Annotated in this window: 66 protein-coding genes (2 of these 66 running past the window's edge); 63 read left to right on the plus strand and 3 right to left on the minus strand. The window is 42.5% G+C overall.

Going from position 1 to position 57,671, the window contains the following annotated elements:
* The 15 genes from rpoB to ACOAOT_RS24720 all read left to right on the plus strand — a co-directional run.
* On the plus strand, positions 1-2,224 hold the 3' portion of the coding sequence (gene rpoB / locus ACOAOT_RS24650) for a DNA-directed RNA polymerase subunit beta (protein ID WP_420219357.1). It extends 1,643 nt beyond the left edge of the window; the window shows 2,224 of its 3,867 coding nt (coding positions 1,644-3,867); its start codon lies off the left edge, out of view; the stop codon is at positions 2,222-2,224.
* Positions 2,225-2,242: 18 nt separating this feature from the next.
* Positions 2,243-5,902 (plus strand): DNA-directed RNA polymerase subunit beta', encoded by a 3,660-nt coding sequence (rpoC, locus tag ACOAOT_RS24655; protein WP_420219358.1) that lies wholly within the window; start codon positions 2,243-2,245, stop codon positions 5,900-5,902.
* 139 nt (positions 5,903-6,041) lie between these two features.
* Positions 6,042-6,917 carry a carbohydrate ABC transporter permease gene (locus ACOAOT_RS24660; RefSeq protein ID WP_420219359.1) on the plus strand — a complete coding sequence of 292 codons (876 nt, stop codon included), beginning with the start codon at positions 6,042-6,044 and terminating at the stop codon, positions 6,915-6,917.
* Positions 6,907-7,740 carry a carbohydrate ABC transporter permease gene (locus tag ACOAOT_RS24665; protein WP_420219360.1) on the plus strand — a complete coding sequence of 278 codons (834 nt, stop codon included), beginning with the start codon at positions 6,907-6,909 and terminating at the stop codon, positions 7,738-7,740. The genes ACOAOT_RS24660 and ACOAOT_RS24665 overlap by 11 nt, the downstream gene beginning before the upstream one ends.
* 17 nt (positions 7,741-7,757) lie before the next feature.
* Positions 7,758-10,256 carry a hypothetical protein gene (locus tag ACOAOT_RS24670; protein WP_420219361.1) on the plus strand — a complete coding sequence of 833 codons (2,499 nt, stop codon included), beginning with the start codon at positions 7,758-7,760 and terminating at the stop codon, positions 10,254-10,256.
* Complete coding sequence (locus tag ACOAOT_RS24675) at positions 10,235-11,332, plus strand: glycoside hydrolase family 88/105 protein (RefSeq protein WP_420219362.1); 1,098 nt, start codon at positions 10,235-10,237, stop codon at positions 11,330-11,332. Before ACOAOT_RS24670 ends, ACOAOT_RS24675 begins: the two co-directional genes overlap by 22 nt.
* Before the next feature lie 18 nt (positions 11,333-11,350).
* Positions 11,351-12,265, plus strand: a complete 915-nt coding sequence (locus tag ACOAOT_RS24680) for an AraC family transcriptional regulator (RefSeq protein ID WP_420219481.1) — start codon at positions 11,351-11,353, stop codon at positions 12,263-12,265.
* 80 nt (positions 12,266-12,345) lie between these two features.
* On the plus strand, positions 12,346-13,602 hold the full coding sequence (locus tag ACOAOT_RS24685; protein WP_420219363.1) for an ABC transporter substrate-binding protein: 1,257 nt from the start codon (positions 12,346-12,348) through the stop codon (positions 13,600-13,602).
* 203 nt (positions 13,603-13,805) lie between these two features.
* A complete protein-coding gene (gene rpsL / locus ACOAOT_RS24690; RefSeq protein WP_104439475.1) occupies positions 13,806-14,225 on the plus strand; it encodes a 30S ribosomal protein S12 in 420 nt (139 codons plus the stop codon).
* Between the two features lie 177 nt (positions 14,226-14,402).
* Entirely contained in the window at positions 14,403-14,873 is a 471-nt protein-coding gene (gene rpsG, locus ACOAOT_RS24695; protein WP_097002557.1) for a 30S ribosomal protein S7, read from the plus strand.
* 15 nt (positions 14,874-14,888) lie between these two features.
* Positions 14,889-17,009, plus strand: coding sequence for an elongation factor G (gene fusA, locus ACOAOT_RS24700; protein WP_104439474.1), 2,121 nt, complete (start codon positions 14,889-14,891; stop codon positions 17,007-17,009).
* Between the two features lie 153 nt (positions 17,010-17,162).
* Entirely contained in the window at positions 17,163-18,356 is a 1,194-nt protein-coding gene (gene tuf, locus ACOAOT_RS24705) for an elongation factor Tu (RefSeq protein ID WP_104439473.1), read from the plus strand.
* Between the two features lie 200 nt (positions 18,357-18,556).
* Positions 18,557-20,230: a DUF5722 domain-containing protein gene (locus ACOAOT_RS24710; RefSeq protein WP_420219364.1), complete on the plus strand. Its 1,674-nt coding sequence runs from the start codon at positions 18,557-18,559 to the stop codon at positions 20,228-20,230.
* Positions 20,231-20,395: 165 nt separating this feature from the next.
* Entirely contained in the window at positions 20,396-21,184 is a 789-nt protein-coding gene (motA, locus tag ACOAOT_RS24715) for a flagellar motor stator protein MotA (RefSeq protein ID WP_420219365.1), read from the plus strand.
* An 11-nt stretch (positions 21,185-21,195) separates the two neighbouring features.
* The gene (locus ACOAOT_RS24720) at positions 21,196-22,014 is read left to right on the plus strand and encodes a flagellar motor protein MotB (protein WP_420219366.1); all 819 of its coding nucleotides are present in this window, start codon (positions 21,196-21,198) and stop codon (positions 22,012-22,014) included.
* Between the two features lie 55 nt (positions 22,015-22,069).
* Here the strand turns inward: ACOAOT_RS24720 and ACOAOT_RS24725 are convergent, their stop codons facing one another.
* Positions 22,070-23,362, minus strand: coding sequence for a S8 family peptidase (locus tag ACOAOT_RS24725; protein ID WP_420219367.1), 1,293 nt, complete (start codon positions 23,360-23,362; stop codon positions 22,070-22,072).
* A 145-nt stretch (positions 23,363-23,507) separates the two neighbouring features.
* Positions 23,508-23,984 carry a hypothetical protein gene (locus tag ACOAOT_RS24730; protein WP_420219368.1) on the minus strand — a complete coding sequence of 159 codons (477 nt, stop codon included), beginning with the start codon at positions 23,982-23,984 and terminating at the stop codon, positions 23,508-23,510.
* A gap of 149 nt (positions 23,985-24,133) precedes the next feature.
* Here ACOAOT_RS24730 and ACOAOT_RS24735 point away from each other — a divergent pair, with 149 nt between their 5' ends.
* From ACOAOT_RS24735 to ACOAOT_RS24760, 6 genes are all read left to right on the plus strand, one after another.
* Positions 24,134-24,868, plus strand: coding sequence for an N-acetylmannosamine-6-phosphate 2-epimerase (locus ACOAOT_RS24735; protein ID WP_420219369.1), 735 nt, complete (start codon positions 24,134-24,136; stop codon positions 24,866-24,868).
* Positions 24,868-25,722 (plus strand): MurR/RpiR family transcriptional regulator, encoded by an 855-nt coding sequence (locus tag ACOAOT_RS24740; protein WP_170820892.1) that lies wholly within the window; start codon positions 24,868-24,870, stop codon positions 25,720-25,722. Before ACOAOT_RS24735 ends, ACOAOT_RS24740 begins: the two co-directional genes overlap by 1 nt.
* Positions 25,723-25,940: 218 nt before the next feature.
* Positions 25,941-26,618, plus strand: coding sequence for a response regulator transcription factor (locus ACOAOT_RS24745; RefSeq protein ID WP_104439465.1), 678 nt, complete (start codon positions 25,941-25,943; stop codon positions 26,616-26,618).
* A complete protein-coding gene (locus ACOAOT_RS24750; protein ID WP_420219370.1) occupies positions 26,615-27,823 on the plus strand; it encodes a sensor histidine kinase in 1,209 nt (402 codons plus the stop codon). The genes ACOAOT_RS24745 and ACOAOT_RS24750 overlap by 4 nt, the downstream gene beginning before the upstream one ends.
* Before the next feature lie 98 nt (positions 27,824-27,921).
* Positions 27,922-29,385, plus strand: a complete 1,464-nt coding sequence (locus tag ACOAOT_RS24755; RefSeq protein WP_420219371.1) for a cell wall-binding protein — start codon at positions 27,922-27,924, stop codon at positions 29,383-29,385.
* 148 nt (positions 29,386-29,533) lie between these two features.
* Positions 29,534-30,571: an acyltransferase family protein gene (locus ACOAOT_RS24760; RefSeq protein ID WP_420219372.1), complete on the plus strand. Its 1,038-nt coding sequence runs from the start codon at positions 29,534-29,536 to the stop codon at positions 30,569-30,571.
* An 11-nt stretch (positions 30,572-30,582) separates the two neighbouring features.
* Here ACOAOT_RS24760 and ACOAOT_RS24765 read toward each other — a convergent pair whose 3' ends face one another.
* Positions 30,583-31,452: a class I SAM-dependent methyltransferase gene (locus ACOAOT_RS24765; RefSeq protein ID WP_420219373.1), complete on the minus strand. Its 870-nt coding sequence runs from the start codon at positions 31,450-31,452 to the stop codon at positions 30,583-30,585.
* A 193-nt stretch (positions 31,453-31,645) separates the two neighbouring features.
* On the opposite strand from ACOAOT_RS24765, the gene ACOAOT_RS24770 reads away from it, so the two are divergent.
* The 42 genes from ACOAOT_RS24770 to rpsI form a co-directional block, all read left to right on the plus strand.
* Positions 31,646-31,825: a hypothetical protein gene (locus ACOAOT_RS24770; protein WP_420219374.1), complete on the plus strand. Its 180-nt coding sequence runs from the start codon at positions 31,646-31,648 to the stop codon at positions 31,823-31,825.
* A gap of 194 nt (positions 31,826-32,019) precedes the next feature.
* On the plus strand, positions 32,020-33,372 hold the full coding sequence (locus tag ACOAOT_RS24775) for a PspC-like choline-binding domain-containing protein (RefSeq protein WP_420219375.1): 1,353 nt from the start codon (positions 32,020-32,022) through the stop codon (positions 33,370-33,372).
* 323 nt (positions 33,373-33,695) lie between these two features.
* Entirely contained in the window at positions 33,696-34,013 is a 318-nt protein-coding gene (gene rpsJ, locus ACOAOT_RS24780) for a 30S ribosomal protein S10 (RefSeq protein ID WP_013274341.1), read from the plus strand.
* A gap of 219 nt (positions 34,014-34,232) precedes the next feature.
* Positions 34,233-34,868, plus strand: a complete 636-nt coding sequence (rplC, locus tag ACOAOT_RS24785; RefSeq protein WP_277405895.1) for a 50S ribosomal protein L3 — start codon at positions 34,233-34,235, stop codon at positions 34,866-34,868.
* 29 nt (positions 34,869-34,897) lie between these two features.
* Positions 34,898-35,518, plus strand: coding sequence for a 50S ribosomal protein L4 (gene rplD / locus ACOAOT_RS24790; protein WP_420219376.1), 621 nt, complete (start codon positions 34,898-34,900; stop codon positions 35,516-35,518).
* Positions 35,518-35,817, plus strand: coding sequence for a 50S ribosomal protein L23 (rplW, locus tag ACOAOT_RS24795; protein ID WP_104439456.1), 300 nt, complete (start codon positions 35,518-35,520; stop codon positions 35,815-35,817). The genes rplD and rplW overlap by 1 nt, the downstream gene beginning before the upstream one ends.
* A gap of 173 nt (positions 35,818-35,990) precedes the next feature.
* The gene (gene rplB / locus ACOAOT_RS24800; RefSeq protein ID WP_097002542.1) at positions 35,991-36,839 is read left to right on the plus strand and encodes a 50S ribosomal protein L2; all 849 of its coding nucleotides are present in this window, start codon (positions 35,991-35,993) and stop codon (positions 36,837-36,839) included.
* A 19-nt stretch (positions 36,840-36,858) separates the two neighbouring features.
* Entirely contained in the window at positions 36,859-37,140 is a 282-nt protein-coding gene (gene rpsS / locus ACOAOT_RS24805) for a 30S ribosomal protein S19 (protein WP_024834874.1), read from the plus strand.
* Positions 37,141-37,217: 77 nt separating this feature from the next.
* Positions 37,218-37,604, plus strand: a complete 387-nt coding sequence (gene rplV / locus ACOAOT_RS24810; RefSeq protein ID WP_097002540.1) for a 50S ribosomal protein L22 — start codon at positions 37,218-37,220, stop codon at positions 37,602-37,604.
* Between the two features lie 11 nt (positions 37,605-37,615).
* Positions 37,616-38,272, plus strand: a complete 657-nt coding sequence (gene rpsC, locus ACOAOT_RS24815) for a 30S ribosomal protein S3 (RefSeq protein WP_420219377.1) — start codon at positions 37,616-37,618, stop codon at positions 38,270-38,272.
* The gene (gene rplP, locus ACOAOT_RS24820) at positions 38,272-38,697 is read left to right on the plus strand and encodes a 50S ribosomal protein L16 (RefSeq protein ID WP_104439453.1); all 426 of its coding nucleotides are present in this window, start codon (positions 38,272-38,274) and stop codon (positions 38,695-38,697) included. The genes rpsC and rplP overlap by 1 nt, the downstream gene beginning before the upstream one ends.
* A gap of 2 nt (positions 38,698-38,699) precedes the next feature.
* Positions 38,700-38,906 (plus strand): 50S ribosomal protein L29, encoded by a 207-nt coding sequence (gene rpmC, locus ACOAOT_RS24825; RefSeq protein ID WP_097002715.1) that lies wholly within the window; start codon positions 38,700-38,702, stop codon positions 38,904-38,906.
* Between the two features lie 97 nt (positions 38,907-39,003).
* Positions 39,004-39,258 (plus strand): 30S ribosomal protein S17, encoded by a 255-nt coding sequence (gene rpsQ / locus ACOAOT_RS24830; protein WP_104439452.1) that lies wholly within the window; start codon positions 39,004-39,006, stop codon positions 39,256-39,258.
* A gap of 26 nt (positions 39,259-39,284) precedes the next feature.
* Positions 39,285-39,653, plus strand: a complete 369-nt coding sequence (gene rplN / locus ACOAOT_RS24835) for a 50S ribosomal protein L14 (RefSeq protein ID WP_104439451.1) — start codon at positions 39,285-39,287, stop codon at positions 39,651-39,653.
* Between the two features lie 14 nt (positions 39,654-39,667).
* Entirely contained in the window at positions 39,668-39,973 is a 306-nt protein-coding gene (gene rplX / locus ACOAOT_RS24840; RefSeq protein ID WP_104439450.1) for a 50S ribosomal protein L24, read from the plus strand.
* Between the two features lie 21 nt (positions 39,974-39,994).
* Positions 39,995-40,534 (plus strand): 50S ribosomal protein L5, encoded by a 540-nt coding sequence (gene rplE / locus ACOAOT_RS24845; RefSeq protein WP_104439449.1) that lies wholly within the window; start codon positions 39,995-39,997, stop codon positions 40,532-40,534.
* 16 nt (positions 40,535-40,550) lie between these two features.
* Positions 40,551-40,736: a type Z 30S ribosomal protein S14 gene (locus ACOAOT_RS24850; protein WP_002566501.1), complete on the plus strand. Its 186-nt coding sequence runs from the start codon at positions 40,551-40,553 to the stop codon at positions 40,734-40,736.
* Between the two features lie 24 nt (positions 40,737-40,760).
* Entirely contained in the window at positions 40,761-41,162 is a 402-nt protein-coding gene (gene rpsH, locus ACOAOT_RS24855; RefSeq protein WP_104439448.1) for a 30S ribosomal protein S8, read from the plus strand.
* A gap of 167 nt (positions 41,163-41,329) precedes the next feature.
* Positions 41,330-41,872: a 50S ribosomal protein L6 gene (gene rplF / locus ACOAOT_RS24860; protein ID WP_104439447.1), complete on the plus strand. Its 543-nt coding sequence runs from the start codon at positions 41,330-41,332 to the stop codon at positions 41,870-41,872.
* Between the two features lie 17 nt (positions 41,873-41,889).
* Positions 41,890-42,258: a 50S ribosomal protein L18 gene (rplR, locus tag ACOAOT_RS24865; RefSeq protein WP_104439446.1), complete on the plus strand. Its 369-nt coding sequence runs from the start codon at positions 41,890-41,892 to the stop codon at positions 42,256-42,258.
* A gap of 18 nt (positions 42,259-42,276) precedes the next feature.
* Positions 42,277-42,786 (plus strand): 30S ribosomal protein S5, encoded by a 510-nt coding sequence (gene rpsE, locus ACOAOT_RS24870; RefSeq protein ID WP_420219378.1) that lies wholly within the window; start codon positions 42,277-42,279, stop codon positions 42,784-42,786.
* A gap of 13 nt (positions 42,787-42,799) precedes the next feature.
* Complete coding sequence (rpmD, locus tag ACOAOT_RS24875) at positions 42,800-42,982, plus strand: 50S ribosomal protein L30 (RefSeq protein WP_277405900.1); 183 nt, start codon at positions 42,800-42,802, stop codon at positions 42,980-42,982.
* Positions 42,983-43,008: 26 nt separating this feature from the next.
* On the plus strand, positions 43,009-43,449 hold the full coding sequence (gene rplO / locus ACOAOT_RS24880; RefSeq protein ID WP_104439443.1) for a 50S ribosomal protein L15: 441 nt from the start codon (positions 43,009-43,011) through the stop codon (positions 43,447-43,449).
* A 1-nt stretch (position 43,450) separates the two neighbouring features.
* Positions 43,451-44,773 carry a preprotein translocase subunit SecY gene (secY, locus tag ACOAOT_RS24885; RefSeq protein WP_420219379.1) on the plus strand — a complete coding sequence of 441 codons (1,323 nt, stop codon included), beginning with the start codon at positions 43,451-43,453 and terminating at the stop codon, positions 44,771-44,773.
* Between the two features lie 85 nt (positions 44,774-44,858).
* A complete protein-coding gene (locus tag ACOAOT_RS24890; protein WP_420219380.1) occupies positions 44,859-45,503 on the plus strand; it encodes an adenylate kinase in 645 nt (214 codons plus the stop codon).
* Between the two features lie 3 nt (positions 45,504-45,506).
* Positions 45,507-46,277, plus strand: coding sequence for a type I methionyl aminopeptidase (map, locus tag ACOAOT_RS24895; protein ID WP_349668225.1), 771 nt, complete (start codon positions 45,507-45,509; stop codon positions 46,275-46,277).
* A 4-nt stretch (positions 46,278-46,281) separates the two neighbouring features.
* On the plus strand, positions 46,282-46,563 hold the full coding sequence (locus ACOAOT_RS24900; RefSeq protein ID WP_420219381.1) for a hypothetical protein: 282 nt from the start codon (positions 46,282-46,284) through the stop codon (positions 46,561-46,563).
* 5 nt (positions 46,564-46,568) lie between these two features.
* Entirely contained in the window at positions 46,569-46,787 is a 219-nt protein-coding gene (gene infA / locus ACOAOT_RS24905) for a translation initiation factor IF-1 (protein WP_013274317.1), read from the plus strand.
* A gap of 309 nt (positions 46,788-47,096) precedes the next feature.
* Positions 47,097-47,210, plus strand: a complete 114-nt coding sequence (rpmJ, locus tag ACOAOT_RS24910) for a 50S ribosomal protein L36 (RefSeq protein ID WP_003497809.1) — start codon at positions 47,097-47,099, stop codon at positions 47,208-47,210.
* Between the two features lie 27 nt (positions 47,211-47,237).
* Positions 47,238-47,606: a 30S ribosomal protein S13 gene (rpsM, locus tag ACOAOT_RS24915; protein WP_420219382.1), complete on the plus strand. Its 369-nt coding sequence runs from the start codon at positions 47,238-47,240 to the stop codon at positions 47,604-47,606.
* Between the two features lie 130 nt (positions 47,607-47,736).
* Complete coding sequence (gene rpsK, locus ACOAOT_RS24920) at positions 47,737-48,138, plus strand: 30S ribosomal protein S11 (RefSeq protein WP_006771855.1); 402 nt, start codon at positions 47,737-47,739, stop codon at positions 48,136-48,138.
* A gap of 16 nt (positions 48,139-48,154) precedes the next feature.
* A complete protein-coding gene (gene rpsD / locus ACOAOT_RS24925) occupies positions 48,155-48,748 on the plus strand; it encodes a 30S ribosomal protein S4 (protein WP_170820903.1) in 594 nt (197 codons plus the stop codon).
* A 108-nt stretch (positions 48,749-48,856) separates the two neighbouring features.
* Entirely contained in the window at positions 48,857-49,825 is a 969-nt protein-coding gene (locus ACOAOT_RS24930; RefSeq protein ID WP_097002521.1) for a DNA-directed RNA polymerase subunit alpha, read from the plus strand.
* 97 nt (positions 49,826-49,922) lie between these two features.
* Positions 49,923-50,459, plus strand: coding sequence for a bL17 family ribosomal protein (locus tag ACOAOT_RS24935; protein WP_104439436.1), 537 nt, complete (start codon positions 49,923-49,925; stop codon positions 50,457-50,459).
* Between the two features lie 191 nt (positions 50,460-50,650).
* Entirely contained in the window at positions 50,651-51,880 is a 1,230-nt protein-coding gene (locus ACOAOT_RS24940) for an N-acetylmuramoyl-L-alanine amidase family protein (protein ID WP_420219383.1), read from the plus strand.
* Positions 51,881-51,902: 22 nt separating this feature from the next.
* Positions 51,903-52,925, plus strand: coding sequence for an N-acetylmuramoyl-L-alanine amidase family protein (locus ACOAOT_RS24945; protein WP_420219384.1), 1,023 nt, complete (start codon positions 51,903-51,905; stop codon positions 52,923-52,925).
* Between the two features lie 191 nt (positions 52,926-53,116).
* The gene (locus ACOAOT_RS24950; protein ID WP_420219385.1) at positions 53,117-54,022 is read left to right on the plus strand and encodes an energy-coupling factor transporter ATPase; all 906 of its coding nucleotides are present in this window, start codon (positions 53,117-53,119) and stop codon (positions 54,020-54,022) included.
* Entirely contained in the window at positions 54,012-54,860 is an 849-nt protein-coding gene (locus ACOAOT_RS24955) for an energy-coupling factor transporter ATPase (RefSeq protein ID WP_420219386.1), read from the plus strand. The genes ACOAOT_RS24950 and ACOAOT_RS24955 overlap by 11 nt, the downstream gene beginning before the upstream one ends.
* A 13-nt stretch (positions 54,861-54,873) precedes the next feature.
* Complete coding sequence (locus ACOAOT_RS24960) at positions 54,874-55,686, plus strand: energy-coupling factor transporter transmembrane component T family protein (RefSeq protein ID WP_420219387.1); 813 nt, start codon at positions 54,874-54,876, stop codon at positions 55,684-55,686.
* Between the two features lie 15 nt (positions 55,687-55,701).
* Positions 55,702-56,742, plus strand: a complete 1,041-nt coding sequence (gene truA, locus ACOAOT_RS24965; protein ID WP_420219388.1) for a tRNA pseudouridine(38-40) synthase TruA — start codon at positions 55,702-55,704, stop codon at positions 56,740-56,742.
* A 226-nt stretch (positions 56,743-56,968) separates the two neighbouring features.
* A complete protein-coding gene (gene rplM / locus ACOAOT_RS24970) occupies positions 56,969-57,403 on the plus strand; it encodes a 50S ribosomal protein L13 (protein ID WP_117417290.1) in 435 nt (144 codons plus the stop codon).
* A gap of 28 nt (positions 57,404-57,431) precedes the next feature.
* Positions 57,432-57,671: the 5' portion of a 30S ribosomal protein S9 gene (gene rpsI, locus ACOAOT_RS24975; protein WP_104439428.1), read on the plus strand. The gene runs 153 nt beyond the window's last position; the window shows 240 of its 393 coding nt (coding positions 1-240); the start codon lies at positions 57,432-57,434; its stop codon lies beyond the right edge, outside the window.

Below are 57,671 nucleotides of genomic sequence, written 5' to 3' on the forward strand. Positions count from 1 at the left end.
TCCTAACATCGGTCTGATTAACTCCCTTGCTACCTATGCAAGAGTAAATCAGTACGGTTTCGTGGAGGCGCCTTACCGCGTGGTAGATAAAACCAATGTGAACAATCCGATTGTTACCGATGAGGTTGTTTACTTAACTGCAGATGAAGAAGATAACTTTGTTGTTGCTCAGGCGAATGAGCCTCTTGATGAGGAAGGACACTTCATCCATAAGAATATTTCCGGACGTTTCCGTGAGGAGACATCCGAGTTCCAGAGAAAGAATATTGATTTAATGGACGTTTCTCCGAAGATGGTATTCTCCGTAGCGACAGCCATGATCCCCTTCCTGGAAAACGATGATGCGAACCGTGCGCTCATGGGATCAAACATGCAGCGTCAGGCCGTTCCATTATTGACAACCGACGCTCCTGTTGTAGGAACCGGTATGGAAGCAAAAGCTGCCGTTGACTCCGGTGTGTGTGTTGTTGCAAGAAACTCCGGTGTGGTAGAACGTTCTGCCTCCAACGAAATCATTATCAAACGAGATTCCGATGGCGGAAAAGATGTTTACCGTTTAACCAAGTTTAAGAGAAGCAACCAGTCCAACTGCTATAACCAGAAGCCAATCGTATTTAAGAATAACCATGTGGCAAAGGGAGACGTTATCGCTGACGGTCCTTCTACACAAAAGGGTGAGATCGCTCTTGGTAAGAATCCGCTGATCGGATTCATGACCTGGGAAGGTTATAACTACGAGGATGCGGTTCTCTTAAGTGAGAGACTGGTACAGGAAGATGTCTATACTTCTGTTCATATTGAGGAATACGAGGCAGAAGCCCGTGATACCAAGTTAGGACCGGAAGAGATTACCCGTGATGTTCCTGGTGTCGGCGAAGATGCATTAAAGGATCTTGATGAAAGAGGTATTATCCGTATTGGTGCGGAAGTCCGTGCAGGAGATATCCTTGTTGGTAAGGTAACACCAAAGGGTGAGACCGAACTGACAGCAGAAGAGAGACTGTTACGTGCAATCTTCGGCGAGAAGGCCAGAGAAGTACGTGATACTTCCTTAAAGGTACCTCATGGTGCTTACGGTATCATCGTTGATGCTAAAGTATTTACCAGAGAAAATGGTGACGAGCTTTCACCGGGTGTGAACCAGACTGTCCGCATTTACATCGCACAGAAGAGAAAAATCTCTGTTGGTGATAAGATGGCTGGACGTCATGGTAACAAGGGTGTTGTTTCCCGTGTGCTTCCGGTAGAAGATATGCCATTCCTTCCAAACGGCCGTCCTCTTGATATTGTATTAAACCCACTGGGCGTGCCTTCCCGTATGAATATCGGTCAGGTACTTGAGATCCACTTAAGCCTTGCTGCAAGAGCACTTGGATTTAACATATCAACACCTGTATTTGACGGAGCAAACGAGATTGATATTATGGATACCCTGGACGTAGCCAACGACTATGTAAATATGGAGTGGGAAGACTTCCAGGAGAAATATAAAGATACTTTAAGACCTGATGTAATTGAATATCTGGGAGAACATTTAGAGCACAGAGGCTTGTGGAAAGGTGTTCCGCTGAGCAGAGACGGAAAAGTTCGCCTTCGTGACGGGCGGACCGGAGAATACTTTGACAGTGCGGTTACCATTGGACACATGCATTATCTGAAACTGCACCATCTGGTTGATGATAAGATCCATGCCCGTTCTACCGGACCATACTCCCTGGTTACACAGCAGCCTCTGGGCGGTAAAGCTCAGTTCGGCGGCCAGCGTTTCGGAGAGATGGAGGTTTGGGCTCTGGAGGCTTATGGTGCGTCCTATACACTGCAGGAGATCATGACAGTGAAATCCGATGATGTGGTAGGTCGTGTAAAAACCTATGAAGCCATCATTAAGGGCGAGAATATTCCTGAGCCTGGAATTCCGGAATCCTTCAAGGTATTGTTAAAGGAACTTCAGTCACTGGCTCTCGATGTAAGAGTGCTGCGTGATGATAATACAGAGGTTCAGATTGCTGAGAGCACCGATTATGAGGAAACAGATTTAAGATCCATCATTGAAGGCGATAAGCATTACCGCGATGAGGAATCCTTTGGTGAATTTGGTTATCAGAAACAGGAATTCAAGGATGATGAACTGGTAAATGTTGATGAAGAAGAGGATGCGGACGGTGTCGACGATTCTTTTGAGGATTTCGATGACGTAGAATTTGACGATTCAGACGAAGAATAATAGAAGGGAGAACCGCTCATGCCTGAAAATAATGAAACTTACCACCCGATGACATTCGATGCCATAAAGATCGGTCTGGCATCTCCGGAGAAAATTCTGGATTGGTCCCACGGCGAGGTGAAAAAGCCTGAGACGATTAACTACAGAACCTTAAAGCCGGAAAAAGACGGTTTGTTCTGTGAACGGATTTTCGGACCGAGCAAGGACTGGGAATGTCATTGCGGAAAATACAAAAAGATCCGGTATAAAGGCGTTATCTGTGACCGATGCGGCGTTGAAGTAACCAAGGCCAGTGTCAGAAGAGAGCGTATGGGTCATATCCAGCTCGCTGCTCCTGTTTCCCATATCTGGTATTTCAAGGGAATACCAAGCCGTATGGGTCTGATCCTTGATATTTCACCCAGAACACTGGAGAAGGTGCTGTATTTTGCTTCTTATGTTGTTTTGGATGCAGGAAATACAGGTCTTCAGTATAAGCAGGTTTTATCAGAAAAAGAGTACAGAGAAGAAGTAGATAAGTACGGTTACGGTTCCTTCCGTGTGGGAATGGGTGCTGAAGCTATTTTAGAGCTCCTTCATTCCATAGATCTTGAAAAAGATTCTGCGGATTTAAAGAAAGGCTTAAAGGACGCAACCGGACAGAAGCGTGCAAGAATAATTAAGAGACTGGAAGTTGTGGAAGCATTCCGCAACTCCGGTAACTTACCAGAGTGGATGATCATGACAGTTGTTCCAGTCATTCCTCCGGATATCCGTCCTATGGTACAGCTGGACGGCGGCCGTTTTGCTACCTCCGACTTAAATGATTTATACAGAAGAATTATTAACCGTAACAACCGTCTGGCTCGTCTTTTAGAGCTGGGTGCACCGGATATCATTGTCCGCAATGAAAAACGTATGCTTCAGGAAGCGGTTGATGCATTAATCGACAACGGCAGACGTGGCAGACCGGTTACCGGACCTGGAAACCGTGCCTTAAAGTCCTTATCTGATATGTTAAAGGGTAAACAGGGTCGTTTCCGTCAGAACCTTTTAGGTAAACGTGTTGACTACTCCGGACGTTCCGTTATCGTAGTAGGACCAGAACTTAAGATCTATCAGTGCGGTCTTCCAAAAGAGATGGCTATTGAGTTATTCAAACCTTTTGTAATGAAAGAGCTTGTTTCCAATGGTACAGCACACAACATTAAAAATGCAAAGAAGATGGTAGAACGTCTTCAGACAGAGGTATGGGACGTCTTAGAGGACGTAATCAAAGAGCATCCGGTTATGTTAAACCGTGCGCCTACCCTTCACAGACTGGGAATCCAGGCATTCGAGCCGATTCTGGTAGAAGGTAAGGCAATTAAGCTTCATCCTCTTGTTTGTACCGCATTTAATGCCGACTTCGATGGTGACCAGATGGCGGTTCATCTGCCTCTTTCCGTAGAAGCCCAGGCAGAGTGCCGTTTCCTTCTGCTCTCTCCAAACAACTTATTAAAGCCTTCCGACGGTGGTCCTGTAGCAGTACCATCTCAGGATATGGTCCTTGGTATCTATTACCTGACACAGGAAAGACCTGGTGCCAAGGGAGAAGGAATGGTATTCAAGAGCATTAATGAAGCAATTCTTGCTTATGAAAACCAGGCAGTTACCCTTCATTCCAGAATCAAGGCAAGAGTCAGCAAGAAGATGCCAGATGGTACCGTATTAAGCGGAGTTGTAGAATCCACAGTAGGACGTTTCATATTCAATGAGATTGTTCCTCAGGATCTTGGTTTCGTAGATCGTTCCATTCCAGGCAATGAGCTTTTAATGGAAGTGGATTTCCATGTAGGCAAGAAGCAGTGTAAGCAGATCCTTGAAAAAGTTATTAACGTTCACGGAGCTGTACAGACCGCTGAAACTCTGGATGACATTAAGGCCATTGGTTACCGGTATTCAACAAAGGCAGCCATGACAGTATCCATTTCCGACATGACTGTGCCGGAGAGCAAACCGAAGCTGATCGCAGATGCCCAGGCAACGGTTGACCAGATTGCAAAGAACTTCCGCCGTGGTCTTATCACAGAGGAAGAGCGTTATAAAGAAGTAATTGACACATGGAAAACAACCGATGATCAGTTGACCCATGACCTGCTGACAGGACTTGATAAGTACAACAACATCTACATGATGGCAGATTCCGGAGCCCGTGGTTCTGATAAACAGATCAAACAGCTTGCAGGTATGCGTGGACTTATGGCAGATACAACCGGTCACACCATCGAACTTCCTATTAAGTCAAACTTCCGTGAAGGACTTGACGTATTGGAGTACTTTATCTCTGCTCATGGAGCCCGTAAAGGACTTTCCGATACAGCGCTTCGAACAGCCGACTCTGGTTATCTGACCAGACGTCTGGTAGACGTATCCCAGGATATGATTATCAGAGAGATCGACTGCTGTGAAGGCAAAGATATTCCGTTTATGGAGATCAAGGCATTCACTGACGGACAGGAAACCATTGAAAGCCTGGAAGAGCGTATCACAGGAAGATTTATCGCAGAAACCATTACAGATCCGGATACAGGAGAAGTAATTGTAAAAGCAAACCATATGTGTACACCGAAGCGTGCAGGAGCAGTTATGAAAGTGCTCAATAAGATGGGGCGTGATTCAATCAAGATCCGCAACGTTCTTACCTGCAAATCCCATCAGGGTGTCTGCGCGAAATGTTACGGAGCCAACATGGCAACGGGACAGCCGGTTCAGGTTGGTGAGGCAGTTGGTATTATTGCAGCTCAGTCAATCGGGGAGCCTGGTACACAGCTGACCATGCGTACGTTCCATACCGGCGGTGTTGCCGGTGGCGATATTACACAGGGTCTTCCCCGTGTCGAGGAGCTTTTTGAGGCACGTAAGCCGAAGGGTCTTGCAATCATTGCAGAATTCCCAGGTGTAGTTGCCATTAAAGACACAAAAAAGAAACGTGAAATTATCATTACTGAGAACGAAACAGGAAACTCAAAGACTTATCTGATTCCTTATGGTTCCAGAATTAAGGTACAGGATGGTCAGGTACTGGAAGCCGGCGATGAGCTGACAGAAGGTAGTGTAAATCCTCATGACATCTTAAAGATTAAGGGTGTTCGTGCCGTACAGGATTATATGATCCAGGAAGTACAGCGTGTATACCGTCTGCAGGGTGTTGAGATCAATGATAAGCACGTTGAGATGATCGTAAGACAGATGCTTAAGAAGATCAAAATAGAAGAAAGCGGAGACAGCGATGTTCTTCCAGGAACTTCTATGGACGTTCTTGACTATAATGATTTAAATGAAGCTCTTCTTGCCGAAGGCAAAGAGCCGGCAGACGGAAAGCAGGTAATGCTTGGTATCACCAAGGCATCTCTGGCTACCGATTCATTCCTGTCAGCTGCTTCCTTCCAGGAGACCACTAAGGTTCTGACTGAAGCTGCCATTAACGGTAAAGTGGATCATTTAATCGGATTAAAAGAGAATGTTATCATTGGTAAGCCGATTCCTGCCGGTACAGGTATGAAACGTTACCGTACTATTAACTTAAGCACAGATGCTGCTTGTGAAGAAAGTGATGAGATCCTTTTAACTGATGATGATGAGATTCTGTTATCTGATGACAATTTTGATGATGCAGAAGAAATTTTAGCCATTAGTGAAGGTGAAATAGAAGAATAAGTATGAAGATGCCCTGACAGGTTTTTCTGTCAGGGCGTTTTTTTTATGGAAATGACAATATTCTATAATATTTGCATAATTAAACTTGATTTTTCTCCTTTTTTTAATGCTATAATCATAAAAAAAGGAGGTAAAATCAATGAGGAAGTTTGAGCGGAATGTATTCCCTTATCTGCTGCTTGCTCCTACTTTAATTATATTCGGCCTGTTTTTGTTCTTTCCGGCAGTAAATGGGTTGTGGATATCACTGACAAAGTGGGATGGTATCAATCCTCAGATATTTGTGGGGATTCAAAATTATATTAAGCTGTTTTCGGACCGGGGATTCTGGAATTCGTTTCTCCGTACCATTTTCTTTACCGGGGTTTCGGTTCCACTTGTTTATATATCGGCCATGGGTCTGGCCTTGTTATTGTCAGGAGCCAGAAAAGGAAATGATTTCTTCCGGGCTGTTTTCTACTGGCCTACCATGATTTCCAGTATCATAGTAGGACTGACCTGGAGATTCCTTCTGGGAGAAGAATTCGGCGTCATTAATTATCTTCTCACTGTGATGGGACACTCCCCTGTTAAATGGCTGACGGATCAGAATTATTCCATGGGGGTGGTAATCTTTGTGACTGCATGGAGTATGTCCGGTTATTACATGGTCATGTTCATATCAGGAATTAAGGCCATCTCTGAAACTTATTATGAGGCGGCACGCATCGATGGTGCAGGTTTCTACCATCAGTTTCGCTACATCACCCTGCCGCTTCTAAAACCAACCAGCCTTCTGGTTCTGGTTTTATCCACTGTGACTATCATAAAAACATATCCGCTGGTATATGCTCTGACCCAGGGCGGACCTGCAGGTGCCACTAAGTTTATGGTTCAGACGATTCAGGAAACGGGATTTGAAAAAAATCAGATGGGTTATGCCAGTGCGATGACCATGATCCTGTTCGTGCTGCTGGCAATGTTTACAGTGATACAGTTTAAGATAAATAAAGGAGGTGAACAGGATGCAGACTAAGGACAGGAAATATTTCTTAAACGGAGTGACATGGGCAATTTTGCTGATTCTGACCTTTTTATTCCTCATCCCCATTCTCTGGGTGATTGGTTCCTCCTTTAAAAGTACAGGAGAACTGTTTTCCTGGCCGCCAAGCCTGATTGGGAAAAACCCTTCCTTCTCCAATTACCAGAAGGCATTGGAAGAAGGGCATTTCGGAATTTATTTCTTCAATACCGTATTTACCAGTGTTACAGCCACGTTCCTTACCATAGTGGTAAATGTAATGTCAGGCTACGCCTTTGCCAAATACCGATTTAAAGGAGATAAAATTTTATTTGGTATTGTACTGGCAACGCTGATGATTCCGCTGGAGGTCATCATGATTCCCATTTTTAAGGTTATCGTAGCAACCGGTCTTTACAACAGCTTATGGGGGCTGATTATTCCAGCTGTAGCATCCCCAACTGCCGTATTTTTGGTAAGACAGTATTACGTAGGAATTCCAGATGCCTATATGGAAGCGGCCAGAATTGACGGAGCGTCGGAAACCAGCATTTTAATGCGGATTATGCTTCCTCTGGCAAAACCGGTTATCTCAGTGCTTTGTATTTTCTCCTTTATGTGGAGATGGAATGATTACCTTTGGCCCAAGCTGGTGATTAACAGCAAAGAACGTTACACCATACAGCTTGCGCTTGCAAATTACTCCGGTGAATATTCAGTTGACTGGAACAGCCTTCTGGCCATGTCGGTTATATCCATGATTCCGGTGATCATAGTGTTCGTAACACTGCAGAGCCATATCATAGGCGGCATGACATCCGGAGGAGTAAAAGAGTAAATGGGAGGAAAGAGAGCATGAAGTACTTGGAATATCCGCTGTTTGCGGAAGGATTTGTAAACCGCTTCCTCATAAGCGAGGTTCATACCCAGGTCCGGGAATTTACCAGATCTACCTTAAGCGGAAGAGTAAATGAATGGCTGAAGAAAGGATTTGCCATTCATGAGAATCCATGCAGGAAAGAATTTTTAGAGGAACGGAGACGGGAAGTTCCCGATTATCCTGATTTTACAGAGCTGTCAGAGAGCAATAAGTTAAAACAATATTTCCCATTTGGCAATCCGGGAATCGATGCATCAGGCTTTTATTACCGTCCTACTTATTTAAGAATGTATGGCTTTACCACGCTCTGGTCTGATGTAGCAAACACCATAGATTTTGAGCTGGAGACCTGCGGCGGGTTAACAGTCTGGTCAAATGAACAGCTGATCTGTGACTTCACACCATTTACCAGAAATCTGGTAAAAAAAACAACGGTTTCCATTCCTCTTTCAAAAGGGGTAAATTCACTGGTGGTGTGTCTTGATGATCTGGCAGAGCGGGATACGGATTACTATTTCCGAATGAAGCGTCTGGGAGGAGCTGATTTAAAGATACTAATTCCAGTGAAAGAAGATGTAAATGAAGGCGTTTTAACAAAAATGGAGCAGATGTTAAACGGAATGAGCTTTGATAAAGAGGCGTATATCAGTGAAACTGTAAAAATGAATCTTAGCAATCCGTTTGATACCAACCTTGACCTGGAGGTCATCATAACTCCCGGTGAATTTATAGAGAAAATGGAACAATCATGGAAGCTTATAAAAACCAGAAAATATACCATGGAACCTTTACAAAAAGGGCTGGAGCTGTTCCATACTGATGACATTTCACCAGGATATTATTATTTTACTGTTGTACTTACCTATCAGGGAATCTCTATAAAGAGGAAAATCGGCAATCAGCTGGTGCGGGAAGAATTCCTCTTAAGCGGGAATGAAGACAGCAGCATCCGCAAAAAACTGGCAATGGATGCTGTAATCCGTTTTGCTCCTGACAATACATATAAAGCCGCAGCCCTGCTTTATATGAATCAGAATTGCCAGCGGGCAGAAGCGATTCTGATGGAAGAGCTGGAAGGTGTGAGAAGCAGAAAAGACTGTTCTGATTTTCATTTTATCATTATGATTTACATTTACCGGATGTTCCCAAGCCGTATTTCTGACACATTAAAGAAGGCTCTGGAAGAAACCATGGTTCAGTACAGATACTGGATAGATGAACCTGGGGACGATGTGATGTGGTTTTTCAGCGAAAATCATGCACTTCTTTTTCATTGCTGTCAGTATCTGACAGGAACCTACCTGCCTGACCGGATTTTTACCAACAGTGGCAGAACGGGGGCAGAGGTAAAGGCAAGAGGAGAAGAGCTGCTGCATCAATGGTTTGACGACTTTTTCAGGGAATTTATTACAGAATGGAATTCCAACGCCTATATTCCAGTCGATGTGCTTGGAATCGGTACCCTTTATAATTTGACGGAGGAGGATAATCCACTCCATAAAAAAGCGCAAAAGGCACTGGATATGATATTCTACTCTCTGACAGTCAACGCCCATAAGGGGGCCGTAATGACCAGCTTTGGCCGGAGTTATGAAAAGGAGATGAAGGGGAATTACAATGCGGGCACCACCTCCCTGCTTTATGTGGCTTATAATGCTGGATATTTAAACAGAGCCTGTATTGGATACATTTCTCTCATTCTTGGGAATTATGAACCTCCAATGGAGTATAAAAAGTATGGGGTAATAGACGAAGAAGAAGAACTGATCTTTGAAAATACCCAGGGATTTGAAAATCACGTCAATCTTTATCTTTACAAAAATAACCGTGCGCTTTTGTCCACTGCGGTAGGCTTTAAGCCATTTGAGAAAGGATATCAGGAGCATATCTTACAGGCAACAATTGATGAGACGGCTCAGGTGTTTATCAATCACCCGGGAGAAGCGTTTCCATATGGAAGCGGCAGACCCAATTTCTGGGCAGGTAACGGGGTACTTCCCCTTGGGGCTCAATTTAAAAATACAGCAGTTTTGAGATTTCATATTGAGGAAGAAGAGAGAATTGGGTATACTCATGCTTACATTCCAATCAGTGCATTTTCCCGTTATAAAGGAGAAGATGGCGTTCTGGTGTTGGAAAAGGATGGGGCCTATATTGCAGTAAAAGCCCTTCAGGGACTTACCATACAGGAACACGGCCCCAATAAGTTCCGGGAATTTATCAGCCAGGGAAGAGACAATGTATGGGTTGTGAGGGTAGGAAGCTTAGGAGAAGACCAAAGTCTTGATGATATTTTTTCGGCTTTCAAAAAACTCGCCATCACCATGGACGGAACCAGCACTTCTGTTACAGATGAAAATGGGACAGAGTATCTTCTTGAGAAAGAAACCATATTAAAGGTCAACGGGGAAACTGTATACCATTATCCGCAGACAGTAGAAGGCACAATCAGATGGAGGAAAAAGACGACGTGATAGATTTAAGGACATTAGAAGAGAAGTTAAATCTGGTATCAGAGAAAATGATGGTTTTAAAAAATAATGGCATGAAAGAAGTGTACCCCATCAGCCTGATTGATTTTAATTGTTGGGAGTGGCCCCAGGGAGTGGGAATATTTGGTCTTTATAAGTATTATGAGCTTAGCGGTAGGCAGGAGATTCTCGACTCCATCATTGACTGGTATGATAACCGGATCAGGGAGGGGATTCTGGAGCGGAATGTGAATACGACGTCTCCCATGCTCACCCTTACTTATCTATATGAAAGAACGGGCAAACCAGAATATCTGGAGTTTATCAAAGACTGGGCCGACTGGATCATGAAAGATCAAAAGCTGATCCGCACAGGAGATGGCTGCTTTCAGCATATGATAACGGGAAGTGCCAATGATGATGAGATTCTCATTGATACACTGTTTATGGCAGTGCTGTTTCTGGCAAGAGCTGGTAAGCTTCTTGACCGGAAAGATTATTATGATGAGGCAAATTATCAGATCCTTTCTCATATTAAATACTTATTAAATAAAGAAGAGGGACTGTTTTACCACGGTTTTAACTTTAAAAGAAACGATAACTACGGTAAAGTTTTATGGGGAAGAGGAAACTGCTGGTACACGATAGTGATCATGGAGCTTTTAGAAGATATTAATATGGATGAAGGCCTGAAGCGGTATTTCTTAAGTGTTTATAAAAATCAGGTAGATGCGCTGAAACAATATGCAGATCCAAAAACCGGCTTATGGCATACCATTATAGATGATGATTCTTCCTATATAGAGATATCCTGCAGCGCTGCATTCCTGTATGGAATTATGAAAGGGGTGCGCCTTGGAATATTAAAGAAAGAAGATTTTCATGAGCTGATCCAGCTGGGAATGAAAAATCTTTTAAATTATATTGATGAATATGGTACTGTTAAAAATGTTTCCTATGGAACGCCGATCGGACTTAACGGAGAATTTTATAAGACAATCCCGTGCTGTCCGATGACCTATGGACAGGCACTTGTAATACTGGTGCTGCAAGAGGCTATGAATACTGCTTGGCATTAGAAGGGACTGGTTGTGGAGATGAAAGAACGGGTTTTTTTTGAAGAATTTGACTCATTGTATTATTTTCATGGAGGCTCTGAAAATTGGGCCATGCAGGGGTTTCACTTTCACAACCAGTATGAAATTATTCTGTTTCTTACAGACGGGGCATTGATGGAAGTTGGAAACCGCACGTATCATGTAAGATCGGGAGATTTATTTCTTATTAACAACAAGGAGTATCACCGCACCAGCGGTGCTGCGGGGAAAACCTATTACAGGTATGTCCTCATGTTTGAGCCGGAGCTGTTAAGCCAGATGGCAGAGGTGTTTCATTACGACTTCTCCCGCTTTTTTGAGAACCGGCCTGATCCATTTCTGCATCGTCTTCATCTGTGTGGGGAGAATCTTCAGAAAGTAGAAAAACTGTTTGAAAAAATAGAGCAGAGCATTCATTCCCAGAACAGAGACAGGGCTGAATCAACGGTGAGGATCAAGCTTTCCATACTGGAGCTGATTGCATCCATTAATGAAATGTACCAGTTTTTTATGGAAAGGGAGAAAAACAAGCCAGCTCAGGAATTTGTAGAAAAACAGGAAGAGGAATTTAAAGATCCTGTTCTTTACCGGGAGAGAATTGAACAGTTAAAGAAGTATATTGCATCTCATGTGGAAGAACGACTGGATTTAAATGAGATTTCCAGCCGGTTTTATATGAACCGCTATTATTTGAGCCACTACTTTAAAAAGGAGACGGGCTTTTCCCTGACTCAGTATGTGGCAAACCAGAAGATCATTGCAGCAAAGGCTCTGTTAAAGGAAGGGCACTCTGTTACCGATGTTGCGCTGGCACTTTCCTATAATAGTGACAGCCATTTCATTTCAGTATTTAAGAAAATGACAGGAATTACACCAAAAAAATACGCACAGTCAAAAGAGAGCAAAAAAGAATGATTTCATGTCTGAAATATGAGGTTTTTGTATTGCCGCAAATGTTAAAATGAATGTACTAAATCACAAAGGAGAGGTATTTTATGAAAAAAATGGTATCATGGCTGCTTATGGGGGCATTGGCGCTTGGAACCTTAACCGGTTGTTCTGGTGGGGGAAAAGCAGAGAGCAAGGAGAAAAAACTTGAAGTAGTCTGGTTCAGCGACAACAAGGAAGGCGAATCTTTCATGAAGCTGGCAGATGCGTATATGAAAGAGCATCCAGACATCAAAATCGAGCTGATTGAAGTTCCTTACTCAGATCTGGAAAGCAAGATTAAGAACATGATTAATGGTAAGGAAGCTCCGGCGATTGCCAGACTTACCAATTTAGGACCGTTTCAGAACCAGCTGGTTGATCTGGGGCAATACGTATCAAACAAAGATGAATTTGTAAACAGCTTCGGAGAAGGCTTGAAATTTGTATTTGATGATAAGGTGCTGGCAGCGCCTATGGATGTAACTGCTAACGGACTTATTTATAATAAAACAGCTTTTGAGAAGGCCGGTGTTGCTGTACCCCAGTCTGAGGATGAGATCTGGACATGGGATGAGTGGAAGACAGCCATGAAAACCGTAATGGAAAAAGGCGGCTGCAAATACGGTCTGGTATATGATAAATCCCCGCAGCGGTTTACAACCCTTCTTTACCAGGCAGGAGGCGGTCTTTTAAATAATGACCTCAATGCTTCGGATTTTAATACTGAAGAAAATAAGCATGCCATACAATTTTTTAAAGATCTTCATGACGAGGAAATCGTTCCATCCTCTGTATGGCTTGGATCAGAAAATCCAAACAACTTATTCCGTACCGGTCAGGTAGCAATGCATTTTTCCGGAAGCTGGATGATCGCCAATTACAAAGATCAGATCACTGACTTTGACTGGGGTGTAACCTATCTTCCTAAAGAAGCAATGCGTTCTTCCGTACCGGGAGGAAAGTATCTGGCTGCATTCCAGAACACCGGAGTGGAAAAGGAAGCAGCAGAATTCATTGAATGGATCTCTAAGGCTGAGAACAATGCAAAGTACTGTGAAGAGAACAGCTACTTATCTCAGGTAAAAGGAAATGAGAGTCTAAACTATGCCTTTGGAAAAGAATATTTTAATATCTTCTCAAAGGAACTGGCTGCAACCTCATCACGTCCCGGATCAGAGTGGGGGTATCAGGCTTTGACCGGAGCAGTTCAGGGCGATCTTCGCGACAAGCTGGTGGAAGTTCTTGCAGGTAAGCTGACAGTTGATCAGTATACCGAAGAAATGGATGGTCTGATTAACGAAAAGCTGAAAGAATTAAAATAATTACAAAATAAAAAAAATTGGACTGCCGTAAAATATCATTACAGCAGTCCATTTTTTTGCAATTATATCTAAAAAATAAAACCTTGACAAAAAAAAACAATATGTATATAATAATTAGGCGTGCATAAACGCGTCATGTTTTTGTGCGTAAATTAAGCTGAAGATGACAGCAACCACAGACAATATCACAGGAGGTGAATGGAATGCCAACATTTAATCAGTTAGTAAGAAAGGGCAGACAAACAGGCGTTAAGAAATCCACAGCACCAGCTCTGCAGAAGGGTTACAACTCTTTACAGAAGAAGGCGACTGACATTTCTGCTCCTCAGAAGAGAGGCGTTTGTACAGCAGTTAAAACTGCAACCCCTAAGAAACCTAACTCTGCTCTCAGAAAGATCGCCAGAGTTCGTCTTTCAAACGGAATCGAAGTAACAAGCTACATCCCAGGTGAGGGTCACAACCTTCAGGAGCATAGCGTTGTTTTAATTCGCGGCGGTAGAGTAAAAGATTTACCAGGTACCAGATATCATATCGTTAGAGGTACACTGGATACTGCAGGAGTAGCGAACAGAAGACAGGCTCGTTCCAAATACGGTGCTAAGAGACCTAAAGAGAAAAAATAATTAATACCACACATTTGAAATTCTAGTGCCGGACTTTAGATATTGAACCTGTAGGTTGCAGGATTATATAGATAGAAACCGAGCGCGAACGCAACTTCAATGTTTGTGAGTACCGAGGATCTAATGAATAGCTGTTTATTCGTATGAAAAGACGGCGATATTAAGGAGGGAAGTAACGTGCCACGTAAAGGACATACTCAAAAAAGAGACGTATTAGCAGACCCGCTTTACAATAACAAGGTTGTTACTAAGTTAATTAACAACATTATGTTAGATGGTAAAAGAGGTGTTGCTCAGAAGATCGTATACGGTGCATTCGGCCGTATCGAAGCAAAAGCCGGCAAACCAGCCGTTGAAGTCTTCGAAGAAGCGATGAACAACATTATGCCTGTACTTGAGGTAAAGGCAAAACGTATCGGTGGAGCTACTTATCAGGTACCGATCGAAGTTAAACCAGAAAGAAGACAGGCATTGGCCCTGAGATGGATTACTCTTTACTCACGTAAAAGAGGAGAGAAGACTCAGGAAGAGAGACTGGCAAATGAGCTCCTTGATGCTGCTAACAACACCGGTGCAGCTGTAAAGAAGAAAGAAGATATGCACAAGATGGCTGAAGCAAACAAGGCATTTGCTCACTACAGATTCTAATAGGAGGAAAAAGCTTTGGCTGGAAGAGAATATCCATTGGAAAGAACCAGAAATATTGGTATTATGGCCCATATTGATGCAGGTAAGACTACATTAACCGAGCGTATCCTCTATTATACTGGTGTAAACTACAAAATCGGTGATACTCATGAAGGTACTGCAACCATGGACTGGATGGAGCAGGAACAGGAAAGAGGTATCACAATTACTTCAGCAGCTACAACATGCCACTGGACCATGCATGAGAACACCAAGGTTAAACCAGGTGCGTTAGAGCATCGTATCAATATCATTGATACTCCAGGACACGTTGACTTTACTGTTGAGGTTGAGCGCTCCCTTCGAGTGCTTGACGGTGCAGTTGGCGTATTCTGCGCTAAGGGCGGTGTTGAACCACAGTCCGAGAACGTATGGCGTCAGGCTGATACCTACAACGTACCCCGTATGGCATTCATCAACAAGATGGATATCATGGGTGCAAACTTTTTCGGTGCAGTAGAGCAGATCAAGACTCGTCTTGGTAAGAATGCAATCTGCATCCAGCTTCCTATCGGAGCAGAAGATGAATTCAAAGGAATTATCGATCTGTTTGAGATGAAAGCTTATATCTACAACGATGACAAGGGTGATGACATCACCGTTACTGATATCCCTGAGGATATGAAAGACGATGCTGAGCTTTACCATGGAGAGTTAGTAGAGAAGATCTGCGAATTAGACGATGATCTGATGATGCAGTTCTTAGAGGGTGAAGAGCCTTCTACTGAAGAATTAAAGAAAGGTTTAAGAGCTGCAACCTGTGACTGTAGAGCCATTCCTGTATGCTGCGGAAGCGCATACAGAAACAAAGGCGTTCAGAGACTCCTTGATGCAATTCTTGAATTTATGCCAGCTCCTACAGACATTCCTTCTATTAAGGGTGTTGATATGGATGGCAATGAAATTGAACGTCATTCTTCTGATGAAGAACCGTTCTCAGCACTTGCATTTAAGATCATGACTGACCCGTTCGTTGGAAAGCTTGCGTTCTTCCGTGTATATTCCGGTGTTATGAATTCCGGTTCTTATGTACTGAATGCAACAAAAGGCAAAAAAGAGCGTGTTGGACGTATCCTTCAGATGCATGCTAACAAGAGAAGCGAGTTAGAAAAAGTATATTCTGGTGATATCGCAGCAGCTGTTGGTTTTAAATTTACCACAACTGGTGATACCATCTGTGATGAACAGCATCCGGTAATTCTTGAATCCATGGAATTCCCAGAGCCAGTTATCGATATCGCTATCGAGCCAAAGACCAAAGCTGGTCAGGGCAAGATGGGCGAAGCTTTGGCAAAGCTTGCTGAAGAAGATCCTACATTCCGTGCGAAGACCAACCAGGAAACTGGTCAGGTTATCATCTCCGGTATGGGTGAGCTTCACCTTGAGATCATCGTTGACCGTCTGCTTCGTGAGTTTAACGTAGAAGCAAACGTAGGTGCTCCTCAGGTTGCTTACAAAGAAACCTTTACAAAGCCAGTTGATGTTGACAGCAAGTATGCAAAACAGTCTGGTGGACGTGGTCAGTATGGTCACTGTAAGGTTCGCTTTGAGCCTATGGATGCCAACGGCGAAGAACTGTTCAAGTTCGAATCAGCTGTTGTCGGCGGTTCTATTCCGAAAGAGTACATTCCTGCAGTTGGGGAAGGTATTGAGGAAGCAACCAAAGCTGGTATTCTTGGCGGATTCCCTGTAGTAGGTGTTAAAGCTACTGTATACGACGGTTCTTACCATGAAGTCGATTCCAGTGAAATGGCATTCCACATTGCCGGTTCTATGGCATTTAAGGATGCGATGAACAAGGGCGGTTCCATTCTTCTTGAACCGATCATGAAAGTGGAAGTAACTATGCCGGAAGATTACATGGGCGACGTTATCGGTGATATCAACTCCCGTCGTGGCCGTATCGAAGGTATGGAAGATATCGGCGGCGGTAAGATGATCAAAGCATACGTTCCGCTTTCCGAGATGTTTGGTTATTCTACAGATTTACGATCCAGAACACAGGGTCGTGGTAACTTCTCTATGTTCTTTGAGAAATATGAGCAGGTACCGAAGAATATCCAGGAAAAAGTTCTTACAGAGAAAAAGGGCAAATAATTCCTAACAGGTTCCACTGGATTCCGGGCTGTGAAGTCCGCCCGGAATCCCTCAAATAGGCTTGAAAATAGTGCACAAATAGCATATAATAAAAAACAGCCTAACATAAAATGATAGCTCTAAATGAGCATAAATTAAGGAGGACGTTATAAAATGGCTAAAGCTAAGTTTGAAAGAAACAAAACCCATTGTAACATCGGTACCATCGGTCACGTTGACCACGGTAAAACAACTTTAACAGCTGCTATCACAAAGACACTTCATGAGAGATTAGGTACTGGACAGGCAGTAGCTTTCGAGAACATCGATAAGGCTCCAGAAGAGAGAGAGCGTGGAATCACTATCTCTACTTCTCACGTTGAGTATGAGACAGAGAAAAGACACTATGCACACGTTGACTGCCCAGGACATGCTGACTACGTTAAGAACATGATCACTGGTGCTGCTCAGATGGATGGCGCTATCTTAGTTGTAGCTGCTACCGATGGTGTTATGGCTCAGACAAGAGAGCACATCCTGCTTTCTCGTCAGGTAGGCGTTCCTTACATCGTTGTATTCATGAACAAATGTGATATGGTTGACGATGCTGAGTTACTTGAGTTAGTAGACATGGAAATCCGTGAGCTGTTAAACGAGTATGAATTCCCAGGCGATGATACACCAATCATCCAGGGTTCTGCTTTAAAGGCTCTTGAAGATCCTTCAAGCGTTTGGGGCGATAAAGTTCTTGAATTAATGGCAGCAGTTGACAGCTGGGTTCCAGATCCAGTTCGTGAAACAGATAAGCCATTCTTAATGCCTATCGAGGACGTTTTCTCAATCACAGGTCGTGGTACTGTTGCTACTGGTAGAGTAGAGCGTGGTACATTACATGTATCTGACGAAGTTGAAATCATCGGTATCCATGAAGAAACACGTAAAGTTGTTGTAACTGGTATCGAGATGTTCCGTAAGTTACTTGACGAAGCTCAGGCTGGTGATAACATCGGTGCATTACTTCGTGGTGTTCAGAGAACTGAAATCGAAAGAGGACAGTGTCTTGTTAAACCAGGTTCTGTAAAATGCCATAAGAAATTTACAGCTCAGGTTTACGTTCTGACAAAAGATGAAGGTGGACGTCATACTCCTTTCTTCAACAACTACAGACCTCAGTTCTACTTCAGAACAACTGACGTTACTGGTGTTTGCGATTTACCAGCTGGCACAGAGATGTGTATGCCTGGTGATAACGTAGAAATGTCTGTTGAACTGATCCACCCAATCGCTATGGAGCAGGGTCTTCGTTTCGCTATTCGTGAAGGCGGACGTACTGTAGGTTCAGGTAGAGTTGCTACAATCATTGAATAATTAAATTTAAAAGCCGAGCCCTTTGTTTATAAGGGTTTCGGCTTTTTTGTTTTATCCTGGGGTAATGAAAGTTACTATATGTATTTCCTCCCCCTTAAGGTTTTATTACAAATACGTAATAAAAACGTTATTGTAAAAATGAGGGAAATTAGGTATCATGGTAGGGTATCTGAAAATGACTGCATGGAGGGAATGCGAAGATGAAAAGAATAAAATTAGGCAGAGTCTTTACCGGACTTTTGGCAGCTGGATTTTTATGCTGTGCCTCTGCTTTTGTTTCGTTAGCGGATGAAGTGTTTTCCGAGGATCAGGCTGTGATTCAGTCTTGTCTCGTTAATTCTGATTTAACCAGCGTAACAGTCAAGGTTTCAAATCATGCACCAGCTCAGGGAACGGATGGTGTGCTTTATCTGGTAGAGCTTCAGCCCTATCAAAACAGCCTGGAAGGAAGAACTGATTATGCAGCAAAAGCATCTTTGGGAGATTCAGCCGCATTCACTTTTTCATTGAACCGCAACACATTACAGGATCGACTATACAGCAGATTTGTAGTGGCAGTCTGGGATGGAAACAAGTACATACCTGTGAGCAAGCCTCATTACATAACAAACCCCGAGGCAGTGGCAGCAAATAAAAGCAAATTCAATGATCCTCTTACCAAAAAGGGCTTAAACATTGAACTTAACATGCTGGGAGACGCATTTGAACTTGGAGTGAAGCACGTTGCAACGAATATTTCATTCCATCAGATTCTGGGTCAGGGCATTGATTATCAGTATGATGGCAAGATGTATCATTTTGATGCTAATGTTATTAAGGGTTATGACGATACCATTAGTGCTCTGTCTGGAAAAGGCATGACTGTAACTGCAATTATTTTAAATGGCTGGAATCCGGCAACACCGGATCTGATTTATCCTGGCACTAAGAAAAGTTCCAATGCATTTTACTACTTATTCAATACTGCAACACCAGAAGGCTTTGAACAGACAAGAGCGATTGCGTCATTTCTGGCAGAACGTTATAACGGCTCCAATCCTAATCAGGGGAAGATATCCAACTGGATTATTGGAAATGAAATTAACAATCAGCAGTGGAACTATGTGGGAGCAAGAGATTTAACCAGCTATGTTAAGGCGTACCAGAATGCGTTCCGTGTGTTCTACACAGCGATTAAAAGCACCAGTGCCAATGACAGAGTTTATTACTCTCTGGATTATAACTGGAACAATGAGATTGATAATAAGCTGAAATACGGCGGCAGACAGATCGTCGATACATTTAATTCCGTTGCTAATGAACAGGGACAGATGGACTGGGGATTATCTTATCACCCATATCCGTGCCCTATGACAGAGCCGGAATTCTGGGATGATGATAAAACCGGATTGATTAAGAATGATTTCAATTCTCCGGTAATTAATTTCAAGAATTTAACCACTCTTACTGATTATATGGCTCAGGACAGTCTGAAATCGCCTACTGGACAGGTAAGACATATTATTCTGACGGAACAGGGATTTACAGCAAAAACCCAGTCAGGACAGGATGTATCCCAGGTGCAGGCTGCGGCATATGCTTACTCTTATTACATGGTTGACAGTAACCCTTATATCGATGCTTACATCTTAAGCCGTCAGGTTGACGCTCCGCTGGAAGTAAGAAGCGGTCTCGCTTTCGGACTTTGGGCTTGTGATATGAATAAGGGTGACGATATTGTGGCAACGAAACGACGCAAGATCTGGCAGGTGTTCCACGATATTGATAAGAAAAAGAGTACTTTGGAGACCACGGAGTTTGCTAAATCCATTATTGGAATACAGAAATGGTCCGACGTGGTTCCTAATTTCAAATGGAGATCATTAGAGAAATAAAATGAAAGGTTGTCATGATAATTCATGACAGCCTTTTGGCGTATTAAGATCTTAACAATTATGAAACACAAGAGTGACTGCAAATATATTATACTATTAAAAGTCATATACATTGGATTTGCTGAATCCGGTACTCATCTAATATTTTTATACAAAGGAGAACATATGGAAATTACTACCATACTGGGTGTTATAGTCGGCGTTATAGCCGTTGTCGGCGCGATGATATTTAAACACATTGATTTTGCTGTACTTTTAAATCCGGCGGCATTTTTTGTTATTATTGTTGGAACAATCGCCACAATTTTGAATTCATATCCTGGCGAGAATGTTAAAGTGATCGGATCTCTTTTCAGGATCCTGTTTACAAAGAAAAAAGGCCAGTCAGAAGCTGAGATAATAGAACTGATGTATGAACTGGCAAAGAAAGCACGTTCAGAAGGATTATTATCCCTGGAGGCAAAGGCGGAGGAACTGGAAGATCCATTTTTAAAAAAAGGAATCCGGTTACTTGTTGATGGAACAGGGGAAGAGGTTATTGAGGATATTCTGGAGACAGAAATTGGTGCCATGGAAAAACGCCATGAAATTAATGCCAGCATCTTTTCGTCTGCCGGTACCTATGCCCCTACCCTGGGTGTATTGGGTGCGGTTTTTGGTTTGATTGCTGCCATGTCCTCAATCAATGATACGGAACGAATGGCGGAAGCGATTGCTGCCGCGTTTATCGCAACCATACTTGGTATTTTTACCGGATATGTTTTATGGAATCCATTTGCAAAAAAACTGAAAGTGAAAAGCCAGCAGGAAGTTATGGCAAAAGAGATCATCCTAAAAGGTATTATATCCATGCAGCACGGGGATTCTCCCTTCGTACTCAGAGAGAAATTACTTGCTTGTCTTCCTAAATATAAGCAGAAAAAGATTGAAGCACAGCAGAATAAAAAGGAATAGGGTGATTACATATGTCAAAAAAGAGAGAGCAGGCACATCAGGAAGAGGAAGCTGGAGAGGCATGGCTTTTGCCGTATTCAGATTTAATGACGTTGCTGTTGGCAGTTTTTATCGTTCTTTTTGCTGTCAGTAAAATTGATGCTCAAAAAGCCCAGCAGATTTCTCAGGAATTTTCCTCTTCCATGATGAACAAAGATTATAATGGTAAAGGCTCGGGCTCTGGATCTGGATCTGGAGGGGCTGCCCCTCTTGAAAGCAGTACACCATCTGATGCGTCTCCAAAAGGCGGATCTTTAAATATTGAGACGGAAAGCGAGTTGGAAAGCTTTTTAGGCGAATATGAACTAAAAAAACTGGAAACTCTGAAGGGGGAAATTGATACCAGGCTGCATGACGAAGGCATGGATCAGTCCGTATCAACCATGATTGATATGAGAGGTCTGGTCATAAGACTGAATAATGCCATTCTTTTTGACTCAGGCAGTGCAAATATTAAAAAACAGAGTGAAGATACTTTAATTGAAGTAGCCAGTCTTTTAAACACGGTTGATAATTTTATACGTATAGAAGGTCATACTGATAATGTGCCGATCAGCCGAAGTTCTTATCCATCTAACTGGGAGCTTTCTACGGCAAGAGCTGTTAATGTGGTTAAGCTCTTTATCGGTAAATGCAATTATCCTCCCAATAAGTTGATTGCAGTAGGGTACGGCGAATTTAAACCAGTGGCTGATAATTCAACACCCCAGGGAAGGACAATGAACAGACGTATTGATATTATTATTCTTAGCTCAAAATATAATAATCTTGAAGAACCGCTTATCAAATAGTGGTGCTATTATGGGGGAAAAAAACTGCGCAGTCAAAAGCTGCGCAGTTTTTTTATCAGTGCCAGTTCAGAGCGTTGTAAGCATCTAAAAGTCCTCCACTTACAACCTTGCCTGAAAGAGTATCCAGTTTTCTGCTGGAGTTTAGAATAATAGTTTTCACATCTGCCAGGCTTATGTCTGTCCGATAAGAATAGAGCATGGCTGCAACGCCGGTCACCATAGGTGCTGCCATTGAAGTACCGCTCATATATCCATATGAGTTATCTGGAATGGTGCTTAAGATATAGGTGCCTGGGGCTGCGATATCCACACTTGCAGCTCCGTAATTGGAATCTTTGCTCAGCGTACCGTCAAATAAGATGTTAGCCACAGATATAATATTATCATATGGAAGAGAAGCGGGATAAACAGGGTAGACATCTGTATTATAACCAAGGCCTGATACCCCTCCGTTTCCACAGGAGACTACAAAAAGCATATGAGAGTTCTTCATTGTCTGGGCAAGTTCTTCGCTGTATCCCGTTGTACCCATACTCAGATTACAGATGGAAGCTCCTTTTTCCTCAGCGTATTTAATTGCTTTAATGACAGCATCAGGGGAACCAACCCCTTCTTTTCCTCCCAGCGCTTTTAATGGCATGATTTTGACATAATTATTATCGGTAATGCCGGCGATTCCATAGGACCCTCTGGAAGCACTGATGGTTCCGGCAGCATGGGTACCGTGACTGTCTTCACTGCCAGAAAAGACTTTATTATTGTTAGAATAGAAGTTCCAGCCGTGAATATCATCCACATAACCATTGCCATCGTTATCAATGCCGTCCCCATCAATCTCTCCCGGGTTGGCCCAGATTGCGTTACGCAGTTCCTGATGATTGATATCTATACCCGTATCAATGATTGCCACAATTACAGATCGTTTGTTTTGCGCCTGATCATACAGTGACCATGCTGGCTGAATGTTAATGTCAATTCCTGAAACAGCATGAGTCACTTTGGATTGATAATTTCCAGGCCCTGGTTTTGGGATAGATAAGTTTCCACCGTTGTTGACTTCGCTGTACAGGTTGTCTACGTACTTAAATTTCTGTACCAGCTCGATGAGGCGAAATTCTCCGTCATTTTTTAAACCCCACTGATAAGTGGAAAATTCATCAGAGGGCGAGAGGTTGTTAAGCCCTGGACCAAGTGCCATGACATGTAAGTCTTGTCCCTGATCTTTTGATGATATATGCAGAGGTTCTACTGATGCGCCTGAAGTGCCGTCCAGGGGATTCATCCAGAGTGAATACCCAGCAAACAGGATTGCCAGGGACAGACAAGCAGCGCGGATTATCTTTTTCATAATTTCTTACTCCTTATAAAATAAACTGTCTTAACGATTTCCTTATTATATCATAAACCCTACGCTGATTGCTGGAAAATTATGTGAAAATAATATTAATTTTTATTATGAAACAGCCCGGCGTCATGCCGGGCTGCAATCAAAATCATTCTTCTTCGTCTATTTGGGTATATTCCGTAGCTGAATTACTGGTTTCCTGGTTGTCCTGAGCTTCCTTCAATGCCGTTCTTCTTGCCAGCTCAGCATTGGCCTCCGCCTGTGTAATGGTTCCCTTATCAACAAGCTTACTAATTTCCTCTTCTGTCAGACCGGTTAAAACAGTAGAGGAGCTTGAAGCTTCTGTTGAAGCGGCTTCTGTCACATTGGAATCCTTTGGTGGAGGTGGTCCCTGCATTTTTTGCTGATATGCCCTTCCCTCCTGGCTGATTTCAATTGTGTCCACGCGTTGTGAGGTGCCTGAAACCGTTTTTGCAGCAGCAGCATCTGTTACCGTTTGGGAAGCTGTGATCTGTGCGCTTTCTGCCGCTGCCTGTTCTGCCGCTTTCTTTTCTTTTTCCTTCTGCAGCTGAAGCTCTTGCAGCTGGTCGTAGGAAGAAGAACCTGATAGTCCTGATATTTCCATTCCCATTTCCTCCTTTGTATAAATTACAGTAAAAGTATATCATCTACTTGTGTTCACTGACTGAAATTAGCCTGAAAAACAAAAATTTAATTGCTTGATCTTTTTCATTTGTGATATGATTACTTTGCACAGAAAGGGGATAAACAGATATGGATAAGGCAGTTGTTTACAACCGTTTGGCGGGAGGGCTCATTGTATCCTGCCAGGCTCTTAAGGACGAACCTCTTTACAGCTCTTATATTATGTCCCGCATGGCATATGCGGCAAAAGAAGGCGGTGCAGTCGGAATACGGGCAAACTCCATATCCGATATCCGGGAAATAAAAAAAACAGTTGATCTGCCTGTGATAGGCATTATTAAACAGAAGTATGAGGGGTATGAAACAGTCATAACTCCTACCAGGCTGGAAGTGGAAGCCCTGGTTTTGGAGGGAGTGGAAATTATCGCTCTGGACTGTACAATAAGACCCCATCCATCTGAGAAAAACTTAGAGGATTTTTTATATAAAATCAGGGATGAATTTCCAGATCAGCTTCTCATGGCAGACTGTTCAAATTACGCAGAAGGAATGGCTGCTGCACGTCTGGGAATGGACTTTATTGGCACTACTCTCAGTGGATATACGGATTATACACGGAACAAACAGCTACCGGATGTGGAGCTGATTGAACAGCTTTCCAGGGATTGCGGGAAGCCTGTGATTGCAGAGGGGGGGATTAAAACCCCCGATCAGCTTGCGTCTGCCTTTAAGGCAGGAGCGTGGGCAGCAGTAGTGGGAAGTGCGATTACAAGACCAAGAGAGATAACGAGGGAGTTTATCCTGGGTGCCGGGTGCCGCACCCAGGAATTTAAAGAGTATAAACAAAAGGGAGAGTCAGAGTGATGAAAGGCGATTTTTTGACCAGGATCCGGGCAGAGTACAATCAGTTCACGAAAGCCGAGCGGAAGGTGGCAGATTACATTCTGCTAAATTACAGAGAGGTACTGTTTCTATCTATTACGGATCTGGCAGAAGCGTGTGAGGTAGGGGATACTACAGTATTTCGTTTTTGCAAAACCCTGGAATTAAAAGGGTATCAGGAGTTTAAAATGTTGCTGTCTTTAAGTCTCCACGATGAGACTACAGGTCAGGGGCGTTTAGAAGGAGACATCAGCCTGAAGGATTCTTTTGCTGAAGTTTCACGAAAAGTGCTTAATACCAATATGAGTGCGCTGGAAGAGACCTATTCTCTCTTAAATGAGGAGAACTTTGATCAGGTTATCCGGTATCTTCATGAAGCTAAGAGAATCTGCTTTTTTGGTGTTGGAGCAAGCATGCTTTCTGCCATGAAGGCAGCAAATAAATTTCTTAGAATTGAACCCAAGGTGTCCTGTGTGTCAGATTCCCATATGCAGGCCATGGTGGCTTCCATGATGGGGGAGGGTGAGGCTGCCGTTATATTTTCGTATTCAGGCGCTACGAAAGATACCATTCATGTGGCAGAACTTGCTAAAAAAGCTGGAGCGACAACAATTTGCATTACCCGGTTTGTAAAGTCGCCCCTTACCTCTTTTTCAGATGTAACCCTGCTTTGCGGGGCCAATGAAGGACCGCTACAGGGAGGGTCCACATCCTCAGAGATCAGTCAGCTTTTTCTAATTGATTTGATGTATACAGAATATTACAGAAGATATTTTGATACCTGCAATCAGGTGAATGAAAGAGTTTCCGCATCAGTGTTGGATAAAATGTGCTGACAGGTACAGTTCAAGGTTTTTTCAAGGATCAGGTGTTAGTCTATCACTGATGGAAACAAACTCCCTTTTTTCTTTAAATGAATAGCATTACTGAAATGGGCCGGTACTTTCGGCCCTTTTTTCATACCCATTTCACACAATTAACATAGAAAATTCAATAAAAAGTCATTGAATTTGGATTTAATATAAGTAAATAGTAAAATGAAAAGGAGAAAAGCATGAGGATACTTCTGGTAGAGGATGAAACCTCGCTGTCTGCAGCTGTTGCAGAAATATTAAGGCGGAACCGGTATGAGGTTGATGCAGCCTATGATGGAGAAGAAGCGATCCATTTTGGAGAAACTGGTATTTACGATGTTATACTGCTTGATATTATGCTTCCTGGGAAAGATGGTCTCTCTGTTCTTCGCCAGCTGAGAAAAAGCGGGATACAATCCTCCGTACTGCTTCTTACTGCAAAGTCCGAAGTAGAGGATCGGATTGCGGGGCTTGATACTGGCGCAGATGACTATCTTGCCAAACCCTTTGCCATGGGAGAGCTTATGGCCAGAATCCGAGCTTTGGGAAGAAGAACGGGACAATTTACCGGAGATATATTGCGATATGGAGATTTAGAACTAGACCGGAATACCAGCGAACTTTGCTGCGGGGAGCGGCGTGTAAAACTGGGAGTAAAGGAATATCACACAATGGAAATTCTTTTCACAAACAGCCGTCAGATAATAACAAAGGAATTGTTTGCAGAGAAAGTCTGGGGATACGCAAATGAGGCAGAGTACAATCAGGTAGAAGTATACATATCCTTTCTCAGAAAAAAAATGACATATCTGGAATGTGACACATCAATAAAGACCATTCGTGGCAGGGGATACAGGCTGGAGGAACAGGCGATATGATTAAAAGGCTGAGATATCAATTTATTCTTATCTCTATGTCCAGCGTAGGCGTAATATTTTGCTTTATGCTTTTTGCAATCAATATTTCCATGACAGTAAGCATGAGAAAGGATGCCGTATTTACGCTGCAACAGGTGATAGAAAACCAGGAACAGGAGCCTTCTCTGAAAAAGGGAGATGTAATTGGTAAGAAGGTTCCTCGTATATCCAATCTAAAAAGAACCACTGTTGCTAAGTTAAATGATGATGGTCAGATTACTGCCATTATTGATAATGGGAATAAGAACTTATCAAGGGATGAAATCCAGCAGCTGACGGAAGAAATATATAAAGCTGGAAAAGTAAATGGGATGGTGCAGGAAAATCAGTTTCTTCTGCATAAAACCTCTTATGGCTATATCCTTGCATTTATAGATTGTTCTCACGAGCTTGAGAATACCAGGCGTCTGGTAAATATTTGTCTGATCATTGGCATACTGGCAGTGGGCATTTTAATGGTAACGGTTATCTTTTTATCAAATTTGGTTGTCAATCCCATTGAAGAGGGATTTCAAAGGCAAAAGCAATTTGTGGCAGATGCCAGTCATGAACTGAAAACCCCTTTATCTGTGATATCAGCCAATGTAAGCGTACTTGAGGATATGTATGGAGAAAACCAATGGACTTCCTATGTACAAAAAGAGATTGAGCGGATGAGCCGTCTGATCAATGATATGCTGAAACTGGTCAGAATGGAGCAGCCATCTGTAACCTATACTGGAGAATCTTTTGATTTTAGTAAAATGGCTATGGAGGTATTGCTCCCATATGAATGTCTGGCTTATGAACAGGGAAAGCAGTTTCTGTATGAAGTGGAACCCGGACTTAAATTTAATGGCAGCCGGGATTTATTAACTCAAATGCTTCATATTTTTGTGGATAATGCATTTAAATATTCAGAAGCCAGGGGTGAAGTGAAAGTCACTGTCAGGAAGATTAAAAAGAAAATCTGCATTAAGGTCTATAATACCGGAGAGGGCATTTCTGAAAAAGCCAGAAAGCAGATTTTTCAGCGGTTTTACAGAGAAGAAGACTCCCATAACAGAAGAACCGAAGGATACGGTCTGGGATTATCCATTGCACAAACAATATTAGATCTTTATCATGGTAAAGTTAATGTACTGAGTGACGGAAAAACCTATGCATCTTTTGAAATTCAATTATAACTTCAAGGTATTTTCAAGGTAATAAGTTTAAGATGTACACATCAGCCCCATCTAAGAGCTGACAAAATGTATAACATACAAAAAGGAGTGTGCATCTTATGAAGAAAAAATACTGTGCTGCTGCAGGTTTGTCGGCAGTGTTCCTTACCTTTGGTGCAGCAATGACCACTATGGCAGCTGAAACAGGGTGGATCAATGAAAATGATAACTGGGTATACTTAGACTCGGATGGAAGTAAGGTGACTTCCAGCTGGAAAAAGTCAGGAGATAACTGGTATTATCTTAATTCCGACGGAGAAGTGGAAAAGAATGCCTGGATTGATGATACCTATTATGTAAATGAAGATGGCGTTATGCAAATGAACCAATGGGTCCATTCCGATGAAGATGACTCACCTTCTGGTGAGGAAGGCTGGTATTATCTTGGTACGGCCGGTAAGCTAGTTACAGATAGCTGGAAACAGATTAACAATGAATATTATTACTTTGATGATGATGGTCGAATGGGAACAGGCTGGCACTATGAGGATGATTCGGCCTATTATCTGGGAGATGAAAATGACGGCGCAAGAAAACAGGGATGGCTGTGTCTGGAGTATGAAAGTGATAATGAGCCTGAGGAAGGAGATGTCAGTGATACAACAGCCTCTGGTGATGGTTCAGAATGGTTCTACTTTCAGACAAATGGTAAAATGGTAAAATCTTCAGACGGATATACTTCCAAAACTATTAATGGCTCAAAATTTTATTTTGATGAGAATGGAATCATGCAAAACGGCTGGGTGGCGGTTGCCAGTGCTGCCAGTGCAGATTCTACCGGTATCAGCAAGTTTAAGTATTTTGGAGATGAGAGTGATGGAGCCATGGCAACTGGCTGGAAGTATCTGACTGATCACCCATCTGATTCAGATGACAAAAGCGATATATCAGAAGGAACTGATACTCCTGAAGAAGGTGATGGATACTGGTACTATTTTGATACAAGCGGTGTCCCGAAATATTTAGCTCAGAATTCTGATACCCTTACATCGGCCACTGTAAGAATTAATGGGAGTTCCTATTTCTTTGATCAATATGGCTGTATGCAGTCAGGACTGATTGGTTTTAATTTTGGTGATACGGAATATTCCTCCTACTTTGGAAACAGTGACAGTGACGGTAAAATGAAGACTGGAAAGCAGACAGGTGTCTATGACGGAGATGATGACACAGGTACTTATTACTTCAATACTTCAGGAAGCTATAAGGGAGGTGGATATACAGGAGTTAAGGATGATTACCTCTATTATAAAGGGAAGCTGGTAGAAGCCGACGAAGACAGTGATTATCAGGTGTTCTGCATAAATGTCAGCGGAACAGATACCTATTACCTGGTTAATGAATCAGGAAAGGTACAGACATCCAATAAGAAATATAAGTCCGATAGTGATTATAAGTATCAGTACAGCAGTGGAACCATCTATCTCATTGATTCAGACGGAGAGAATCCAACAGAGGTTACAGCCTCGGATTGTGCAGCACTGCCTGATGTTTCATTTGATGCTGAATACACATTAGAATAGACTGCATATTAATAGAACAGAGAAAAAGATCAATGGGCTGGGCCTGCTGATCTTTTTCTGATTTTTATGCTGTTTCATAGTAAACAAGGATTGATAGAACTTCATTTTATGTGATAAAATAATAGATATGCTTTATGAGGAGGACCCAATGGAAGAAAAATATTTTCGTAATAAAATTGTCTGGTTTACATTTCTTTTCAGTATCCTGGTGATTTGGGTTCATTCATATAATGCGGTTCTATTTTTAGGTAAAACCGGTTTAGGCTACCGGATTGACTGGTTGGAACGATTCTGGGGAGAAACAGTGGCACAAATTTCAGTTCCCGGATTTTTTTTAATTTCTTCTTATTTATTCTTCCGTGGATTTACACTGAAGCAGATTCGGGTCAAATGGAATTCCAGGATACGAAGCATTTTAGTTCCTTATATTATATGGAACTCTCTTTATTATCTTGGATATGCCGTCGGCAGCAGAATCCCTTTTATCTCTACCATAATTGGTAAAGGGAGAATTCCCTTAAATGGAACGGAAGCCGTTCAGGCAGTGCTTTTTTACTCTTATAATTATGTTTTCTGGTACTTGCACCAGTTGATCCTGCTGGTTTTTCTGGCTCCGGTTATCTACATTGCCATGAGGAAAAAAACAGTTGGCAGGCTGATACTGGCAGGAATTCTCGGTTCTATTTATCTGGGCGGCGCACTTCCTTTCTTAAATCTGGATGCCCTGTTTTATTATTCTTTTGGGGCATATGCGGCTTTGCATGGGAAAGAGATTGCAGAGAATTCTTTTAGCCGTCGGGGTATTGCCTCCGGAGCAGTTCTCTTTCTTGCTGCCTGCCTGGTGGTAATCATTGATATTCCCGGTAATGTGAAAGGGGAAATTGCAGCGTCCACTGTATGCTTTCGTCTTTTGATGCCTGTGAGCCTGTGGCTTATGATTCCCGGCAGATATTTGAAAGAAGCCGGTAACTGGATGAAACAAAATTTCTTTCTGTATGCCACACATTTTTCCGTTGTAAGGTTAATTAATAAAACGGGAGCATTGCTGCTCCCGCCTATTCCGGCTATTTCTCTCGGTCTTTATATCATTATGCCGGTTTTTTGTATTCTTTTCAGCTGCGCTGTCGGTTCCTTTTTAAGAAAATATCTTCCCCAGGTCTGGTTCCTGCTTAATGGAGGACGCTGATATAAACGATCCTAAACACGGTCAGCAGACCATCTTCCGGATGCCCCGCATGGAAGAATAAGTCCAGAGCTTTTCACAGGAAGGCCAACTTCATCAGACTGAACACTTCCGCCGAATTTACTGGTGATCTCCGTGGAAATCATATAAGACAATACAGACGGAGCCAGTCCTGTAGTGTAGGAGTTAATGAGGAAGAATAACGGGGTGTCGGATAAGAGCTGGGAACAAAGCTTTACGAAGGGATAAATGGAATCTTCGATCTTCCAGATCTCCCCTTTTGGTCCTCTGCCATAAGAGGGAGGATCCATAATAATGGCATCGTAATGGTTGCCTCTTCTGATTTCACGTTCTACAAACTTCACACAATCATCCACAATCCACCGGATGGAGGCTGATTCAAGTCCTGATGAGCGGGCATTTTCCTTGGCCCAGCCCACCATGCCTTTAGAAGCGTCAACATGGGTAACCTGAGCTCCTGCCTGAGCAGCAGCCAGAGTTGCTCCGCCTGTGTAAGCAAATAAATTCAGCACTTTAACCGGTCGTCCAGCCTTCTTTATCTTATCACCGAACCAGTCCCAGTTTGCAGCCTGCTCCGGAAAAAGTCCAGTATGTTTAAAGCTGAAGGGCTTTAACTGAAAGGTTAATTCCTTATAGCTGATGGTCCACTGTTCCGGCAGATGAAAGAATTCCCATTCCCCGCCGCCTTTTGCACTGCGGTGATAATGGCCGTTCATTTTTGTCCAGCCGGTTTCTTTCTTCGGGGTAGACCAGATGACCTGAGGGTCAGGACGAACCAGAAGGTAGTTGCCCCACCGTTCTAATTTTTCCCCCTCAGAACAATCTATCACTTCATAATCTTTCCAGCCGTCTGCAATCCACATACTTGATGCCGCCTTTCTTTCTATATAAATACAATTATTTTATCTTTATGATTCTATGATTATACTGGATGGAGCTTTTAGCGTCAAGGTGATTCACACCTTGTCTGCTGGTTCTATATATTATAGTATAATGTTAAATAAAGAGGTGTAAGACTTATGGGCTGTTTCCGGATGGGTTTTTCTTTCGGTTGCTGTGGATGCAATTGCTGGTGTAACTGGCGGGGCTGTAACGGCTGCGGCTGGATCTGCAGTAACGGATGTAACAGATGCTGCAATAACTGTTCGGGCTGCTGCAGAAGGTGCGGGTCCTGCAGAAGGTGCAATAATTGCTGCAGAAGAAATAACTGCTGCAGATAGACAACATTTTAAATAGATCAGGTAAACAGGCAGTGACGGAGTGGTTAGTTATTATCTACGCCGCCACTGCCTGTTTCTGCCCTTTTAAGGTAATTTAAATACAGCAATAATTTTGTAATAGAATTGAAAGATTAAAACAGTTGAATAATCTGAGATTAATTGTTAAAATAAATTATAGTAAAAAAGGAAATCCCTGTAAGGAGTGAAGATATGAAAAGAAAAGGTCTCATTGTACTGGCAGCAGCTGCCATGCTGGCAGTCGGAGCTTCATCTTTGGACGCCTGGGCGGCCGAGGGGTGGGCACAGGCGGGAAGTACCTGGGTGTATTATGATTCAAGCGGCGGCAAAGTAAGCAACACCTGGAAAAAGGGTGCGGATAATTTGTGGAGATATTTAAACAGCAATGGTGAGATGGCAGTCAACACCTGGGTTGAGAACACTTATTATATGGATTCCAACGGAATTCTCGTAACGGATAAATGGATGAAGTTCAAGGATTCCGGAAGCAGTGATTATAAGTGGTATTATTTTGGCAGCAGTGGGAAAGCGATTATGGACAACTGGTCTAAAATCGACAATAAGTGGTACTACTTTGATTCCAATGGAGAGATGCAGACCGGCTGGATCCTTGATGACATGTATTATACCGGAGCAGACGGAGTTATGAAGACAGGCTGGCAGAAGCTTTATCCGCCGGACAGCAACGACGAAGGCCGTGTTACACCCGGGGATACGGATGATGGAAAAAACTGGTACTATTTTAGTGAAAACGGTAAAAAGTATGTACCAAAGGATTTCTCAGGAGATTATGGCACTTATAAGATTGACGGTACTGCTTACTGCTTCGATGACAGGGGTGCACTTCAGACTGGCTGGAAGAAAGTCGGAGTTGATAATGCAGAATATGAGATTCAGAATTATAAATATTATAACACCAATGGAAAGCTGCAGGAAGGCTGGTTTTCCACAGAGCCGCCACATGATATAAGCGGATATGAAGAAAGCGTGGAATGGTTTTATTTTTCCAGTACAGGAATTCCAAAAGCCGGTCCGAAAGAAGGAGAGGCAAGTACATCCAACCTGGTGAAGATAAAAGATAAGACATATCTGTTTAATGAACTGGGTGTTCCTGTATATGGACTTCAGAAGATCAGAATAGGAAGCAGCTCTGAGTATACGGCCTTTTATTTCGGAGATAAGAAAACCAGCAGCATGCAAAAGGGAAAAGTCAAGGTAACAGAAGGTGACGGAAACGATAGTACCTATTACTTCAGTGACAGCGGAAGAGGGTATACCGGCGTTAAGGATGGCTATCTCTATTATATGGGAAAACTTCAGTGTGCAGACGAAGGCAATAAATATGAGCCTATCTCCATTCCTACAGGAAGTACCAGAACTACATATGTTGTGAGTACATCAGGCAAGGTGTCCAAGAGTACAACGGTAAAAAGTGCAGATGGTGTGAAATATAAGACAGGAAGCAATGGAACCCTGTTAAAAGTAGATGAGGAGAACCCCTCTGGGAATGAAGGGAAAGAACCCTCGGAACCAGTCTGGAAGTAGAAAAATCCTATAAAAAAGCGCAGAATCTGAGAAAAAAAGATTTTGCGTTTTTTTTGAAAAAAGTACTTGCATTACCATGGAAAATATGGTATTCTGTTAAAGTTGTGGCATGATAGCTGTGAAGCGTGAGGTTGCTGCTGAAAAGCAGGTTTTCCGTGGAGCGAATGTCAAGTTAGGAAACTGGCGACAAGTCACTGTACAATTTAAAATTCTGTTTGTTTCAAACGGATGGTCAGTGTGGGTCATTGATGACACACACGGGAACGTGTACAGTCACCGCTTGTCGTACTTCTACTAAGTGCGAAAAGGAGGCGACTTTTTTTATGGCAAGTCAAGTAATGAGAATCACATTAAAGGCGTATGATCATCAGTTAGTTGATCAGTCTGCGGGCAAGATTATCGACACTGTAAAAAAGACAGGATCAAAAGTGAGCGGACCGGTGCCGTTACCAACCAAGAAGGAAGTGGTAACTATCTTAAGAGCGGTTCACAAGTACAAAGATTCCAGAGAGCAGTTCGAGCAGAGAACCCATAAGAGACTCATCGATATCATTACACCAAGCCAAAAAACTGTTGATGCATTATCCAGACTGGAAATGCCGGCAGGGGTGTATATCGATATCAAGATGAAGAATAAATAATCTTCATCGAAAGAAACAATTTAGGTAATGTCCTGAAGGGTTTTAATATAGAAGCAACACTTTTCCTCTAAGGAATCAACATCTCCATGGGCGGGAACGAAACGTAAGCAATTACGGATACGTCGGCCGCGGGAGTCATAGTGTTCCACGTATATTGGACTGTTCTAGGATGATTGCGAAAGCAATCCGCTGTAGAATTAATAACCAGGAGGTAAAAACATGAAGAAGGGTATTTTAGCTACCAAAGTCGGAATGACACAGATCTTCAATGAAAACGGAGTATTAACTCCAGTAACAGTTCTTCAGGCTGGTCCTTGTGTAGTAACACAGGTTAAAACAGTTGAGAATGATGGTTACAGTGCAGTACAGGTTGGCTATGTTGACAAGAGAGAAAAACTGGTCAGCAAACCATTAAAAGGCCATTTTAATAAGGCTGGAGTATCTTACAAGAGATTTGTAAGAGAATTTAGATTAGAGAATGCTTCCGAGTATTCTGTAAAAGACGAAATCAAAGCTGATATCTTTGCTGCAGGCGATAAGATTGATGCAACCGCAATCTCCAAAGGTAAAGGTTTCCAGGGTGCTATCAAGAGACACGGACAGTCCAGAGGACCTATGGCTCACGGTTCCAAGTTCCATCGTCATGCTGGTTCCAATGGTGCTGCTTCTGATCCAAGTAAGGTATTTAAAGGCAAGAAGATGCCTGGCCAGATGGGTAATAAGAAGATTACAATCCAGAACCTCGAAATCGTTAAGGTTGATGTTGAAAACAACCTGATTCTGGTTAAGGGTGCTGTACCAGGACCTAAGAAGTCTCTCGTAACAATCAAGGAAACAGTAAAAGCAGCTAATTAATGCTTTTATAAGAAAGGAGGATTACACAGATGGCAAACGTATCTGTTTACAATATGGAAGGTAAAGAAGTTGGCACATTAGAGTTAAGCGATGCAGTGTTTGGTGTTGAAGTAAATGAACACCTTGTACACATGGCAGTCGTAAGCCAGCTTGCAAATAAGCGCCAGGGAACACAGAAGGCAAAAACACGCGCTGAAGTATCCGGCGGCGGTAGAAAACCGTGGAAACAGAAAGGAACCGGTCATGCCAGACAGGGTTCAACAAGATCTCCTCAGTGGACAGGCGGCGGAGTTGTATTCGCACCAACACCAAGAGATTATACAATCAAACTGAACAAGAAGGAAAGAAGACTTGCTCTGAAATCCGCACTGACCAGCAGAGTGAACGAGAATAAGTTCATCGTTGTTGATGAGTTAAAGTTTGATGAAATCAAGACAAAGAAGTTCCAGGCTGTATTAGACAACTTAAAGTTATCCAAAGCTCTTGTAGTTGTTGGAGATGACAGCGCTAACACAGTAATGAGCGCAAGAAACATCGCTGCTGTTAAGACTGCTTTTGTTAACACAATCAATGTATACGATATCTTAAAGTATAACACAGTTGTTGCTACCAAGACTGCTGTTGCAGCAATCGAGGAGGTGTACGCATAATGGCAGATATTAAATATTACGACGTGATTCAGAAACCAATCGTAACTGAGAAGAGCATGAACGCTATGGCTTCTAAAAAGTACACATTTTTAGTGCACACAGATGCGAATAAGACGATGATCAAGGAAGCTGTTGAAAAGATGTTCCCAGGCACCAAGGTAGCCAGCGTGAACACCATGAATTTAGATGGAAAGACCAAAAGAAGAGGAACAACCTTCGGTAAGACATCTAAGACTAAGAAAGCTATTGTTCAGTTAACAGCTGACAGCAAAGATATCGAGATTTTCGAAGGACTGTAAGATCGGAACGCTTGGCATGAACTCATTCGGGCCCGGCGTCAACGATTTTCAGTTACCTTAGTGATGAACATTATATCACAATAAACAAGATACGCCAGGTGGCGTTGAAACACCATGCTGGTATACCTTGATGTCCAAAAAGCGTGGACAAAAAAGCAGAAAGGAGAAACAAAATGGGAATCAAAAAGTATAACCCATATACCCCTTCCAGAAGACAAATGACCGGATCTGATTTCAGCGAAATCACCAAGTCAACTCCTGAGAAATCCTTAATCAGCAAAACTATTAAGAAAACAGCCGGCCGTAATAACCAGGGTAAAATTACTGTTAGACATCGCGGAGGCGGCGTTAAAAGAAAATATAGAATCATTGACTTCAAGAGAAACAGCAAGGACGGCATTGCAGCAACTGTAATCGGTGTTGAATACGATCCGAACAGAACTGCTAATATCGCACTGATCAGCTATGTAGACGGAACAAAGGCTTATATCCTTGCTCCAGCTGGTTTAACAGACGGAATGACTGTTATGAGCGGTGAGACTGCAGAAGCAAGAGTAGGTAACTGCCTTCCATTAAGCAAAATCCCGGTTGGTGCTCAGGTTCATAACATTGAGCTTTACCCAGGAAAAGGCGGACAGCTGGTTCGTTCTGCTGGTAACAGCGCACAGTTAATGGCAAAAGAAGGAAAATATGCAACTCTTCGTTTACCTTCCGGCGAAATGAGAATGGTTCCAATCAACTGCAGAGCTACCATCGGTGTTGTAGGTAATGGCGATCATAACCTGATCAATATCGGTAAAGCTGGTAGAAAACGTCACATGGGATTCCGTCCTACAGTTCGCGGTTCCGTTATGAACCCGAATGACCATCCACACGGTGGTGGTGAAGGTAAGACTGGTATCGGCCGTCCAGGTCCATCTACACCATGGGGCAAACCAGCACTTGGCTTAAAGACCAGAAAGAAAAACAAGCAGTCTAACAGATTAATCGTTAGAAGAAGAGATGGAAAGACCGTTAAATAAATGAAGGAGGTTAGAACCTATGGCTCGCTCACTTAAAAAAGGACCATTTGCAGATGCTCATTTACTGAAAAAAGTAGATGCTATGAACGCAGCAGGACAAAAGCAGGTAATTAAGACTTGGTCTCGCCGTTCTACAATCTTCCCGCAGATGGTTGGACATACAATTGCAGTTCATGATGGCAGAAAACACGTTCCGGTATATGTTACAGAGGATATGGTTGGACATAAACTGGGTGAATTCGTTGCTACCAGAACTTACAGAGGACATGGAAAAGACGAGAAGAAATCAGGTCGTAAGTAATAGAGAAGCAGACACCCTCCGGGTATTCTTATTTAAGGATTCCCAAAGGGCGTTAAAGTTGAAAGGAGGATTCACCAATGGCTAAGGGACATAGAAGCCAGATTAAGAGAGAAAGAAATGCCCAGAAGGACACAAGACCGTCAGCAAAGTTATCCTATGCTAGGGTTTCAGTTCAGAAGGCATGCTTTGTATTAGATGCCATCAGAGGCAAAGATGCTGTTTCAGCACTTGGTATTGTAACTTACAATCCCAGATATGCTTCTACTTTAATAGAGAAGTTATTAAAATCAGCGATCGCAAATGCTGAGAACAATAACGGTATGGACCCGGCAAAACTTTATGTTGAAGAGTGTTTTGCAAACAAGGGACCGACAATGAAGAGAGTAAAACCAAGAGCACAGGGCCGCGCTTACAGAATCGAAAAGAGAATGAGCCACATCACCATCGTGCTTAATGAAAGATAAGGAGGCAAATAATGGGACAGAAAGTTAATCCACACGGCTTAAGAGTCGGTGTTATTAAAGACTGGGACTCAAAATGGTATGCTGAAGCTGATTTCGCAGACAACTTAGTAGAAGATTATGCGATCAGAAAATTCCTGAAGAAGAAATTATACAGCGCCGGCATTTCTAATATTGAAATTGAACGTGCATCTGACCGCGTTAAAGTTGTTATCCACACAGCAAAACCAGGTGTAGTAATCGGTAAGGGTGGATCTGAGATTGAAAAAATCAAAGCAGAAGTTCAGAAGCTTACAGATAAAAAATTATTTGTTGATATTAAAGAAATCAAAAGACCAGACAAAGACGCTCAGTTAGTTGCTGAGTCCATCGCACAGCAGTTAGAGAATCGTGTATCCTTCCGTCGTGCTATGAAGTCTACCATGGGACGTTCCATGAAGTCAGGTATCAAAGGAATCAAGACTGCAGTTGCAGGACGTCTTGGCGGCGCTGATATGGCTCGTACTGAGTTCTACAGCGAAGGAACTATTCCGTTACAGACACTCAGAGCAGATATTGACTATGGCTTCGCAGAGGCAGATACTACCTTCGGTAAGATCGGAGTTAAGGTATGGATCTATAACGGCGAAGTACTTCCAACTAAAGCTAAAAGGGAAGGGAGCGATAAATAATGTTAATGCCTAAGAGAGTTAAGCGTCGTAAACAGTTCCGTGGTAGCATGGCTGGTAAAGCTTTAAGAGGCAATACAATCAGCAGTGGTGAATTCGGTTTAGTCGCTTTAGACCCATGTTGGATCAAATCAAATCAGATCGAGGCAGCCCGTGTTGCCATGACCCGTTATATCAAGCGTGGCGGTAAAGTCTGGATCAAGATTTTCCCGGATAAGCCTGTAACAGCAAAGCCAGCAGAAACCCGAATGGGTTCCGGTAAGGGCGCTCTGGAATACTGGGTAGCAGTAGTAAAACCAGGTCGTGTATTATTCGAAATCGCTGGAGTACCTGAAGAAACAGCACGTGAAGCTTTACGTCTTGCTATGCACAAATTACCATGCAGATGTAAAATTGCTGCTAAAGCAGATTTAGAAGGCGGTGAATGACAGTGAAAATGAATAAATATGTTGAAGAATTAAAAGGAAAATCAGTTGCCGAGCTGAATGTAGAATTAGTAGCTGCAAAGAAAGAACTTTTCAACTTAAGATTCCAGAATGCAACCAACCAGCTTGATAACACAAGCCGTATCAAAGAGGTTCGCAAAAACATTGCCAGAATTCAGACTGTTATAACTGAGAAGGCTAAATTAGCTTAAGTTGCAGCTTATTAAAAAAAGCATGACACACACGAGTGTGTGTTAACTTATAGATTGTGGCCCTGGAAGGCCAAAACTCGAAAGGAGAATACAGAACGTGGAAAGAAATCTTAGAAAAACCCGTACTGGTAAGGTTGTTAGCAACAAGATGGATAAGACCATTGTTGTAGCGATTGAAGACCATGTAGAACATCCTTTATACGGCAAGATCGTAAAAAGAACGTATAAATTAAAAGCACATGATGAGAAGAATGACTGCAACATGGGCGATACAGTAAAAGTTATGGAAACAAGACCGCTGTCCAAAGACAAGAGATGGAGACTTGTGGAAATTATCGAAAGAGCGAAATAATTTATTTCCAGGAAGGAGTAACAGGCATGATTCAGCAGGAAACCAGATTAAGGGTTGCCGACAATACCGGTGCAAAAGAACTTCTTTGTATCCGTGTTATGGGCGGATCTACAAGAAGATATGCTAATATTGGTGATGTTATCGTTGCCAGCGTAAAAGATGCAACACCTGGCGGTGTTGTTAAGAAGGGCGACGTTGTGAAAGCCGTTGTTGTACGTTCTGTAAAGGGCGCACGCCGTAAAGACGGTTCATATATCAAGTTCGATGAGAATGCTGCCGTAATTATCAAAGATGACAAGACTCCAAAGGGAACTCGTATCTTTGGGCCGGTTGCCAGAGAGTTAAGAGAGAAGCAGTTCATGAAAATTGTTTCCTTAGCTCCAGAAGTATTATAAGGAGGTGTCGGACTGTGCATAAAATTAAAAGAGATGACCTTGTAAAGGTTATTGCAGGAAAAGATAGAGACAAACAGGGTAAAGTTCTTCATGTAGATACGAAGAATAACAGAGTGGTAGTAGAAGGCGTTAACATGATCACAAAGCATGTGAAACCAGGTGCTGGAAACCCACAGGGCGGTATCGTACAGAAAGAAGCTGCACTTGATATCTCCAATGTAATGCTTGTTGTTGATGGAAAAGCAACCAGAGTCGGCTTTGAAGTAAAAGACGGCAAAAAAGTTCGTGTTGCAAAAGCAACCGGAAAAGTAATTGATTAAGTCGGAGAGGAGGAATAAAAATTGGCTAGATTAAGAGATACGTACCAGTCAGAGATCGTAGAAGCTATGATCAAGAAATTTGGATATAAGAACATCATGGAAGTACCGAAGTTAGACAAGATTGTCATCAATATGGGTATTGGTGAAGCAAAGGAAAATGCCAAGATTTTAGACTCTGCAGTAAGAGATTTAGAAATCATCTCCGGTCAGAAGGCAGTTTTAACAAAAGCTAAAAAATCAGTTGCTAACTTTAAACTCAGAGAAGGTATGCCAATCGGATGTAAAGTAACTTTACGTGGACAGAGAATGTATGAGTTCGCTGATCGTCTGATCAACCTTGCACTTCCACGTGTACGTGACTTTAGAGGTGTAAATCCTAACGCATTTGATGGCAGAGGAAACTATGCACTTGGTATCAAAGAGCAGCTTATTTTCCCGGAAATTGAATACGATAAAGTTGACAAGGTAAGAGGTATGGACATTATTTTTGTTACTACCGCTAAGACAGACGAAGAAGCCCGTGAACTTTTGACATTATTCAACATGCCATTTGCAAAATAGTAGGAGGAAATAATCCATGGCTAAGACTTCAATGAAGATCAAACAGCAGAGACCTGCTAAATTCTCCACAAGAGAATACAATCGTTGCAGAATCTGCGGTCGTCCGCATGCTTATTTAAGAAAATACGGAATCTGCAGAATCTGCTTCCGTGAATTAGCATATAAGGGTCAGATCCCAGGCGTTAAAAAAGCAAGCTGGTAAAATAAGGAAGGAGGCAATTTCAAAATGACAATGAGCGATCCAATCGCAGATATGCTTACAAGAATCCGTAATGCAAATACTGCAAAACATGATACAGTAGATGTACCTTCATCCAAGATGAAATTAGCTATTGCTGATATCCTTGTTAAAGAGGGATACATTAAGAAATATGATATCGTAGAAGACGGTGCGTTCCAGACAATCCGGATCACATTAAAATACGGTAAAGATAAGAACGAAAAAATCATCACAGGCATCAAGAGAATTTCCAAACCTGGCTTACGTGTATATGCAAGCAAGGAAGAAATGCCAAGAGTACTGGGCGGTCTCGGAACTGCAATCATTTCCACAAACCAGGGCGTAATTACCGATAAGGAAGCACGTTCCATGAATGTTGGCGGAGAAGTACTTGCATTTGTTTGGTAATTAACAAAGAGGAAACTCCATCGTCACTAAGCTCGTGGAAAACCTCGCTAAGTGTCGAGGAGTGCTTTCGCACATAAGCGTCTAAAAAACAGACGCCAAGTGCTCAATGCATCTGAAAACAGAGGGAACGCATAGATTCCCTCCGAAAATTTAAGGAGGTAGACGGCATGTCACGTATAGGAAGAATGCCTATCGCTATTCCAGCAGGAGTAACTGTTGAAATTGCAGAAAATAATAAAGTGACTGTAAAAGGTCCTAAGGGAACTCTTGAGAGAGTATTACCTACAGAGATGACAATCAAAGAAGAAGATGGTCATATCGTTGTAACAAGACCAAACGATTTAAAGAAGATGAAATCTTTACACGGTCTTACAAGAACCTTAGTCAACAACATGATCGTTGGTGTTACTGCAGGATATGAGAAAAAGCTTGAAATCAACGGTGTTGGTTACAGAGCTCAGAAGCAGGGTAATAAGCTTGTTCTTTCCCTTGGCTATTCTCATCCGGTAGAAATGGAAGATCCAGAAGGTATTGAAGCTACCATGGAAGGTCAGAACATTATCTTCGTTAGAGGTATTGATAAAGAAAAAGTTGGCCAGTACGCTGCTGAAATCAGAGATAAGAGAAGACCTGAGCCGTATAAGGGCAAGGGAATCAAGTATGCTGATGAAGTGATCAGACGTAAAGTTGGTAAGACTGGTAAGAAATAATTAAGGAGAGTGTAAAGATGGTTAGCAAACAGTCAAAAAGCGAAATCCGCGTTAAGAAGCACAACAGATTACGTAATCGTCTTGCAGGTACTGCAGAGAGACCACGTTTAGCTGTGTTTAGAAGTAATAATCATATGTATGCTCAAATTATTGACGATACAGTTGGTAAAACTTTAGTTGCTGCTTCTTCAGTAGAAAAAGAAGTAAAGGCAGAATTAGAGAAAACTAACAACGTTGATGCTGCAGCATATATCGGTACCGTAGTTGCAAAGAGAGCAATTGAAAAAGGTATTAAAGAAGTTGTCTTTGACAGAGGCGGATTTATATATCAGGGTAAGATTCAGGCATTAGCAGACGCAGCCAGAGAAGCTGGTCTGGAATTCTAGTAGAGAGGAGAACACAGCGTGAAACATACAAATATTGATGCAAATCAGTTAGAATTAAACGACAAGGTGGTTGCTATCAAACGTGTATCTAAAACCGTTAAGGGTGGACGTACCATGAGATTCTCTGCTTTAGTAGTCGTAGGCGATGGCAACGGCCATGTTGGTGCTGGTCTTGGCAAAGCCGGAGAAGTTCCAGAAGCAATCCGTAAAGGAAAAGAGGCTGCAGTAAAGAATATGGTTTCTGTTCCGATTGATGAGAACAACAGTATTCCTCATGATCTGATTGGAAACTTTGGAAGTGCTTCCGTACTTCTTAAGAGAGCTTCCGAAGGTACAGGAGTTATCGCGGGAGGTCCTGCCCGTGCAGTTGTAGAGCTTGCAGGTATTAAGAACATCCGTACAAAGTCCTTAGGTTCTAATAATAAGACGAATGTAGTATTAGCTACAATCCAAGGATTAACTCAGTTAAAGACTCCTGAGGAAGTTGCAAGGCTTCGCGGCAAATCTGTTGAAGAGATTTTAGGCTAAGGAGGATAAGAAGATGGCAGATAAATTAAAAATCACATTGGTGAAATCCCCGATCGGCGCTATACCGAAGCACAAAGCAACCGTTTTAGCATTAGGCTTAAAGAAGCTTCACAAAACAGTTGAGATGCCGGACAATGGTGCAGTCAGAGGTATGATCGCTAACGTGCGTCATTTAGTAAAAGTTGAAGAGATTTAAGAGAAAACAGTAAGGAGGTGCAAGCGATGGATTTATCAAATTTACAGCCTGCGTTGGGTTCCAAACACAGCGATAACTTCAGAAGAGGCCGCGGTCACGGTTCAGGTAACGGTAAGACAGCAGGTAAAGGTCATAAAGGACAGAAGGCTCGTTCCGGAGCTACCAGACCAGGTTTCGAAGGTGGTCAGATGCCTTTATACAGACGTATTCCGAAGAGAGGCTTTAAAAATAGAAATACAAAAGAAATCATTGGCATTAATGTAGGCGCTTTAGAAGCATTCGACAACGGTACAGTAGTGACTGTTGAGACTTTATTAGAGAGCGGTATCGTTAAGAATCCGCGTGATGGAGTTAAGATCCTTGGAAATGGAGAATTAACCAAAAAGCTTACAGTAAAGGTAGGTGCTTTCAGCGAAGGCGCAAAAACCAAAATCGAGGCTTTAGGTGGAACCTGCGAGGTGATCTAATATGTTAAAAACACTCCGTAATGCATTCAAGATCAAGGACGTAAGAAAGAAACTTATCTATACGTTCCTGATGCTGGTGGTTACCAGAATTGGCTCACAGCTGCCGATTCCAGGAGTTGAAACAAGCTTTTTCAAAGATTTTTTTGCTCAGAATAATAACGATGCGTTTGGATTTTTCAACGCAGTGACAGGTAGTTCTTTTACCAATATGTCCGTCTTTGCGCTGAGCATTACCCCCTACATCACATCTTCCATTATCATGCAGCTCCTTACCATTGCAATTCCCAAACTTGAGGAAATGCAACAGGACGGTGAGGATGGAAGAAAGAAGATTGCAGAATACACCCGCTATGTTACAGTTGCTCTGGCCTTAATCGAATCTATCGCTATGGCGATGGGATTCGGAGGCCAGGGACTGTTAAGAGAATATAATGCATTAAGCGTTATCATTGCAGTAGTTACCATGACGGCAGGTAGTGCGCTCCTGATGTGGATCGGTGAGCGTATTACGGAGAACGGTGTGGGTAATGGTATCTCCATTGTCCTTTTATTTAACATCATTTCCAGTTTCCCTTCCGATGCATCTACACTTTATACCAGATTTATGTCTGGTAAGTCAGTTGCAGTAGCTGCTGTTGCAGCGATCATTATTATTGCAGTGATTGTCGCAATCGTTGTATTCGTCATCATCCTCCAGGATGGTGAAAGAAGAATTCCTGTGCAGTACTCCAAAAAGATGCAGGGACGCAAGATGGTAGGCGGACAAGCAACCAACATTCCGCTGAAGGTAAATACCGCCGGTGTTATCCCGGTTATTTTCGCTTCTTCCATCATGTCATTCCCCGTAGTGATCTCCCAGTTTATGGGAAGCAGGATTAACTACGACAGCATCGGCGGACATATTTTAGCCGCACTCAGTTCTTCCAACTGGTTTAAACCCGAAAGACCGGCATATACAATTGGTCTTGTGGTTTATATCGCACTTATCATCGTGTTTGCATATTTCTATACTTCAATTACATTCAATCCCCTTGAAGTAGCAAATAATATGAAAAAGTCCGGTGGTTTTATCCCGGGTATCCGCCCAGGTAAGCCAACCAGTGATTACCTTAATTCAATTTTAAACTATATCGTATTTATAGGAGCATGCGGTCTGACTATCGTCTGTATCATTCCGATTATGGTTTCCGGTTTATTCAGTGTAAGCCGTCTTTCCTTCGGTGGTACATCCCTGATCATTATCGTCAGTGTTGTGCTGGAGACATTAAAGGCGATTGAGTCCCAGATGCTTGTGCGTTACTATAAAGGATTTTTAAACGATTAGAAAGCAAACCAAGGGAAGCACGCCGTGGCGTGTTTTTCCTTGGGATTTGTGCTATTTAAACCTTATATTAATGGAGGGACTGTTGATGAAAATCATCATGTTAGGTGCCCCTGGTGCCGGCAAAGGTACCCAGGCTAAAAAAATTGCTGAGAAATATCAGATTCCTCATGTTTCTACCGGAGATATTTTTCGTTCCAACATAAAAGAAGGAACGCAGCTGGGTAGAAAAGCAAAGGAATATATGGATCAGGGAGCTCTTGTACCGGATGAACTTACCATCGGTATGCTGATGGACCGTATACAGCAGGAAGACTGCAAAAACGGTTACGTACTGGACGGATTTCCAAGAACCATTCCCCAGGCAGAAAGCCTTCAGAAAGCCATTACTGAAATGGGACAGAAGATAGACTTTGCGATAAACGTTGACGTTCCCGATGAGAATATTATCAACAGAATGTCAGGAAGACGTGCCTGTATATCCTGCGGAGCTACATATCATATTGTTTATAACCCCAGTAAGGTTGCGGGAATATGTGATGTCTGTGGTTCAGAACTTGTCTTAAGAGATGATGATAAGCCGGAAACAGTAAAAAAACGTTTGGCGGTTTACCATGATCAGACCAGACCATTGATTGATTATTATAAAGAAGCCGGCGTGCTGGTGAATGTTGACGGAACACAGGAATTAAATAAAGTGTTCTCCGATATCACTGTCATCCTAGGAGCATAGTTTATGTCAGTTACGATTAAATCTGCAAGAGAAATAGAACTTATGAGAGAGGCTGGAAGAATTCTTTGCATCACTCATGAAGAACTAAAGAAGGCCTTGAAGCCGGGAATGACAACCTGGGATATTGACCATCTGGGTGAAGAGATCATAAGAAGCTATGGCTGTACACCTTCTTTCTTAAATTATAATGGTTATCCTGCCTCCATCTGTGTATCAGTCAATGATGAGGTGGTTCACGGGATTCCAAGTAAGAAGCGTGTGCTGAGAGAAGGAGATATTGTAAGTCTTGATGCAGGGGTTATTTACAAAGGATTTCATTCTGATGCAGCAAGGACTTATGGGATCGGAGAGATCACTCCTGAAGCGGGCCAACTCATGGAAGTGACGAAACAATGTTTCTTTGAAGGGATTAAATATGCAAAATCTGGCAATCATTTAGGTGAAATATCTGCAGCAATCCAGAAATATGCAGAAAAGTTCGGATATGGCGTTGTCCGGGATTTAGTCGGCCACGGAATCGGTTCCCATCTACACGAGGATCCTGAAATACCGAATTTTTCCACAAGAAGACGGGGAATCAAATTAAGACCAGGCATGACACTTGCCATCGAGCCCATGATTAATGAGGGGACATTGGAGGTAGTCTGGCTTGATGATGACTGGACCGTAGTAACAGAAGACGGAAAGCTGTCCGCTCACTATGAGAACACGGTTCTTATCACAGAAGGTGAGCCGGAGATATTAAGTCTGGTTTCCTCTGTCTGCGGGGAATAGACCGATGAGTGAATACACCGGTTTATTGGTAAAATCCACGGCAGGGCACGACAAAGGAGAGTTTTTCTTCATATTGCGTGAGGAAGGCGAATATATATATCTGGTGGACGGAAAAATAAGACGTCTTGACTGCCCCAAGAAAAAAAAGAAAAAGCATGTAATCCCCCTTTTGTGGGAGAAACAGTCCCCGGGAGATAAAATCCGGGATAATAAAAGAGTCACTGATGAAGAGATCAAACATTTCATCCGATGTTTCAAAAGAGAAGATCAGGTTGTTAGGAGGTAAGCTTTATGTCAAAAGCAGATGTTATTGAAATTGAAGGCACCGTTGTGGAGAAGCTCCCCAATGCCATGTTCCAGGTTGAACTGGAAAACGGGCATCAGGTATTAGCTCACATAAGCGGAAAACTTCGCATGAACTACATTCGTATTTTACCAGGTGATAAGGTAACCATTGAGATGTCCCCTTATGATTTAAGCAAGGGAAGAATCATCTGGCGAGATAAATAAAGCGTCCAGGTCCGGCGCGTTCCACATCAGGAGCGCGACACGCCAGGGCAAAGGGTTAATAAATATATAGGAAAAACCGCTTGCATTTTAAAAGAAACAGTGTTATAATGCTATAGCGACTTTGTTGAAATACTGGGTGTATTATGCCCATGAGGGCAGCACTGGTTTTAAGATAAAAACACACTGCGGGTATACTCAGAAAGCTCTTTTGGAAGGACGCTCCTTTGCCGCCGGATTTATATAGAAGAATCAGGTGCAGGGAACTTACCTTTGCATGTGAAAGGGCGCATAACGGAAAGGAGAATTGCTGTGAAGGTTAGATCATCAGTCAAGCCGATTTGCGAAAAATGCAAAATCATCAAAAGAAAAGGCAGTATCAGAGTAATCTGTGAAAATCCTAAGCATAAGCAGAGACAAGGTTAAAATAATTAATGGAGGTGTACTACACACATGGCTCGTATTTCAGGTGTTGATTTACCAAGAGAAAAACGTGTTGAGATCGGTTTAACTTACATCTACGGTATCGGTAGAACCAGTTCAAACCGTATTCTTACAACTGCTGGCGTTAATCCTGACACTCGTGTTAAGGACTTAACCGATGACGAAGTAAAGAAAATTGCAGAAGTGATTGCTGAATCTCAGACTGTAGAAGGTGATTTACGTAGAGAAATCGCTATGAACATCAAGAGACTTCAGGAAATCGGATGCTATCGCGGAATCCGTCATAGAAAGAGTCTTCCGGTTCGTGGTCAGAAAACTAAGACCAACGCAAGAACTCGTAAGGGTCCAAGAAAGACTGTAGCAAACAAGAAAAAGTAAGATACTAAATTTAACAGCGAATCACGTTACATGTTTTAAAAACAGGAATAACAGGATTCAGATTTCGTACCCTGCGTTACGCGGCTGCGGGCAGGGCGGAGCAACTATAAAGAAAGTAGGTTAGTTTAAAATGGCTAAAAAAGTGTCCACTACTAAAAAAGTGACAAAAAAGCGCGTAAAGAAAAACGTTGAACGCGGACAAGCACATATCCAGTCATCTTTTAATAACACAATTGTGACATTAACTGATACACAGGGTAATGCATTATCATGGGCAAGTGCTGGTGGTCTGGGATTTAGAGGTTCAAGGAAATCTACTCCATATGCAGCTCAGATGGCGGCAGAAACTGCTACTAAAGCAGCTCTTGTACATGGTTTAAAATCAGTAGACGTTATGGTTAAAGGTCCTGGTTCAGGCCGTGAAGCAGCTATTCGTGCACTTCAGGCATGCGGTTTAGAAGTAACCAGCATCAAGGACGTAACTCCTGTACCACATAACGGATGTCGTCCACCAAAACGTAGAAGAGTCTAATTAGGAGGTAATTACAGTGGCAGTTGATAGAGTTCCTGTTCTTAAAAGATGTAGATCCCTTGGTCTTGATCCGATCTATTTAGGAATAGATAAAAAATCAAAGAGAGAATTAAAAAGAGCAAACAGAAAGATGAGTGAGTACGGCATTCAGCTGAGAGAAAAGCAGAAAGCTAAATTCATCTACGGCGTGCTTGAGAAACCTTTCCGTAACTATTATGCCAAGGCTGAAAGAATGAATGGTATGGTTGGTGAAAACCTTATGATTCTTCTTGAGAGAAGACTTGACAATGTAGTTTTCCGTATGGGATTCGGAAGAACAAGAAGAGAGACCAGACAGATGGTTGACCATAAGAGCATTCTTGTAAATGGTAAATGCGTAAACATTCCTTCTTTCATCGTAAAAGTTGGCGATGTAATCGAAGTAAAAGAAAAATGCAAATCCAATGCAAGATTTAAAAGTGTTCAGGAAACAACGGCTGGCCGTATGGTTCCGGCATGGCTTGATGTTGACCATGAGAATTTACGTGGTACTGTTAAAGAGTTACCAACAAGAGATGAGATTGATGTTCCAGTGAATGAAATGCTTATCGTCGAGTTGTACTCCAAATAATTGAAAGTCTGTTGATAGAAGCTGGCTTTCGCCCGGGGGCGTTATGCTTCCGGGCAAGGTTTGAGTATAAGACCCTCGATACAAAATACCCAAAAGGAGGGGCTATTAGTGTTCGATTTTGAAAAACCAAACATTGAGATTGCTGAAATCTCAGAAGATAAAAAATATGGCAAGTTTGTAGTTGAACCGCTTGAAAGAGGTTATGGCACGACTTTAGGTAATTCCTTAAGAAGAATCATGCTTTCTTCCTTACCGGGCGCTGCAGTCAGCCAGGTAAAAATCGACGGCGTTTTGCATGAGTTCAGTTCTATTCCTGGTGTTAAGGAAGACGTGACTGAGATCATTATGAACATCAAGAGCTTATCTATTAAAAACAACAGCGATACCAACGAAGCAAAAGTTGCATACATCGAGTTTGAAGGCGAAGGTGTGGTAACAGCTGCTGATATCCAGGCTGATCCCGATATCGAGATCATGAACCCGGATCAGGTTATCGCTACACTTAGCGGTGGTACAGACAGCAAGTTCTATATGGAACTTACTATCACAAAAGGCCGTGGCTATGTGAGTGCAGACAAGAATAAGAGTGAAGATTTACCGATAGGTGTGATAGCTGTTGATTCTATTTATACACCAGTAGAACGCGTCAATATGACGGTAGAAAACACCCGAGTAGGTCAGGTTACCGATTACGATAAGCTGACTTTAGATGTATTTACAAATGGAACTCTGGCACCAGATGAAGCAGTCAGCCTGGCTGCAAAGGTACTGAGCGAGCATTTGAACCTATTCATTGATTTATCTGAGAACGCCAAGACTGCAGAAGTTATGGTGGAGAAGGAAGACAATGAGAAGGAAAAAGTTCTTGAGATGAATATAGATGAACTGGAGCTTTCCGTTCGTTCTTATAATTGTCTTAAGAGAGCCGGAATCAATACGGTAGAAGAACTGTGCAACAGAACTTCTGAAGATATGATGAAGGTACGTAACTTAGGCCGCAAGTCTTTAGAAGAAGTGTTGGCAAAGTTGAAGGAATTAGGCTTACAGCTGAATCCAAGCGATGATACCAATGCATAATTGATTCGCTTAAGCAGTTGATTTATGGAGATTAAGCACTGATACAGTAAGACCGAAGAAGCATGTATCCGTGTTCCACAAATGGAGGAATATTGAGATGGCAGGATATAGAAAGCTGGGAAAAACTTCCAGTCAGAGAAAAGCATTAATCAGAAGCCAGGTAACTGCATTAATCTATAATGGCAAGATCGTGACAACAGAAGCAAGAGCTAAGGAAATCCGCAAAGTTGCAGAAGGCCTGATCGCTTTAGCAGTAAAAGAGAAAGATAACTTTGAAACTGTTAAGGTAACAGCTAAAGTTGCACGTAAAGATAAAGACGGCAAGAGAGTAAAAGATGTTGTAAACGGCAAGAAAGTAACTGTTTATGATGAAGTAGAGAAAGAGATCAAAAAAGATCTTCCTTCCAGACTTCATGCAAGAAGACAGATGTTAAAGGTCCTTTACGATGTAACAGAAGTTCCGTCTGAAGCTGCAGGAAGAAAGAAGAATACAAAGTCTGTTGATCTTCCTAAGAAGCTGTTTGATGAGGTTGCACCAAAGTATGTATCCCGTAACGGTGGTTATACACGTATCGTTAAGATCGGCCAGCGTAAAGGTGATGCAGCAATGGAAGTACTTCTTGAGCTTGTATAATTAATAATAAAATCCCGGTAAGGAAGCGATTCCTTATCGGTTTTTTTATTTCCCCTCAGTTAAGAAACGCAAGAATAAAGAAAGAATATCGTAAGTTGACGGACAATTGCTTTCAGGGCTATAATGTAAATTGTAGAATATTATGGTTCTATTGTTATAATCCGCTAAAATAAAAACGGGAGGTATTAAGTATGAAGCGTTTAAAGAGACTGGTGACTATCGTCTCTGCACTGGGGGTATTGATGGCCAGCATACCATTTGAGTCAATGGCTGCTACCGTAAAAACCATAACATCTGTAACGATTAACGTAGGACTTGAAGACATTTCCACTGGAGACACTCTGCCTTCTGAGACATCTTTTTCTACAACATCGGAAAGCGGTAATTATGTTTATACCAACAACAACAGATACGAAGTGTCAGACTTGGACTGGATTACATCCGACAGCAAGGAAATGAAGATTGGTTCTGAACCGAAGATGAAGGTGACGTTGCATGCTACGAATGCTGATGAGTATGCATTTAAAGGAGGCTATCAGTCGAGTAATATCTCGATTAAAGGCGGTACCTATGTTTCCTCAAACCGTTCAGGTACGGATACTTTATATGTAACATTTACGTTTAAACCGGTGAAAGGTACCTATGAATCTCCGGAAGATGCTGACTGGAAGGATTCTGGTTTTGGCAATGCCAGATGGAGTGCACCAGATAACGGCTCTGGAGCTTATGATGTATATTTATACCGCGGAAGCTCCATTATTAAGAAGGTAGAGAAACTGAAAGCGACTTCTTATAATTTTTATCCCTATATGACCAAAGCAGGCACCTACAGTTTTAAAGTACGTACAGTGCCATACAGCAGCACAGAGGATAAATACGGAAAGAACAGTGACTGGACCGAATCCGGTGAGGTATATGTACCTCAGGAGAAGGTATCAGACGGCAGCGGACAGGACAGCGGCACTGCATCTACCGGGGCGGTAGGCTGGATTAAGAACGGAAACACCTGGAGCTATCGATACCCAGATGGAACTTATTTAAAGAATAACTGGTCTAAAATCAATAACATATGGTATCTTTTTGACGGCAGCGGTATCATGCTCACTGGCTGGCAGCAAAAAGGCGACAAAACCTATTTTTTTAATAATGACGGAGCAATGCTGACAGGCTGGTACAAATCCGATAATAAATGGTATTATTTAAACCCATCCACAACAAGTGGAGTTGAGGGTGCTGTAATAACTGGCTGGATCTCCTATAACAATAAGTGGTATTATGCTGATTCCAAGGGCGTTATGCAGGAAGGCTGGAAGCAGATTGACGGCAACTGGTTTTATTTTTATCCAGGTGAAGGATCAAAAGCAGTCAACACGAACATCAGCGGTTTTACATTAGATGGAGAGGGAATCTGGCGAAAGTAGGGAAGAAAGGAAGTAGAGATTGATGAATAGGAGAAAAGGGAAAGGAATATGGTTTCTGCTTTTAAGCATGATCATGATTCTTGGTACCGGAATAACGGCATCAGCGTCAGGAAGCTTAAGGATTTACGTGGAGAATGGCAGTAAGAGTTCATGGACAGATGGAATTAATGTGCCAACTGTAAAAGTGAATTATTCAGAAGAAAGTCCGAAGTGGAGCATTGATGAGGATAAATGGGAGCCTGGAAAGAAAGTAAAGGGTACCATTCATATCTCTGGTTCTTACGAGAGATCAGACTGTACTGTAAAAGGTGCCAATCTTCTTTCTGTGAATAGTCAGGACGGAGAGACTGTCGTTACTTTCTCCTACGTTCCTGTAGCGAAGCTGGAGGCTCCGGAAAAGGCAGGCTGGAGTGATACGGCTAAGACCAAGGCATCCTGGAAAAAGGTTCCTTTCGCTTCCAGATATCAGGTGGTGTTATATCAGGAGGGCGGAATCTGGATTAAAAGCCTCACCACATCTTCCACATCAGCTGATCTTCTTCCATATATGAACAGCGGTTATAAATACTACTACACAGTAAAGGCTATTTTAAAGGATTCATCTCAGGATGATTATTTAAAAGAGGGAGATATCACTACCTCTGATGATTCGGTAGTACAGGAACTGGGCGAGACGCTGGGCGTATGGGCAAATTACCAGGACGGTAAGAAGTACCGCGCAGAAGATGGTAACTATGTGACTGACGGCTGGAAAATGATCAGTGGAAAATGGTATTATTTTAAGCAGGATGGCTACGCTGTAACCGGCTGGCAGAAAGTTGATGAGAAATGGTACTACATGGACTCAGAAGCCGCTATGAAGACCGGCTGGCAGGAGCTTAATGGAATCTGGTACTACTTTAATACCGACGGAGATATGGCGACCGGATGGATTCAGCCGGTTCCCGGAAAATGGTATTATCTGAATGGTGACGGAAGCCTGGCAACCAATACAACGGTAGATGGAAATTATAAGGTTAATGAATCAGGCTTATGGGTACAATAAAGCAGATAGATGGTATGGATGGAAGCATCTGTACCATCTATCTTTTTTTCTTAGGTGAAACGTTTTTTCGCCAATTTTTGCTTTAAATCCTTGGTTTTTGCAAAAGATACATGCCGACGCTTGACTGTTATGCAATATTCAACTAAAATTATGTGGCATACGGGTGTATCACTTTTAAAGAAAGGCTTGCTATGGGAATAATAAAAACTTCGAAGCTGATATTTGATTATATCAGAAAAGATGAAGAAGAAAATATTGAAGAAATTAAACGTGCCATCGACGGTGTGAGCCTGGATCTGGAAAAGGGTCAGTTCATTGCGATCCTTGGTCATAACGGATCGGGGAAATCCACCTTTGCCAAACAGCTGAATGCCATATTGCTGCCTACTGAGGGTACGGTATGGATTCAGGATTTAGATACTTCCAGGGAAGAAAATCTATGGGAAGTCCGTAAAAGGACAGGAATGGTTTTTCAGAACCCGGATAATCAGATAATAGGAAATATTGTTGAAGAGGATGTGGGATTCGGTCCGGAAAATCTGGGTGTTCCTACAGAGGAGATCTGGAAACGGGTAGACGAAAGCTTGAAGAGCGTAGGTATGGCAGCATACCGCTTAAAGTCCCCTAACAGGCTTTCTGGAGGCCAGAAGCAGCGTGTTGCTATAGCCGGCGTAATGGCAATGAGACCCCAGTGTATCGTCTTAGATGAGCCTACAGCCATGTTAGATCCTAACGGACGCAAAGAGGTAGTGAAAACCGTTCACGAACTGAACAGGAAAGAGGGAATCACAGTTCTTCTTATCACCCATTACATGGAAGAGGTAACAGGTGCTGACAGAGTGATTGTTATGGATGAGGGCAAGGTAGTAATGGACGGAACACCACGTGAGATATTCTCACAGGTGGAGAAACTAAAGTCCTACCGTCTGGATGTTCCACAGGTCACAGAGCTTGCTTATGAGTTAAAACAGAAAGGTCTTGATCTGCCTGATGGGATATTGACACTGGATGAACTGATGGAGAATCTTTTACCGCGGTTTGCAGAGCGTTTCCCCGGAGAAGTGATTCTGGAGAACGGAGGAAGCCATGGCAATTAAAGCAGAGCATATTAATTATGTATATGGAAAAGGCACAGCATTTGAACAGCATGCATTAAAGGATGTGAACCTGGAGATAGAGGCTGGGGAATTCGTTGGCCTGATCGGCCATACCGGTTCCGGAAAATCAACCTTAATCCAGCATTTGAACGGGCTGCTCCGTGCTACCGACGGAAAACTATATTATAATGGAAGAAATATTTATGAGGAAGGCTACGATATGCGGGCGCTGAGAAGTCATGTTGGACTGGTATTTCAGTATCCCGAGCACCAGCTTTTCGAGATCGATGTATTTACCGATGTCTGCTTCGGACCTAAGAATCAGGGCCTTAATAAGGAAGAAGCTGCAAAACGGGCAAAGGAAGCCCTTACTATGGTAGGACTTGACGAAACCTACTATAAGCGGTCTCCCTTCGAACTTTCCGGGGGGCAGAAGCGGCGGGTTGCAATCGCAGGTGTTCTGGCCATGAATCCTGATGTCCTGATTCTTGATGAGCCGACAGCGGGATTGGATCCAAAAGGAAGAGATGAGATTCTGGATCAGATCAAGCGTCTCCATGAGGAACGGAATATGACAATTATTCTGGTGTCTCACAGTATGGAGGATGTGGCACGGTACGTTGACCGGATTCTGGTCATGAACCATGGAGAAAAAGTGTTTGATGATACACCAAAGGAAGTATTTCAGCATTATAAGGAACTGGAAGCAATGGGTCTGGCAGCTCCTGAGATCACATATGTGGTTCAAACCCTGAAATCCCACGGTGTTCCCATTGATACCAGCATTACAACAATTGAAGAGGCCAGAGACGAAATTATAAGGCTTCTGGGAAAATAGACAGGGAGATATTATGCTGAAAGATATTACATTAGGGCAGTATTATCCGGTGGAATCCATTCTTCATAAGCTGGATCCCCGGACAAAGCTGTTTGGGACCATGGTTTTTATCATATCCCTATTTATTGCAAATGATATCTGGGCTTATGTGATTGCGACTGTATTTCTTGCAGCGGCCATTAAGCTCAGTAATGTTCCTCTTAAGTTCATGGTCAGAGGCTTAAAAGCAATTGTATTTCTGCTGCTGATCAGCGTCAGCTTCAATCTGTTTCTGACACCAGGGACGGCAGTTGTATCTTTGGGATTTTTAAAGATTACAAAGGAAGGATTGATCGTGGCTGGATTTATGGGAATCCGGTTAATCTATTTGGTTGTAGGATCTTCCATCATGACGCTGACCACTACACCCAACCAGCTGACGGACGGTCTGGAAAAGAGTCTTGATTTCTTAAACCGTTTCCATGTCCCGGTTCATGAGGTCTCCATGATGATGTCCATTGCACTGCGATTCATTCCGATTCTGGTTGAAGAGACAGATAAGATCATGAAAGCACAGATGGCAAGAGGTGCAGACTTTGAGACCGGGAATCTGATCCAGAAAGCGAAAAACATGATTCCCCTTCTGGTTCCTCTCTTTATCTCGGCATTCCGCCGTGCCACAGATCTGGCTATGGCGATGGAAGCAAGATGCTACCGGGGTGGAGAAGGCCGGACGAAGATGAAGCCTCTTAAGTACGGAAATCAGGACAGGGTCACCTATCTGGTGTATGTCCTTTACCTTGCCATCATCATAGGTCTCCGGATCCTGAGAGTGCAGATCTTTTAAGAACAAGGAGGATTTATGAAACGGGTTAAGATGATCGTTGCCTACGACGGAACCAATTACTGCGGCTGGCAGATTCAGAACAATGGAATCACCATTGAGGAAGTTTTAAACCGGACTCTGACAGATTTATTAAAGGAGCCAATTACTGTAACGGGTGCCAGCAGAACAGATTCCGGAGTGCATTCGGAGGGAAATGTGGCAGTTTTTGATACAGAAAACCGAATGCCTGCAGACAAGATCTGTTTTGCTTTGAACCAACGGCTGCCAGATGACATACGGGTACTTCACTCAGAAGAGGTATCGGAAACCTACCACCCCAGGAAGCAGAACTGCGTTAAAACATATGATTATAAGATCATGAACCGTAAGATCGAAATTCCAACTATGCGGCTGTACAGCTATTTCTGCTATTTTCCCCTTGATGTGGAGAAGATGAGAGAGGCTGCCGCCTATCTGGTGGGAGAACATGATTTTAAAAGCTTCTGTACTGCCAGAGGGCAGGCAGAGGAGACGGTGCGTACTATTTACAGCCTTCAGGTTCTAAAGTCTGATGATCTCATAACAATCCGGATTAAGGGCAATGGATTTTTATATAACATGGTGAGAATCATTGCAGGTACCCTGATGAAGGTAGGTATGGGAGTTTATCCCCCCCAGCATGTGGAAGAGATCATAGATGCCAGGGACCGGAATGCAGCAGGACCAAAAGCAGCAGCAAAAGGTCTTACTCTGGTAAGCCTTGAGTATGAAAAAGAACTTGAGAAAGAAATTAAGGGTGAAAATAAGGAGTGGAGCTATACTCTTTATCAGCATCGGATTCCTTCTCATAAGGAAGCCAGTCTGGTGATCCACAGATGCAGGGAAGAGGATTTTGAACGGCTCCTGATCCGAGTGGTGCATCAGGCGGTGAGAAACGGAGCTCATACGGTATTGGTAAAAGATGAGGAACGAAAGAACCGGATTATTTCAGGCAGAGCATACGGATTTTACAGTTTTCATTCTGACGAATCAGGAAATGGATGGATGGTAACTGGAAGTCAGCTTGCAAAGCCTTGATTTTAAAGGAAAAAACCCCTGCTTTTGCAGGAAAAAAGGTTGACACACAGGTGGAAATGTAATATAATGTATAACTGTGACGTTAGACGAAAATGTTCAAGCCAAGCCCCGGAATGAGCATTTTGTAATATAACTTTTGGAAAGTTGTTTTCAGCTTTTCGAGAAATGGTGACGATTTTTCGCACCATAATGCTTAAAAACACCATAATTTACAGGAGGTTGTCCAATGAAGACTTTTATGGCTAGTCCAGCAACAATTGAAAGAAAATGGTACGTAGTTGACGCTACAGGATATACATTAGGACGCTTGGCTTCAGAAGTAGCTAAAGTATTAAGAGGAAAAAACAAACCGATTTACACACCACATATGGATTGCGGTGATTATGTAATCGTAGTAAACGCAAATAAGATTGAAGTTACCGGTAAGAAATTAGATCAGAAGATCTACTACAGCCATTCTGACTATGTTGGCGGTATGAAAGAAACAACTTTAAGAGAAATGATGGCTAAAAAGCCTGAAAGAGTTATTGAATTAGCAGTTAAGGGAATGCTTCCAAAGGGACCTTTAGGAAGAAGCATGATAACAAAACTTCACGTATACGCTGGCGCAGAACATGATAACGCTGCTCAGAAACCAGAAGTTTTAGAATTCAAATTTTAATCAGAGGTGCTGAAAGGAGGAAGTTATCATGGCTAATGCAAAATTTTACGGAACAGGTAGAAGAAAAAAATCTATCGCTAGAGTATATTTAGTACCAGGTACAGGTAAGATCACTATCAATAAGAGAGACATCGATCAGTACTTCGGTCTTGAGACATTAAAGGTTGTAGTTCGTCAGCCATTAACAGCAACAGAGACAGTAGATAAGTTCGACGTTTTAGTAAACGTACACGGCGGTGGTTTCACCGGACAGGCTGGTGCTGTAAGA

This window comes from Lacrimispora struthionigena (assembly GCF_048627165.1).
In the GTDB taxonomy this organism is placed as follows: domain Bacteria; phylum Bacillota; class Clostridia; order Lachnospirales; family Lachnospiraceae; genus Lacrimispora.

Bases quoted from the DNA above. Each gene is read 5' to 3' on its own strand.
- rpoC (WP_420219358.1), top strand. From the start codon at position 2,243: ATGCCTGAAAATAATGAAACTTACCACCCGATGACATTCGATGCCATA.
- ACOAOT_RS24660 (WP_420219359.1), top strand. From the start codon at position 6,042: ATGAGGAAGTTTGAGCGGAATGTATTCCCTTATCTGCTGCTTGCTCCT.
- ACOAOT_RS24665 (WP_420219360.1), top strand. From the start codon at position 6,907: ATGCAGACTAAGGACAGGAAATATTTCTTAAACGGAGTGACATGGGCA.
- ACOAOT_RS24670 (WP_420219361.1), top strand. From the start codon at position 7,758: ATGAAGTACTTGGAATATCCGCTGTTTGCGGAAGGATTTGTAAACCGC.
- ACOAOT_RS24675 (WP_420219362.1), top strand. From the start codon at position 10,235: ATGGAGGAAAAAGACGACGTGATAGATTTAAGGACATTAGAAGAGAAG.
- ACOAOT_RS24680 (WP_420219481.1), top strand. From the start codon at position 11,351: ATGAAAGAACGGGTTTTTTTTGAAGAATTTGACTCATTGTATTATTTT.
- ACOAOT_RS24685 (WP_420219363.1), top strand. From the start codon at position 12,346: ATGAAAAAAATGGTATCATGGCTGCTTATGGGGGCATTGGCGCTTGGA.
- rpsL (WP_104439475.1), top strand. From the start codon at position 13,806: ATGCCAACATTTAATCAGTTAGTAAGAAAGGGCAGACAAACAGGCGTT.
- tuf (WP_104439473.1), top strand. From the start codon at position 17,163: ATGGCTAAAGCTAAGTTTGAAAGAAACAAAACCCATTGTAACATCGGT.
- ACOAOT_RS24710 (WP_420219364.1), top strand. From the start codon at position 18,557: ATGAAAAGAATAAAATTAGGCAGAGTCTTTACCGGACTTTTGGCAGCT.
- motA (WP_420219365.1), top strand. From the start codon at position 20,396: ATGGAAATTACTACCATACTGGGTGTTATAGTCGGCGTTATAGCCGTT.
- ACOAOT_RS24720 (WP_420219366.1), top strand. From the start codon at position 21,196: ATGTCAAAAAAGAGAGAGCAGGCACATCAGGAAGAGGAAGCTGGAGAG.
- ACOAOT_RS24725 (WP_420219367.1), bottom strand. From the start codon at position 23,362: ATGAAAAAGATAATCCGCGCTGCTTGTCTGTCCCTGGCAATCCTGTTT.
- ACOAOT_RS24730 (WP_420219368.1), bottom strand. From the start codon at position 23,984: ATGGAAATATCAGGACTATCAGGTTCTTCTTCCTACGACCAGCTGCAA.
- ACOAOT_RS24735 (WP_420219369.1), top strand. From the start codon at position 24,134: ATGGATAAGGCAGTTGTTTACAACCGTTTGGCGGGAGGGCTCATTGTA.
- ACOAOT_RS24740 (WP_170820892.1), top strand. From the start codon at position 24,868: ATGAAAGGCGATTTTTTGACCAGGATCCGGGCAGAGTACAATCAGTTC.
- ACOAOT_RS24745 (WP_104439465.1), top strand. From the start codon at position 25,941: ATGAGGATACTTCTGGTAGAGGATGAAACCTCGCTGTCTGCAGCTGTT.
- ACOAOT_RS24750 (WP_420219370.1), top strand. From the start codon at position 26,615: ATGATTAAAAGGCTGAGATATCAATTTATTCTTATCTCTATGTCCAGC.
- ACOAOT_RS24755 (WP_420219371.1), top strand. From the start codon at position 27,922: ATGAAGAAAAAATACTGTGCTGCTGCAGGTTTGTCGGCAGTGTTCCTT.
- ACOAOT_RS24760 (WP_420219372.1), top strand. From the start codon at position 29,534: ATGGAAGAAAAATATTTTCGTAATAAAATTGTCTGGTTTACATTTCTT.
- ACOAOT_RS24765 (WP_420219373.1), bottom strand. From the start codon at position 31,452: ATGTGGATTGCAGACGGCTGGAAAGATTATGAAGTGATAGATTGTTCT.
- ACOAOT_RS24775 (WP_420219375.1), top strand. From the start codon at position 32,020: ATGAAAAGAAAAGGTCTCATTGTACTGGCAGCAGCTGCCATGCTGGCA.
- rpsJ (WP_013274341.1), top strand. From the start codon at position 33,696: ATGGCAAGTCAAGTAATGAGAATCACATTAAAGGCGTATGATCATCAG.
- rplC (WP_277405895.1), top strand. From the start codon at position 34,233: ATGAAGAAGGGTATTTTAGCTACCAAAGTCGGAATGACACAGATCTTC.
- rplD (WP_420219376.1), top strand. From the start codon at position 34,898: ATGGCAAACGTATCTGTTTACAATATGGAAGGTAAAGAAGTTGGCACA.
- rplW (WP_104439456.1), top strand. From the start codon at position 35,518: ATGGCAGATATTAAATATTACGACGTGATTCAGAAACCAATCGTAACT.
- rplB (WP_097002542.1), top strand. From the start codon at position 35,991: ATGGGAATCAAAAAGTATAACCCATATACCCCTTCCAGAAGACAAATG.
- rpsS (WP_024834874.1), top strand. From the start codon at position 36,859: ATGGCTCGCTCACTTAAAAAAGGACCATTTGCAGATGCTCATTTACTG.
- rplV (WP_097002540.1), top strand. From the start codon at position 37,218: ATGGCTAAGGGACATAGAAGCCAGATTAAGAGAGAAAGAAATGCCCAG.
- rpsC (WP_420219377.1), top strand. From the start codon at position 37,616: ATGGGACAGAAAGTTAATCCACACGGCTTAAGAGTCGGTGTTATTAAA.
- rplP (WP_104439453.1), top strand. From the start codon at position 38,272: ATGTTAATGCCTAAGAGAGTTAAGCGTCGTAAACAGTTCCGTGGTAGC.
- rplN (WP_104439451.1), top strand. From the start codon at position 39,285: ATGATTCAGCAGGAAACCAGATTAAGGGTTGCCGACAATACCGGTGCA.
- ACOAOT_RS24850 (WP_002566501.1), top strand. From the start codon at position 40,551: ATGGCTAAGACTTCAATGAAGATCAAACAGCAGAGACCTGCTAAATTC.
- rpsH (WP_104439448.1), top strand. From the start codon at position 40,761: ATGACAATGAGCGATCCAATCGCAGATATGCTTACAAGAATCCGTAAT.
- rplF (WP_104439447.1), top strand. From the start codon at position 41,330: ATGTCACGTATAGGAAGAATGCCTATCGCTATTCCAGCAGGAGTAACT.
- rplR (WP_104439446.1), top strand. From the start codon at position 41,890: ATGGTTAGCAAACAGTCAAAAAGCGAAATCCGCGTTAAGAAGCACAAC.
- rpmD (WP_277405900.1), top strand. From the start codon at position 42,800: ATGGCAGATAAATTAAAAATCACATTGGTGAAATCCCCGATCGGCGCT.
- rplO (WP_104439443.1), top strand. From the start codon at position 43,009: ATGGATTTATCAAATTTACAGCCTGCGTTGGGTTCCAAACACAGCGAT.
- secY (WP_420219379.1), top strand. From the start codon at position 43,451: ATGTTAAAAACACTCCGTAATGCATTCAAGATCAAGGACGTAAGAAAG.
- ACOAOT_RS24890 (WP_420219380.1), top strand. From the start codon at position 44,859: ATGAAAATCATCATGTTAGGTGCCCCTGGTGCCGGCAAAGGTACCCAG.
- map (WP_349668225.1), top strand. From the start codon at position 45,507: ATGTCAGTTACGATTAAATCTGCAAGAGAAATAGAACTTATGAGAGAG.
- ACOAOT_RS24900 (WP_420219381.1), top strand. From the start codon at position 46,282: ATGAGTGAATACACCGGTTTATTGGTAAAATCCACGGCAGGGCACGAC.
- infA (WP_013274317.1), top strand. From the start codon at position 46,569: ATGTCAAAAGCAGATGTTATTGAAATTGAAGGCACCGTTGTGGAGAAG.
- rpsM (WP_420219382.1), top strand. From the start codon at position 47,238: ATGGCTCGTATTTCAGGTGTTGATTTACCAAGAGAAAAACGTGTTGAG.
- rpsK (WP_006771855.1), top strand. From the start codon at position 47,737: ATGGCTAAAAAAGTGTCCACTACTAAAAAAGTGACAAAAAAGCGCGTA.
- ACOAOT_RS24935 (WP_104439436.1), top strand. From the start codon at position 49,923: ATGGCAGGATATAGAAAGCTGGGAAAAACTTCCAGTCAGAGAAAAGCA.
- ACOAOT_RS24940 (WP_420219383.1), top strand. From the start codon at position 50,651: ATGAAGCGTTTAAAGAGACTGGTGACTATCGTCTCTGCACTGGGGGTA.
- ACOAOT_RS24945 (WP_420219384.1), top strand. From the start codon at position 51,903: ATGAATAGGAGAAAAGGGAAAGGAATATGGTTTCTGCTTTTAAGCATG.
- ACOAOT_RS24950 (WP_420219385.1), top strand. From the start codon at position 53,117: ATGGGAATAATAAAAACTTCGAAGCTGATATTTGATTATATCAGAAAA.
- ACOAOT_RS24955 (WP_420219386.1), top strand. From the start codon at position 54,012: ATGGCAATTAAAGCAGAGCATATTAATTATGTATATGGAAAAGGCACA.
- ACOAOT_RS24960 (WP_420219387.1), top strand. From the start codon at position 54,874: ATGCTGAAAGATATTACATTAGGGCAGTATTATCCGGTGGAATCCATT.
- truA (WP_420219388.1), top strand. From the start codon at position 55,702: ATGAAACGGGTTAAGATGATCGTTGCCTACGACGGAACCAATTACTGC.
- rplM (WP_117417290.1), top strand. From the start codon at position 56,969: ATGAAGACTTTTATGGCTAGTCCAGCAACAATTGAAAGAAAATGGTAC.